This window comes from Paenibacillus sp. LHD-38, assembly GCF_031157315.1.
In the GTDB taxonomy this organism is placed as follows: domain Bacteria; phylum Bacillota; class Bacilli; order Paenibacillales; family Paenibacillaceae; genus Pristimantibacillus.
Map to the genome: position 1 here is coordinate 1 of NZ_JAVIFU010000008.1, position 57,671 is coordinate 57,671.

Annotated in this window: 48 protein-coding genes and 1 riboswitch (1 of these 49 running past the window's edge); of the genes, 43 read left to right on the plus strand and 5 right to left on the minus strand. The window is 48.9% G+C overall.

Annotated features, from left to right (window positions below; translation table 11 throughout):
• Together RCO25_RS08750 and ilvD are read right to left on the minus strand one after the other, a co-directional pair.
• A partial coding sequence (locus tag RCO25_RS08750; protein ID WP_374992088.1) for an HTH domain-containing protein occupies positions 1-236 on the minus strand: 236 nt, incomplete at its 3' end.
• Positions 237-357: 121 nt separating this feature from the next.
• A complete protein-coding gene (gene ilvD, locus RCO25_RS08755; protein WP_308995763.1) occupies positions 358-2,043 on the minus strand; it encodes a dihydroxy-acid dehydratase in 1,686 nt (561 codons plus the stop codon).
• 242 nt (positions 2,044-2,285) lie between these two features.
• Here ilvD and RCO25_RS08760 point away from each other — a divergent pair, with 242 nt between their 5' ends.
• The 17 genes from RCO25_RS08760 (at position 2,286) to melA (ending at position 17,518) form a co-directional block, all read left to right on the plus strand.
• Entirely contained in the window at positions 2,286-2,504 is a 219-nt protein-coding gene (locus RCO25_RS08760; protein ID WP_308995764.1) for a response regulator, read from the plus strand.
• Positions 2,505-2,517: 13 nt separating this feature from the next.
• On the plus strand, positions 2,518-2,907 hold the full coding sequence (locus tag RCO25_RS08765; protein ID WP_308995765.1) for a D-alanyl-D-alanine carboxypeptidase family protein: 390 nt from the start codon (positions 2,518-2,520) through the stop codon (positions 2,905-2,907).
• 313 nt (positions 2,908-3,220) lie between these two features.
• Positions 3,221-3,526, plus strand: a complete 306-nt coding sequence (locus RCO25_RS08770; RefSeq protein WP_308995766.1) for an urease subunit gamma — start codon at positions 3,221-3,223, stop codon at positions 3,524-3,526.
• 36 nt (positions 3,527-3,562) lie between these two features.
• Positions 3,563-3,931, plus strand: a complete 369-nt coding sequence (locus RCO25_RS08775) for an urease subunit beta (protein WP_308995767.1) — start codon at positions 3,563-3,565, stop codon at positions 3,929-3,931.
• Complete coding sequence (gene ureC / locus RCO25_RS08780) at positions 3,928-5,643, plus strand: urease subunit alpha (protein ID WP_308995768.1); 1,716 nt, start codon at positions 3,928-3,930, stop codon at positions 5,641-5,643. Before RCO25_RS08775 ends, ureC begins: the two co-directional genes overlap by 4 nt.
• A 42-nt stretch (positions 5,644-5,685) precedes the next feature.
• On the plus strand, positions 5,686-6,378 hold the full coding sequence (locus RCO25_RS08785; protein ID WP_308995769.1) for an urease accessory protein UreF: 693 nt from the start codon (positions 5,686-5,688) through the stop codon (positions 6,376-6,378).
• A 32-nt stretch (positions 6,379-6,410) separates the two neighbouring features.
• The gene (gene ureG, locus RCO25_RS08790; protein ID WP_308995770.1) at positions 6,411-7,139 is read left to right on the plus strand and encodes an urease accessory protein UreG; all 729 of its coding nucleotides are present in this window, start codon (positions 6,411-6,413) and stop codon (positions 7,137-7,139) included.
• Positions 7,140-8,021, plus strand: a complete 882-nt coding sequence (locus RCO25_RS08795; RefSeq protein ID WP_308995771.1) for an urease accessory protein UreD — start codon at positions 7,140-7,142, stop codon at positions 8,019-8,021.
• 232 nt (positions 8,022-8,253) lie between these two features.
• Positions 8,254-8,679 (plus strand): MarR family winged helix-turn-helix transcriptional regulator, encoded by a 426-nt coding sequence (locus RCO25_RS08800; protein ID WP_308995772.1) that lies wholly within the window; start codon positions 8,254-8,256, stop codon positions 8,677-8,679.
• A 145-nt stretch (positions 8,680-8,824) separates the two neighbouring features.
• Positions 8,825-9,880 (plus strand): BMP family protein, encoded by a 1,056-nt coding sequence (locus tag RCO25_RS08805; RefSeq protein WP_308995773.1) that lies wholly within the window; start codon positions 8,825-8,827, stop codon positions 9,878-9,880.
• A 122-nt stretch (positions 9,881-10,002) separates the two neighbouring features.
• Positions 10,003-11,502 carry an ABC transporter ATP-binding protein gene (locus RCO25_RS08810; RefSeq protein WP_308995774.1) on the plus strand — a complete coding sequence of 500 codons (1,500 nt, stop codon included), beginning with the start codon at positions 10,003-10,005 and terminating at the stop codon, positions 11,500-11,502.
• Positions 11,495-12,544: an ABC transporter permease gene (locus RCO25_RS08815; protein WP_308995775.1), complete on the plus strand. Its 1,050-nt coding sequence runs from the start codon at positions 11,495-11,497 to the stop codon at positions 12,542-12,544. Before RCO25_RS08810 ends, RCO25_RS08815 begins: the two co-directional genes overlap by 8 nt.
• Position 12,545: 1 nt before the next feature.
• Positions 12,546-13,469, plus strand: coding sequence for an ABC transporter permease (locus RCO25_RS08820; RefSeq protein WP_308995776.1), 924 nt, complete (start codon positions 12,546-12,548; stop codon positions 13,467-13,469).
• 72 nt (positions 13,470-13,541) lie between these two features.
• Positions 13,542-14,216 carry a sulfite oxidase-like oxidoreductase gene (locus RCO25_RS08825; protein WP_308995777.1) on the plus strand — a complete coding sequence of 225 codons (675 nt, stop codon included), beginning with the start codon at positions 13,542-13,544 and terminating at the stop codon, positions 14,214-14,216.
• A gap of 4 nt (positions 14,217-14,220) precedes the next feature.
• Positions 14,221-14,943: a nucleoside phosphorylase gene (locus RCO25_RS08830; protein WP_308995778.1), complete on the plus strand. Its 723-nt coding sequence runs from the start codon at positions 14,221-14,223 to the stop codon at positions 14,941-14,943.
• Positions 14,944-14,977: 34 nt separating this feature from the next.
• Positions 14,978-15,895, plus strand: a complete 918-nt coding sequence (locus RCO25_RS08835; protein ID WP_308995779.1) for an AraC family transcriptional regulator — start codon at positions 14,978-14,980, stop codon at positions 15,893-15,895.
• Positions 15,896-16,021: 126 nt separating this feature from the next.
• Complete coding sequence (gene melA / locus RCO25_RS08840) at positions 16,022-17,518, plus strand: alpha-glucosidase/alpha-galactosidase (protein WP_308995780.1); 1,497 nt, start codon at positions 16,022-16,024, stop codon at positions 17,516-17,518.
• On the opposite strand, the gene RCO25_RS08845 is transcribed toward melA, so the two are convergent.
• Entirely contained in the window at positions 17,515-18,129 is a 615-nt protein-coding gene (locus RCO25_RS08845) for a 3'-5' exonuclease (protein WP_308995781.1), read from the minus strand. The genes melA and RCO25_RS08845 overlap by 4 nt on opposite strands.
• A 1,114-nt stretch (positions 18,130-19,243) precedes the next feature.
• Between RCO25_RS08845 and RCO25_RS08850 the strand changes: the two genes are divergently transcribed.
• The 4 genes from RCO25_RS08850 to RCO25_RS08865 all read left to right on the plus strand — a co-directional run bounded on the left by RCO25_RS08850 (position 19,244) and on the right by RCO25_RS08865 (position 25,472).
• Entirely contained in the window at positions 19,244-20,512 is a 1,269-nt protein-coding gene (locus RCO25_RS08850; RefSeq protein WP_308995782.1) for an MFS transporter, read from the plus strand.
• Positions 20,513-20,694: 182 nt separating this feature from the next.
• Complete coding sequence (locus RCO25_RS08855; RefSeq protein ID WP_308995783.1) at positions 20,695-22,032, plus strand: ABC transporter substrate-binding protein; 1,338 nt, start codon at positions 20,695-20,697, stop codon at positions 22,030-22,032.
• A 30-nt stretch (positions 22,033-22,062) separates the two neighbouring features.
• A complete protein-coding gene (locus RCO25_RS08860; protein WP_308995784.1) occupies positions 22,063-23,847 on the plus strand; it encodes a cache domain-containing sensor histidine kinase in 1,785 nt (594 codons plus the stop codon).
• 5 nt (positions 23,848-23,852) lie between these two features.
• Complete coding sequence (locus RCO25_RS08865) at positions 23,853-25,472, plus strand: response regulator transcription factor (RefSeq protein ID WP_308995785.1); 1,620 nt, start codon at positions 23,853-23,855, stop codon at positions 25,470-25,472.
• Between the two features lie 48 nt (positions 25,473-25,520).
• On the opposite strand, the gene RCO25_RS08870 is transcribed toward RCO25_RS08865, so the two are convergent.
• Positions 25,521-26,243 (minus strand): alpha/beta fold hydrolase, encoded by a 723-nt coding sequence (locus RCO25_RS08870; protein WP_308995786.1) that lies wholly within the window; start codon positions 26,241-26,243, stop codon positions 25,521-25,523.
• Positions 26,244-26,367: 124 nt separating this feature from the next.
• On the opposite strand from RCO25_RS08870, the gene RCO25_RS08875 reads away from it, so the two are divergent.
• From RCO25_RS08875 to RCO25_RS08890, 4 genes are all read left to right on the plus strand, one after another.
• Entirely contained in the window at positions 26,368-27,318 is a 951-nt protein-coding gene (locus RCO25_RS08875; protein ID WP_308995787.1) for a helix-turn-helix transcriptional regulator, read from the plus strand.
• A gap of 359 nt (positions 27,319-27,677) precedes the next feature.
• On the plus strand, positions 27,678-28,724 hold the full coding sequence (locus tag RCO25_RS08880; RefSeq protein WP_308995788.1) for a GGDEF domain-containing protein: 1,047 nt from the start codon (positions 27,678-27,680) through the stop codon (positions 28,722-28,724).
• Positions 28,725-28,950: 226 nt separating this feature from the next.
• Entirely contained in the window at positions 28,951-29,220 is a 270-nt protein-coding gene (locus RCO25_RS08885) for a hypothetical protein (protein ID WP_308995789.1), read from the plus strand.
• Positions 29,221-29,576: 356 nt separating this feature from the next.
• On the plus strand, positions 29,577-30,137 hold the full coding sequence (locus RCO25_RS08890; protein ID WP_308995790.1) for a hypothetical protein: 561 nt from the start codon (positions 29,577-29,579) through the stop codon (positions 30,135-30,137).
• Between the two features lie 73 nt (positions 30,138-30,210).
• Here the strand turns inward: RCO25_RS08890 and RCO25_RS08895 are convergent, their stop codons facing one another.
• Positions 30,211-31,452, minus strand: coding sequence for a serpin family protein (locus RCO25_RS08895; RefSeq protein ID WP_308995791.1), 1,242 nt, complete (start codon positions 31,450-31,452; stop codon positions 30,211-30,213).
• A gap of 841 nt (positions 31,453-32,293) precedes the next feature.
• Between RCO25_RS08895 and RCO25_RS08900 the strand changes: the two genes are divergently transcribed.
• From RCO25_RS08900 to RCO25_RS08985, 18 genes are all read left to right on the plus strand, one after another.
• Entirely contained in the window at positions 32,294-32,746 is a 453-nt protein-coding gene (locus RCO25_RS08900) for a hypothetical protein (protein ID WP_308995792.1), read from the plus strand.
• Positions 32,747-32,989: 243 nt separating this feature from the next.
• A complete protein-coding gene (locus RCO25_RS08905; RefSeq protein ID WP_308995793.1) occupies positions 32,990-33,430 on the plus strand; it encodes a GNAT family N-acetyltransferase in 441 nt (146 codons plus the stop codon).
• Between the two features lie 152 nt (positions 33,431-33,582).
• Positions 33,583-34,080 carry a DUF4362 domain-containing protein gene (locus RCO25_RS08910; RefSeq protein WP_308995794.1) on the plus strand — a complete coding sequence of 166 codons (498 nt, stop codon included), beginning with the start codon at positions 33,583-33,585 and terminating at the stop codon, positions 34,078-34,080.
• A gap of 47 nt (positions 34,081-34,127) precedes the next feature.
• Positions 34,128-34,205, plus strand: a riboswitch (ZMP/ZTP riboswitch).
• A 67-nt stretch (positions 34,206-34,272) separates the two neighbouring features.
• A complete protein-coding gene (locus tag RCO25_RS08915) occupies positions 34,273-34,977 on the plus strand; it encodes an IMP cyclohydrolase (RefSeq protein WP_308995795.1) in 705 nt (234 codons plus the stop codon).
• A gap of 255 nt (positions 34,978-35,232) precedes the next feature.
• On the plus strand, positions 35,233-38,073 hold the full coding sequence (locus RCO25_RS08920) for an extracellular solute-binding protein (protein WP_308995796.1): 2,841 nt from the start codon (positions 35,233-35,235) through the stop codon (positions 38,071-38,073).
• Positions 38,070-38,969, plus strand: a complete 900-nt coding sequence (locus tag RCO25_RS08925) for a carbohydrate ABC transporter permease (protein WP_308995797.1) — start codon at positions 38,070-38,072, stop codon at positions 38,967-38,969. Before RCO25_RS08920 ends, RCO25_RS08925 begins: the two co-directional genes overlap by 4 nt.
• 16 nt (positions 38,970-38,985) lie before the next feature.
• Positions 38,986-39,855 (plus strand): carbohydrate ABC transporter permease, encoded by an 870-nt coding sequence (locus RCO25_RS08930; RefSeq protein WP_308995798.1) that lies wholly within the window; start codon positions 38,986-38,988, stop codon positions 39,853-39,855.
• A 20-nt stretch (positions 39,856-39,875) separates the two neighbouring features.
• Positions 39,876-41,345, plus strand: a complete 1,470-nt coding sequence (locus RCO25_RS08935; protein WP_308995799.1) for a hypothetical protein — start codon at positions 39,876-39,878, stop codon at positions 41,343-41,345.
• Positions 41,342-41,980 (plus strand): Yip1 family protein, encoded by a 639-nt coding sequence (locus RCO25_RS08940; RefSeq protein ID WP_308995800.1) that lies wholly within the window; start codon positions 41,342-41,344, stop codon positions 41,978-41,980. The genes RCO25_RS08935 and RCO25_RS08940 overlap by 4 nt, the downstream gene beginning before the upstream one ends.
• Before the next feature lie 32 nt (positions 41,981-42,012).
• Positions 42,013-44,235 carry a DUF5696 domain-containing protein gene (locus tag RCO25_RS08945; RefSeq protein WP_308995801.1) on the plus strand — a complete coding sequence of 741 codons (2,223 nt, stop codon included), beginning with the start codon at positions 42,013-42,015 and terminating at the stop codon, positions 44,233-44,235.
• A gap of 11 nt (positions 44,236-44,246) precedes the next feature.
• Positions 44,247-45,149 carry a carbohydrate ABC transporter permease gene (locus RCO25_RS08950; protein ID WP_308995802.1) on the plus strand — a complete coding sequence of 301 codons (903 nt, stop codon included), beginning with the start codon at positions 44,247-44,249 and terminating at the stop codon, positions 45,147-45,149.
• A gap of 20 nt (positions 45,150-45,169) precedes the next feature.
• The gene (locus RCO25_RS08955) at positions 45,170-46,129 is read left to right on the plus strand and encodes a carbohydrate ABC transporter permease (protein WP_308995803.1); all 960 of its coding nucleotides are present in this window, start codon (positions 45,170-45,172) and stop codon (positions 46,127-46,129) included.
• A 137-nt stretch (positions 46,130-46,266) separates the two neighbouring features.
• Positions 46,267-47,622, plus strand: coding sequence for an ABC transporter substrate-binding protein (locus tag RCO25_RS08960; RefSeq protein WP_308995804.1), 1,356 nt, complete (start codon positions 46,267-46,269; stop codon positions 47,620-47,622).
• A gap of 138 nt (positions 47,623-47,760) precedes the next feature.
• Positions 47,761-49,287 (plus strand): family 43 glycosylhydrolase, encoded by a 1,527-nt coding sequence (locus RCO25_RS08965; protein WP_308995805.1) that lies wholly within the window; start codon positions 47,761-47,763, stop codon positions 49,285-49,287.
• 25 nt (positions 49,288-49,312) lie between these two features.
• The gene (locus tag RCO25_RS08970; RefSeq protein ID WP_308995806.1) at positions 49,313-50,773 is read left to right on the plus strand and encodes a glycoside hydrolase family 32 protein; all 1,461 of its coding nucleotides are present in this window, start codon (positions 49,313-49,315) and stop codon (positions 50,771-50,773) included.
• A 28-nt stretch (positions 50,774-50,801) separates the two neighbouring features.
• Positions 50,802-52,295 (plus strand): glycoside hydrolase family 32 protein, encoded by a 1,494-nt coding sequence (locus RCO25_RS08975; protein ID WP_308995807.1) that lies wholly within the window; start codon positions 50,802-50,804, stop codon positions 52,293-52,295.
• Positions 52,271-53,293 (plus strand): PfkB family carbohydrate kinase, encoded by a 1,023-nt coding sequence (locus RCO25_RS08980; protein WP_308995808.1) that lies wholly within the window; start codon positions 52,271-52,273, stop codon positions 53,291-53,293. The genes RCO25_RS08975 and RCO25_RS08980 overlap by 25 nt, the downstream gene beginning before the upstream one ends.
• A gap of 667 nt (positions 53,294-53,960) precedes the next feature.
• Positions 53,961-57,671, plus strand: the 5' portion of a protein-coding gene (locus RCO25_RS08985) for a GH32 C-terminal domain-containing protein (protein WP_308995809.1). The gene runs 1,926 nt beyond the window's last position; the window shows 3,711 of its 5,637 coding nt (coding positions 1-3,711); its start codon is at positions 53,961-53,963; the stop codon falls past the right edge of the window.

Sequence of the window (57,671 nt, forward strand, 5' to 3'; positions counted from 1 at the left end):
TCGTAAGCTTTCTTCCAACGGTCCGCACACTGCTCCACTCGTTTTATCCCGAGCACATCCACATTAAATCCATTGGTTTCGAAAATCTCTCGAGGTAAACAACCTAATAGGTATTGCTCGATAAACAGACGTTTGAACTCATCTGAGTAAGTAATCGATTTATCACTTACCCGTACGATAAACGGATTGTTTTCTAATTGTTCCTGCTCGTTTTTATTGAAGTGTTTTTTACTCATAAGCTCGCTCCCAACTGTTCATTCCAGTATACAAAAAAGGACCCATACGCTAAACACTTTTTTCTAAGTGTCCAGTGTATGGGTACCAGTTTACTTGCATTCCTTTTTTATTAATTTAAAGCTACATTTTCATTACGCCGCCAGTGCTGGCAGAAGTAACAAGATGAGCATAACGGGCCAAGTAGCCGCGCTTGATTTTGAGTTCGAAGCCTTTCCATTCGGAACGGCGTTTTTCAAATTCTTCATCGCTGATCAGCAGATCCATCGTACGGTTGTTCATGTCGATCTCGATGATATCGCCTTCTTGAACAAATGCGATTGGACCGCCTTCGGCTGCTTCTGGTGAAGCATGGCCGATGCTTATGCCGCGGGAGGCGCCAGAGAAACGTCCGTCAGTGATAAGGGCTACCTTAGCGCCAAGTCCCATCCCAACGATTTGTGAGGTTGGTGCCAGCATTTCCGGCATGCCTGGGCCGCCGCGCGGTCCTTCATAACGAATGACAACTACATGGCCTTCTTTAATTTTTCCGTTAGCGATGCCGTGAAGCGCATCATCTTGGGAATCGAAGCAGATAGCAGGACCTTTGTGGTAGCCGCCAACCGACTTGTCCACCGCACCTGTTTTGATAATTGCGCCGTTAGGAGCCAGGTTACCGAACAATACGGCTAGGCCGCCGCGTTCGGTATGCGGGTTATCAATGGTGTGGATAATATCCGTATCTTGGATTTCGCATCCCATTACATTTTCGCGAAGAGTTTTGCCTGTAACGGTAATGCAGTCTCCATTCAAAGCGCCTTCCTTCTTAAACAGCTCATTTAGAACCGCGCTTACGCCGCCTGCATTGTGAACGTCTTCGATGTGATAATCGGATGCCGGAGCGATTTTCGCCAGATGCGGAACGCGCTCAGCCACTTCGTTGATACGTTCAATCGGGTACTCGATACCTGCTTCATGCGCGATAGCAAGCGTATGAAGAACCGTATTTGTGGAGCCGCCCATTGCCATATCAAGCGCGAATGCATTGTCGATTGTATCTTTTGTAACGATATCACGCGGTTTAATGCCAAGCTCAATGATCTTCATAAGCTGGCGAGCCGCGTCTTTAACGAATTCTTTGCGCTCTGGAGAAACGGCAAGAATCGTACCGTTGCCTGGCATAGCAAGTCCCATGCCTTCTGCCAAGCAGTTCATCGAGTTAGCTGTAAACATACCCGAACATGAACCGCAAGTCGGACAGCCGAATTGTTCCAGCTCCATCAGCTGATCGTCATTAATTTTACCGGCTTGGTGAGCGCCTACGCCTTCAAATACGCTGGAAAGCGAGATCGAACGACCATCGGAAGTTTTACCTGCTTTCATTGGTCCGCCGCTGACAAGCATCGTCGGGATGTTGACGCGAAGAGCGCCCATGATCATACCAGGTGTAATTTTGTCGCAGTTTGGAATGCAGACCATGCCGTCAAACCAGTGAGCATTAACAACCGTTTCAATCGAATCGGCAATAATCTCACGGCTGGCAAGGGAGTAACGCATACCGATGTGGCCCATCGCGATGCCGTCATCTACGCCGATTGTGTTAAATTCAAAAGGAACGCCGCCAGCTTCGCGAATGGCTTCCTTAACAAGCTTTCCGAACTCCTGCAAATGAACGTGACCTGGAATAATATCAATATACGAGTTGCAAACCGCAATAAACGGCTTGTCGAAATCCTCCTCTTTTACGCCTGCGGCACGCAGCAAGCTGCGATGCGGTGCGCGGTCGAAACCTTTTTTGATCATGTCTGAACGCATTCTTTTGGCCGCCATGTAAATGCCCCCTATGTGCATAATAAAATATCAATACTCTCGATTTTATCACAACGGACAAGCGTTGGCTATAACGCCTAGCAGTTACGGAAACGAAGCATTCATTAAGAAACCATTAAAAAATACTTAAACATTGTGATATTGCGCCAAACGACAGGACATGCCTGAGGATATTCATGTATAGTATGCTCAATGGAAACAATGAGAACAACAATCGGGAGCTTAAAGGAGTGTGCTTTATTATGGAAAGACGAGTATTAATTGTAGATGACGAGCGTGAAATCGCTGATCTTATAGAAATTTATTTGAAAAACGAAGGGTTTGCTACGGAAAAGGCCTATGACGGCGAGCAGGCATTGCAGGCTTATGGGCAAAAACCGTTTGATCTGGTCATTTTGGATATTATGATGCCCAATATGGACGGTCTAGAGGCGACTCGCCGATTAAGGCGCGTCTGCTAAAGCGGATACGGTGATGACGGCCAAGGATACGGCATCGCTTGCCGCCTATCTATTGAAGAAGTATCCTGAAGTACTGGAGGTTTCGAGCCGCAGCAGCGTAAAGCTAACCAGCACGTCGCAGAAGCTGAAAACGACAAATCTCATGTTAAACGGAATGCCTTATGCCTTTCCTGGCAATGATGGCTTGAAGACGGGATATACAGTGCAAGCTGGTTATTGCTTTACGGGTACAGCTAAGCAGGATGGACGGCGGTTAGTATCTGTTATTATGGGAGCCCATTCGCCGGAGCAGCGATTTACGGAAACGAGTTTATTGTTTGATTACGGATTCAAGACGGATGGTTTGGCGAGTTTAATCGGACATATACAAAGTAAAAGTAAACTGGGGATTCAGGCGGGTTAAAAGCAAGTGCGCTGCCGATTAAATCGATTTTCGTCGAAAAATGGCGATTATACCAAGTGGATTAATAGTGTAAGCATCGTGTTAAATCTAGGAAGAGCGAATGTCGCTTTTTCTAGATTTTTTGTTTATATATAAGAATTTATAAGTTTTCACTTATAAATGTGCTTATATATCTCCGCGAAACGATAGCTTTTGCCACTGAAGACGGCGACAGCCGTTTACGATTGTAATGTCACAAAATCTAACGCAATGAGATTTACTATCCATAATTTGCTGTCTATAATGGAATTATTACGGATGAAGAGGTGAAAACATGCAGTTGACTGAACGTGAAAAAGAGAAGCTGCTTATTACGATCGCAGCTGATTTGGCAAGGCGGCGTATGAACCGCGGCGTAAAGCTTAATTATCCTGAGAGCGTTGCGCTTATCACCTCTGAAATTATGGAAGGCGCGCGTGACGGGATGACGGTTGCGCAATTAATGGAGTTTGGAACGCAAATATTAAAGGCGGAGCAGGTTATGCCCGGTATACCGCAAATGATACATGAGGTTCAAGTGGAAGCAACTTTTCCAGATGGGACGAAGCTTGTCACGATACATGATCCGATTACACATTAGGCGATTGATACATAGTAGAGAGGGGAGCTTTGCCAAATGATTCCTGGTGAATACCGAACGGCTTTAGGCGAGATAGCATTAAATGCCGGGCGCCAAACCAAGCAGCTTATCGTTGTAAATACAGGTGACCGACCTGTTCAAGTGGGCTCTCATTTTCATTTTTTTGAAGTGAATCGCGCTTTAAAGTTCGACCGGGAAGCAGCGTTTGGCATGCGGCTTCATATTGCCGCGGGAATGGCGGTCCGCTTCGAGCCGGGCGAAGAGAAGCCTGTCTCGGTCGTAGAGCTTGGAGGATCGAAGCTTTCCTATGGACTGAATGGCCTGAGCCAAGGAAAAGCAGAAGCGGGTGCTATGCCTGATGCCGTTCGGGAACGTTTGAAAGTATGGGAGGGCGGCGGCGCATGACGAAGATGGATCGACGAAGCTATGCTGCTATGTTCGGACCAACTACAGGAGATGCAGTAAGACTTGCGGACACGGAGCTTTGGGCCGAAATTGAGCATGATTTTACGGTGTACGGCGATGAATGTAAATTCGGCGGCGGCAAGGTTATCCGGGACGGCATGGGACAATCGAGCGGCGCACTGCGTGATGAGGGTGTGCTCGATACGCTCATTACGAATGCTGTCATCATCGATCATTCCGGAATCGTGAAAGCGGACATTGGCATCAAAGACGGCTTTATCGTTGGAATTGGCAAAGCGGGTAATCCGGATATTATGGACGGCGTTCATCCGAAAATGATCGTTGGCGCAAGTACCGAGGTAATCGCTGGAGAAGGGAAAATCGTAACGGCCGGAGCCATCGATTCGCATATCCATTTTATTTGTCCGCAGCAGATTGAGACAGCGTTATCCTCAGGCGTCACGACGTTGATCGGCGGCGGAACGGGACCTGCGACGGGCACCAATGCGACAACGGTTACGCCGGGCGCGTGGCATATGCGACGGATGCTGGAAGCGGCGGAGCATTTTCCGATGAATATCGGTTATACAGGAAAGGGCAACGCCTCGTTTACTGCCCCGCTCATTGAGCAAATCGAAGCGGGCGCGATCGGACTGAAGCTGCATGAGGATTGGGGAACGACGCCAGCGGCGATCGATGCCTGCCTGCAGGCCGCAGATCAGTACGATGTGCAAGTCGCGATCCATAGCGATACTTTAAATGAGGCAGGATTTGTACAGGATACCTTAGCGGCTATCGGCGGCCGGACGATCCATACCTACCATACGGAAGGTGCTGGAGGCGGTCATGCGCCGGATATCATTATCGCGGCAGGTGAGTTGAACGTGCTGCCGTCTTCAACGAATCCGACCCGCCCTTTTACAATCAATACAATAGAAGAGCATTTGGACATGCTGATGGTTTGCCATCATCTCGACAGCAGCATACCGGAGGATGTGGCGTTCGCGGATTCACGGATTAGGCCGGAGACGATAGCTGCCGAGGATATTTTGCATGATATGGGCGTATTCAGCATGATCAGCTCCGATTCCCAGGCGATGGGACGTGTTGGAGAAGTCATCATTCGCACCTGGCAAACGGCTGACAAAATGAAAAAGCAGCGCGGTCCGCTGCTGCCGGATAACGAGCAGAATGATAACTTCCGCATCAAGCGTTATATTGCGAAATATACAATCAATCCAGCGATAACGCATGGCGTTTCGCATTTGGTAGGTTCACTTGAAGCAGGTAAATTCGCTGACCTTGTCATATGGAATCCCATGTTCTTCGGGGTTAAGCCGGATCTTGTACTCAAGGGCGGAAGCATTGCATTTGCACAAATGGGAGATCCAAACGCCTCGATTCCGACGCCGCAGCCGGTATTCGGCCGTCCTATGTTTGCATCCTTCGGCAAGCTGGTATTCAACAGCTCCATAACGTTTGTATCTCAGGCAGCTTATGACCGGGGAATAGCAGAGGAGCTTGGCCTTCAGAAGCGTATCGAACCGGTGAAAGGCTGCCGCACGGTTACGAAGAAGGACATGATCCATAATGATGCGACACCGAAGCTGGAAGTAGACGCGGAGACCTACCATGTGCTGGTAGATGGCGAGCACGTAACCTGCGAGCCGGCAGAGGTGCTTCCGATGGCTCAGCGTTATTTCTTATTTTAAAGGATATATAATGCCTCAGGGGCTGGGAGGAGGCAATCGAAGATGAACGATAGTATCAGATGGCTGGCCATGCAGCAGCTGCTGGATTCGGCCCTGCCGATCGGCGGTTTCTCGCATTCGTTCGGCTTGGAGACGATGGTTCAGGAAGGCAGGATGAATCGTTCCAATCAGCTCTTCGCTTATGCCGCAGCGATGCTGCTGCAAAGCTGGGCGAGCTCGGATGCCATGGTCATCAAAGCCGTATACCGCGATGCACCCCAAGCGGATTGGGAGCGGCTGTGGTCGGTTGAACGGCTCGTGCATTTGCAACGGGTCGCTTCCGAGACACGCAGCGGCGTGGAGAAAATGGGCAGGCGGCTGCTTCAGCTCGCATCGGCGATTCATCCGCAGCTGGACTGGGCCCCGCTTTCTGAGGCGATGCGGGCCGGCAAATGTTTTGCTTCGCATCCGCTTTCGCATGGCTATGCGTGCTGGCTGCTTGGCGTATCGGAGGAGCGGGCAATACAGGGTTATTTTTACAGCTGCATCGTAACCTGCGTCAACAGCGCGCTGCGACTCATGTCGATGGGACAGACAGAGGGGCAATTTTTGATTGCAAGGCTGACTCCATTGACAGAGCAAGCGATGTCGGTAGCGAGGGCGCTTGAACCGGAGGAGGCTTACTCAAATATGCCAATGGCGGAGATAGCGATGATGCGGCATGAGCGCTTGTATTCACGATTATTTATGTCTTAACGACTATCTATACGAAAATGGAGGAATAACAAATGTGCCAAGGACAAGGACATACTCATCAGGAATGGGAAAGCCCGGCGATCGACAGCTCAAGACCGATTCGGATCGGAATAGGCGGACCGGTAGGGTCCGGCAAGACGGCGCTTGTGGAGAGGCTGACGCGCGAGCTTCATACGAAATATAGCGTGGCCGTGATCACAAACGATATTTATACAAAAGAAGATGCCAGAATCCTTTTCAATACAGGCGTGCTGCCAGAGGAACGCATCATTGGCGTGGAAACAGGCGGATGCCCGCATACGGCCATTCGTGAGGATGCATCGATGAATTTTGAAGCGATTGAAGAGCTGGAGCGTCGTTTTGATCATTTGGATCTTATCTTTATCGAGAGCGGCGGAGACAATCTGGCGGCTGCGTTCAGTCCCGAGCTGGTGGATCGTTTTATTTATATTATCGACGTGGCCCAGGGAGAGAAAATTCCTCGCAAAGGCGGCCCTGGCATCATGCGTTCCGATTTGCTTGTCATTAATAAAATCGATCTGGCACCTTATGTAGGCGCAAGTCTCGAGGTCATGGAGGCTGATACCGTGAAAATGCGCGGTGATCGCCCATTCGTGTTCTCCAACTTGTTCGGAGGCGACGGCGTTGACGAGATCGTGAGCTGGCTGACGCATGAAGTTGCCCATGCGCGGGGGACGGAGCATTCCCATGTGATCCAACTGACCAATATACCTTCTGAGCATCGGCATACTGCTTCCTAAATGGAACTTGTAAATCAATTGGGACAGCATGACGGCACGGTGGGCGAGCCGCGCATCCGGACGTCCGTGCTGCGCGCAGCCTTTGTAAATCGGCGGGGCCGGACGTTCGTCGAAAATAAGTTTCATACCGCGCCTATAAAAATTGCGAAGGCATTTCCGCTGGATGACCAGTTAGGCGTCATCGTCATGGATGTGTCGCCCGGTTTGCTCAGCGGCGACACATATGAGCTGGATTGGTTTTCTGGCCAAGACTCTCATGTCATGATTACCAATCAATCATACACGAAAGTGCATCCGAGTCAGCCAGCCGCTGACTCTTCGATGCTGCAGGTGTTCGCTCTTGAAGAGAATGCCGTCGTCGAGCATATGCCTGAGCCTGTGATGCTGTATAAGGACGCGGCGTTTCGAAACGAGACTAAAGTTAAATTGAAGGCGGGTTCGGTTTGGATGCAGGCGGATGTGCTTTGTCCCGGCCGCACCCTGCGGGGTGAGCGGTTCGATTACCGATCCTATCGCAACTCGCTGTCCGTTTATTACGGGGAAGAGCTTATTTTCTCCCAGCGTCAGCGGATCGAGCCGGCGAAGCAAGACATAACGGCGCCTGGCTGCTGGGATGAAATGACTCACACCGCAACCTTTTATCTGTTTTCCGATCGCATGAACAGCTCGCATTTAGAGCAGCTGCAGGAAAAATTGGATAGTTTTGCTTCGCCTGAGGGCCATTTGATCGTTGCAGGTGCGTCGCTGACACATCGGTTCGGGGTAGCGGTCTCAGCAGCTTCGACAGCAGCTTGGCCTTTGCAGCAGCTAATGCGGGAGTTGTGGCAGACAGCGCGCAAAGGTTTGCTTGATAAGCCTCCGCTGCGCTTTTTGCAGGGATAATTGCGTAAGGTTATGTTTTCGAATTGTTTCCAAGTGTAAGCAAAAAGGCCAGCCGTCGTTTCTTTTGGTTGGCTTTTTTGCGCTTCTGTTAAGAAAATCGTATATTTCTGTAAAAGAGGATTAGTTAATCTCATAAAGGAACGTTATAATATGAACAGCTGATTGCTTTTTATGAAATATAGGATAGGTTGGTGATCGATTGGAAGCTTCAAATACAGAAAGGCTCGAATTAATGAGAAAACTAGACGAATCCTTTCGTCAAGTCCGCAGGCAAATCAATACGGAATGGAATAGCTATAATGTGCATGGGCTTGGATTGACCCATGGCAGGATGCTCATCATCCTGTCGCAGTCAGGCGCGCAGAAGGTATCGGCATTAGCGGAGCAGCTCATGATTACGAGCGGGGGAGTAACGGGGATCGCGGACCGATTGATAGAGCTGGGTTATGTGAAGCGGGAGCGGGGAGAGAAGGATCGTCGCGTGGTCATGCTTGACCTGACAGACGAAGGCTTAAAAATCGTCAACCTTATCGAAACCGTCCGCTCAAAATTGATGCATAAGCTTTTTGAAGGCATGTCGGTAACGGACATGGAGAAGGGCGTCCAGCTTTTTGAACATATGAGCAGGAATATGGAATCGGATGTTACAAATTCGTGACTATTTACATATTTCATTATTAATACACGGTAAATTGGTGTAGAATAAACTAGAAATTTGTCGAAATCAAATAGGTTGACAAATTCCGATAAAATAACTAGGGTTAAAAGGAATTAATACATTCAATTGTTTAGGGGAGATTACGATGAAAAAGGCATTAGCATTAGCGGTTTCGTTGCTTCTAATGGTTGCGATTGTCGCAGCTTGCGGAGCAAACAAAAATGATGCAGGAAACGCGGCGAATAACGGCGCAGCGACGAATAACACGGCTGGCGACAAAGCGGAGAAGAAAAAAATCGCGCTCGTGCTGCCTGAAAAAATCGGCGTGAACAAATTTTTTGTATTGATGGATGAAGGCTTCAAAAAAGCCGGCGATGAATTCGGCGCTGAAGTAAAAACAATCGAGTCCACTGACCCTGCAGGTTTCGAACAGAACCTTCGCGCAACCGTTGCCGAAGATTATGATCTGATCATTACCGCAACTTTCCAAGCAGAGGATGCATTGAAGAAGGTTGCTGCTGAAAACCCGGACAAGTCATTCGCTGTCATTGATACAGTCGTTGATCTTCCAAACGTGCGCAGCGTTAACTTCCGCGAGCATGAAGCATCTTACCTGATGGGCGCGCTTGCTGGCCTTTCCACTAAAACAAATATCGTAGGCGCTGTCGTCGCAATGGACGCTCCGCTCCTTAGCAAATATACATCAGGATTTGAGCAAGGCTTGAAAAGCACGAATCCAGATGCGCAATTCCTTATCAACTATGTAGGCAGCTTCACGGATCCGGTTAAAGGTAAAGAGCTTGCTTTGCTGCAACAATCCAAAGGCGCTGACTTTATCGCAGGTATGGCTGCTGTTGGCGACAACGGCGTATTCGAAGCAGCGAAGGAAAAAGGCTTCTTTACATCAGGCCAAGATACAGACCGTACCGAAGAAGATCCAGAGCATATCGTTCTTTCGCAATTGAAGGGTACAGATGCGGTTGCTTACGAAACGGTAAAAAGCTTCGTAGATGGAAGCTTCGCTTTCGGCGTAGCAGACTACGGCTTGAAAGAAGACGGCGTAGGCCTTACGTTCGTAACCAGAGACAGCAAATCTACGCTGAGCGCGTTCATCGGCCAAGAAAATGTAGATAAAGTTAAAGTGATTGCTGAAGATATCAAATCTGGTAAAATCGTAGTAGTAAACCCGCTAGCTCAATAGAATGACATGCCGGCTGCTACCCATGCAGCCGGTTTGCTTGTTGCTTGGAAGCTTCTTCCTATATGGAGGAAGTGGTTTTTTTTGTTTAAACGGTACGGCATGGAATGGGGAGGAGCATTTGTATGTTGCTGCAAATGGACAGCATTACGAAATCATATGGGAGCGTAACCGCAAATAACAATGTTCAGTTTTCGCTGCAAAGAGGTGAAATTCATGCCTTGGTTGGTGAAAACGGTGCTGGGAAGACAACACTGATGCGCATATTGTACGGAATGGAAAGTCCGACAAGCGGTGAAATCCTTATGGATGGAAAACCGGTTTCGTTTGCCAGTCCTGCTGATGCGATCAAGCATAAAATAGGTATGGTCCACCAGCATTTCATGCTGTTCCCGACGTTTACGATAGCCGAAAATATTGTAATCGGGCGCGAGCCCTCTAAGGGAGTAGGTTTTGATCGAAGGGCCGCTGCCGCCGAAACGGAACGAATCGGCAAGCTTTATGGCATGCCGGTAGATCCTTGGAAGAAGGTTGCGGATTGCTCGCTTGGCATGCAGCAGCGCGTAGAAATTTTGAAGGTGCTTTATCAAGGAGCGGAAGTCATTATTTTGGATGAGCCTACGGGCGTTTTAACCCCTCTTGAAGTAAAGGAACTGCTGATTGCGATAAAAGGATTAGCTGCGCAAGGTAAAAGCTTTATTCTGATCAGCCACAAGCTGCAGGAAATTATGGAAGTCGCCGATCGGGTAACCGTTCTGCGGGATGGCAAGGTTAGCGGAACGGTTGACGCAAAGGATACAAGCGCGGAACAATTGTCACGGCTTATGGTCGGTAGGGATTTGATACATATATCACGCAATGAGGCCAGCAGAGGCAAGAAGGTGCTGGAGGTATCAAACGTTTCCCTCAAGGGATTGAAGACAAAGCCGCTGCTCACGAATGTGAACCTTTATGTAGATGAAGGAGAGATAGTCGGCATTGCAGGTATATCAGGCAATGGCCAATCGGAACTCATTCAAACGATATCCGGCCTTATAAAACCTGATGGCGGTGAAATAAAGCTGCTAGGACAGAACGTGACCGGTTCACCGGCGGGTGTTATTCGTGAGCGGGGGCTTGCTCACATTCCGGAAGACCGTTACCAATGGGGCGTTGCGAAGGATGCAACCGTTACGGAGAACGGCTTGATGGGTCATACAGGCAAGCATCAGAAATACGGCATGTTAGACGGTGCCGGAATTCGTCAGATGGTAAGTGAATGGGTTACGCGCTTTGGCATTAAAACAGGCTCGTTATCTACCAAGGCGCAGTTCCTGTCCGGAGGCAATCTACAAAAGCTTATTGTTGCTAGGGAGCTTGCCCAGAAAACTCCGTTCCTCATTGCGGCTGAACCCACGCGCGGCGTGGATGTCGGCGCTATGGAGATCATCCATGGAGAGCTTCTCAAGAAGCGAGACGAAAGAGGGGCAATCCTGCTCATTTCCTCTGAATTAACCGAAATATTGAAGCTGTCTGATCGGATTTTGGTGATGTATGAGGGGCAGATCGTAGGCGAGCTGGATGCGGATACGGCTACCGAGGAGCAAATTAGTTTGTTAATGGCAGGAGGAAAAGCGGTTGGATAAGCTGGTACAAATCGGACGCTCGCTGCTGCAGCCGCTTTTGGCGGTTCTTGTCGGCTTGGCAGCAGGCGCAATTGCCATCGTCATCGTCGGGGGCTCCGTTACGGAAACCTACGCTGAAATGTGGAAGGGCGCATTCGGCAGTTTCTACTTTTTTACGAATACATTAAGCCGCGCGACACCGATCATATTGATCGGGCTGGGAGTTGCGTTAGCCTTTCGTGCTGGATTTTTTAATATGGGCTCAGAAGGTCAAATGGTGCTGGGTGCGCTAAGCGCAGCAGTAACGGCCATCTACCTGCCTGGACCCGGTTGGTTCAAGCTTATTGCTGCAATTATAGCCGGTATTATTTCCGGGGGAATATGGTCGGCATTCGCAGGCTGGTTGGATGCCAGATTCCGAATGAATCTGCTGATTACCACTTTATTGCTTAATTATATTGCTACTCTCTTTGCAGGTTATATCGTATCTTATCCCTTGAAGGATCGCACGGGATCGGCAGCAATGGCTCAAACCGTTATGATCGATCAAAGCGTATGGCTGCCAAAGCTTTTTAAAGGCATGAGCCTGCATGCCGGATTCCTTATTGCTGCAGTCGGGGCCATATTGTTGTTCCTGTTTATGCGTTATACGGTTAAAGGCTATGAAATACGCATGCTGGGCGGCAATCCGCTATTTGCAAGCTATGGCGGCATCAAGCGGGGGAAAATGATGCTGATCAGCATGTTTGTCAGCGGAGGTTTGGCCGGTCTAGCGGGCTCCGTTGAGGTGCTGGGTACACAGTATCGTTATTTGGACGGGGCATTAACCTCGCCAGGATACGCCTGGTCAGGGATAATGGCAACGCTGCTTGCAAGCTCGCATCCGCTGGGAACAGCCGTAGCCGCGATATTGCTTGCCGCCTTGCAGACAGGCGGAATGGGCATGGAGCGTAACACGGAGGTGCCGCTCGAGGTATCAAGCATCATTCAAGCGGTCCTTATCTTATTCGTTTCTGCGAAATTCACTTATTCGTTTATAAAACGCAAGAAGGCGAGGTCATAATATGGATTTTTTATTAGATGCCTCCTTGTTTGCCTCGACACTTCGTATGGTTACGCCAATACTGCTTGCGGCACTCGGCGGCGCCATATGCGCGCGAGTCGGTTTGTTTAACGTAGGTCTTGAAGGCTTAGTGCTGATCGGTGCCTTTTCTGCGATCGTGGGCAACCATTTTACGGGGAATGTATTTGCTGCAGTGCTGTTTGCGGTATTATGCTCGCTTTTATTTTCGATATTGTTTGGGTATATGAGTATACAGCTTAAGGCGAACGTCATTGTAGTCGGGATAGCCCTTAACTTTTTGGCGCTGGGGCTGACGACGTTCTCCTTGCGTGCGATCTTTGATGTGAAAGGCGCATACTACAATAAGGATATGGTGGGCCTGCCTAAATGGGATATACCGGTTCTTAAGGAAATTCCATGGCTTGGGGATGTATTATCCGGGCATTCACCGCTCGTTTATTTGTCGATTCTGCTTGTCATTGCCCTGCAGCTATTTTTGTTCAAGACGGTAACAGGCTTTCGATTGCTTGCCGCAGGCGAGAATCCGACTGCAGCCAAGAGTCTGGGCATTAAAGTATCACGGATCCAATATGGCGCAGTGCTGATGTGCGGCGTGTTGTGCGGGCTTGCAGGCGCCCAGTTGTCGCTTGGGAATGTAACGATGTTTACGGAAGGCATGACATCCGGACGGGGTTTCATCGCGCTCGTTGCGACGATGCTTGGCCAATCGAATCCAATCGGCGTAGCTGCATCGAGCCTGCTGTTTGGCTTCATGGATGCACTTAGCATCAGGCTGCAGGGCTTTGCCCTGCCGACGCATTTTACGATGATGCTGCCTTATATCGTCACGATCATTGCTATGTTATTCTTTAAAGACAAAGGCTACATGCAGGAAGCGCGCAAATCGAATGAAAGCTCTCGGTAAATTGAACAGTGCAAGTAGACTGCTCGATTAGTCATATAAGTAAGCAAATAGGACAAGTATGGAGGTAAAACGATGCATAAAAAAGCAGATCGGCTCAAAAAAGTGACGGCAATCAGACAATCGGAGGTTGCGCCGGAGATTGCCCATCGGGTGCCCCCAGGTCAAACGGTTACGGAACGGTTTCCAATCCTGCATGAAGGGGAAGTTCCCGTCTATGATTTAAAAAACTGGAAGCTTCGCGTATTTGGCGAGGTCGCTGAGGAACGGACTTTCAGCTTCGAAGAGCTGCTTGCACTTCCGCAAACGAAGACCTTATGCGATATTCACTGCGTCACTAGATGGTCGAAGCTGGATACCGAGTGGGAGGGCGTGAAATTTAAGGATTTGCTGCCCCTGCTCGGCGTGAAGCCGGATGCCAAATACGTCATGATCCATGCAGATGAGGATTATGATACGAATGTTCCGTTAGCGGATTTGCTGCATGAAAATGTAATGCTGGCGCACCGCTTTGACGGCGAGCCTCTGACCGATAAGCATGGCTGGCCGATGCGCTTGCTTGTTCCTCATTTGTATTTCTGGAAAAGCGCAAAATGGATTACGGGAATTGAATTTATGAACGAGGACCGCGAGGGCTTCTGGGAGCGCAACGGCTTCCACAACTATGCAGATCCGTTCCAGGAACAGCGTTTTAGCAGCGACGAGAACGCAATGCCTGAGGATGAATGGATGAAAAAGGAGTTTGATTGAGCAGATGCTTCCTATATTACTAGTTAATCCGGAGGATTTGCCGGCTTACGCTATCGTTTGCGGCGATCCGCGGCGTGCCGAGCTTATTTCGCAAAAGCTGGTTAATGTTAAAGAGCTTGCGTTTGCGCGGGAATACCGTACTTTCGTAGGGGATTATGAGGGTGTGCGGCTTGCTGTCGTAAGTCATGGCGTAGGCTCGCCAGGAGCGGCTGTCTGCTTCGAGGAGCTGATTCGGGGCGGCGTAAAAACACTAATACGTGTCGGTACGGCAGGTTCGTATTCGGCGGATCATCCTGCAGGCAGTCTGGTCGTAAGTACGGCTGCCGTCCGGGCTGAAGGCCTAACGCATCAGCTGGTGCCGGCAGGTTTCCCTGCTGTTGCTGACAGCGGGGTGACAGAAGCTCTTTATGCGTCGGCGCTGGAGAGCGAAGGAATCGTAAAGAAAGGCATTACCGTTACGCTCGACGTGTTCTTCTCCGGTGTTGTGGACATTCCACATCGTCAATACAAGCAAGCGGGAGCAATTGCCGTTGAGATGGAAATTGCTGCGCTGTATGTCATTGCAACGCTTCGCGGAGCGCGTGCCGGTGCGATCTTGGCATTGGACGGTTACGCGGATTCCGATTTGGCTGGCGAGTACGATCCGCATACGGATGTCGTAGCAAAAGCGGTTGAGCGGGAGATCGAAACGGCGCTGCGGGCTGTTGCCAAGCTTGCGGCCGTGTAAATGACTTGTTAGCTTAGCAAGGGGGAAACGTCTCGTGGGAAGAACATTGTTTAAGCGCGAGTGGATGGATGGCGATTTGTATCCGTATGTGTTTGCTTATTATTTCAAGCAATGGTCCGATTATTCCATGACCTATCACTCGCATGACGCAATCGAAATCATGTATGTTATATCCGGGGCGTGCGTCATCGAGCTTGAAGCGGCGGCGGAAGCGAATGCTTGTGCAATGACGCTCAAGAAGGGTGATTTTATTATATTGGATGCGAATGTTCCGCACCGGCTTATCGTCGACGAACGCGGACCGTGCCGCATGCTTAATGTTGAATTTGACTTCAGGGTGCGCCGTGCGGCGTTTCCCTCTATGCGTCAGCTGGCTTTGGAGGACGAGGATGTGGCTGCATTGTTCACAGCGCCGTCCTCTTATTTGTTTTTGCGTGATGCAAGCGAAGTTTACCAGGTACTGAAGAGCTTGGTGCTGGAGCTGGACAGCATGGGCAAGAGCATCAATATGAAAGCGGAGATTTTGTTCGCGCAGCTTCTGCTTGCGATTGCAAGACTGCACATGGAGACGGGCACAAAGGGCGTTAATCCAGCGGATCTTTACGTGAAGCAAGCGATTGAGTATATGCACCACAACTATGACCGTGATATTCAAGTAAAGGATATTGCTGCGGCTGTCAGCCTGCATCCCGGTTATTTGCACCGTGTTTTCCGGACGCAGCTGGGCAAAACGTTAACAGGTTACTTGACGGAGCTGCGAATGGAGAAGGCGAAAATGCTGCTGATGGAGACGGATATCGCCATTGCGGATATTTGCGATTACGTCGGTGTAGGAAGCAGGCAATATTTCCACGCCATGTTCAAAAAATACACGAGCCTGACGCCGATTGCTTACCGGAATTCAGTAGATACCCAAATATTAGATATTCGCGGACAAAACACACCATCATAAAAGTTAGGATTTCTGACACTAATAAACACAGATGGTCACTATTTTGATAACGCTTCCGAAATATCGTTGCTAAAATATAGAGGAGATTAAACGAATCTATTAGACGATAATTGGAGGCTGATTGGCATGTCTGCTATTAAAATTACATTTATAGGCGCGGGCTCGATTGGATTCACGCGCGGCTTGCTGCGAGATTTGCTTGCTGTTCCTGAATTCCAAAACATCGAGGTTGCGTTTACCGATATCAATGCGCATAACCTTGAAATGGTTACGGCGCTTTGCCAGCGCGATATTCACGAGAACGGTCTTTCGATAGCGATCCAATCGACTACGGATCGCCGCGAGGCATTGAAGGATGCGAAGTACGTAATTTGTACAATCCGCGTCGGGGGTCTTGAGGCATTTGCAACAGACGTGGATATTCCCCTCAAATACGGCGTTGACCAGTGCGTAGGCGATACGCTGAGTGCCGGCGGCATTATGTACGGCCAGCGGGGTATTGCGGAGATGATGAACATTTGCCGCGATATTCGCGAGGTGGCGGCGGACGATGTACTCCTGCTCAACTATGCTAACCCTATGGCGATGATGACATGGGCTTGCAATAAATATGGCAACGTGCGAACGATTGGTTTATGTCATGGGGTACAGGGCGGACATTGGCAAATTGCCGAGGCCTTTGGTCTTAAGCAGGAGGAAGTCGATATTATTTGCGCGGGTATCAACCACCAAACCTGGTATATCCAAATCAAGCACAAAGGCGAAGATTTGACAGGCAAGCTGCTGGAAGCATTCGAGAAGCATCCGGACTTTAGCCGCACTGAGAAGGTGCGTATCGATATGCTTCGCCGCTTCGGTTATTACAGCACCGAATCAAACGGCCATTTGAGCGAATATGTGCCGTGGTACCGCAAGCGTCCGGAAGAGATTAACGATTGGATCGATATGAGCTCTTGGATTAACGGCGAGACAGGCGGATATTTGCGTGTATGCACGGAAGGAAGAAATTGGTTTGAGACGGATTTCCCTAACTGGATGAAGGATCCGGCAAATGAATTCAAAAGCGAGCTCCGCAGTCATGAGCACGGCTCTTACATTATCGAAGGTTTGGAAACGGGACGAGTTTACCGCGGTCATTTTAACGTTGAGAACCAGGGAGTCATCGCGAATCTGCCTAATGATGCCATCATCGAGGCGCCAGGCTATGTGGATCGCAACGGGATCTCCATGCCGACGGTAGGCGAGCTGCCGCTTGGAGCTGCAGCTGTGTGCAACGTTAGCATATCTGTTCAACGCCTAGCGGTTGAAGCGGCGATCCACGGCGACGATAAGCTGTTGCGTCAAGCTTTTATGATGGATCCGCTTGTCGGTGCCGTTTGCAATCCGAATGAAATTTGGCAAATGGTCGATGAAATGCTTGTGGCGCAGGAGCAGTGGCTGCCGCAATATACTGATTCTATCGCAGCAGCTAAAAAGCGCCTAACGGAAGGGCCTCTGCTTCCTACGCGTGAATACGAAGGCGCAGCGCGTCTGAAGGTGAAGACGGTTGAGGAAATGCAGCAGGACCGGGAGGCTGCGAATAAGAATGCAGGCGAATCGGATAAAGGGAAGGAACGCGTTTAACGCGGGGCATATTTCAGTTCAATAGGTTCGAGAACGGCGCCGGGAGGACTCCATGCAGGCGGTCCGAACTTCTTAAGGTAACCAAGCGTGTTCATATAGTCTTCAACTGGCTGCTCTTCGTCCATCTTGCGGAATATTTCCCAGCAGGCGATGACATCATTTAAAGCTCTATGGCCGCCGATGAGCGGGATGCCGTATCGATCCGACATATCCTTAAGGGTGTGAGGATAAACATGGCGTGCACGGCTGATGGTCAGCGTGTCGATGAAGCTGTTCGAAAAAGACCTGCCAGCGATCCGAAGCAGGGAATGATGCAGGAATCCGAGATCGAAGGCGGCATTGTGGGCGATCAGAACGTTGTCCCCGAGCATGCGGTTCAAAATACGAAATGCGGTATCCTCATCCATTCCGGTAGCCGTCATTTCATCGGTGATACCGGTCAGTTCGGTTATTTTGGCCGAAAGCTTGCCGTCATATCGAACCAGCGTGCTGAATTCACTTGCAATTTCGCCGTTGACGCAGCGGATAGCCGCCATCTCTATGACACGGTCCTTCTTCGGATCAAGTCCGCTCGTTTCAAAATCAATGACGGTATAAGAATGTGCAGTCATAGCTGTTTCACCACTTTTTCTAGTAATAAGTTAGAGTTCCTTATGCTTATTATTCGCTAAAGGTGATAAATAACCTTTTATTTCGCGCTTGAAAAAAGAGACTGGTTCCGGAAATGGCTGTATGCCTTTCGCCGAACCAGTCTCTTTTTTACTGAAGTTAAGGAATGGACTTATGCAAAACAGTGCCATTTATATTGGCGCTATGCAGCAGTTAAATATACATTCGAACACAAGCTCAAGCTGCTTTTCTATGCCGAAACCTAAGTAAAATCATCTAAAATGAAGAGAACCTATTGCTGCGCTGTAGTTTTTACAATCTAAACCCTGCTCGAGAGTAAATTTTCTGGTTACATTGCAGTTTCTGCAATAGATTTCGCGGAATCAGTTAATTTCTCCGTCTAGGAGGGTATTTCTGATGTATTTTCTGCAATGTAGGTCTTTGAACTGAATGTCATGTAAGCTTTCTATTGTAGAAAGTGCAGTAGACCTCATGCGATTCAAGAGCAACAACGCTACAGCAGTCTTAAGAGACGGCACAGTTAGGTGAAAAGCCTTCCTGGCCGTCTCTTTGGCATATGGACTTATCCTTAAACTGCGGCGTTAGTGGTTGTTGCCAGAAGCGTTTCCTTTTTTATCGGATGTTTTTGTCGTTGTGTTTTTTGTAGCATGACCTTGCTGCTTTGCCATTGTGAATTCCCTCCTTTTCGATGCAGTAGCTGTAGTGTGTGATTAATGAATCGGTTGCTATTCGAAAAGAGGTGTCTGAAGGCCGGTGAAAATCCTGCCAATCCAATGGCTTCATTTATTTCAACTTTGATTCGAGGTACCGAACAAATCCAATCCTAATTGTCTTAGTACATCCATTTGTTAATTTTTGTTGGCTTTATGCACGAATTTCGTTTCGTCCAGCGTTTTCAAGTCGAGGCTGTAACCTTAATCGCGAGAACAATGAACTAAAACAAAGAATAGGTTTCCTAGAGCTTCCCATATGGGAGGCTAGTGACTATTTTGAGGAAGAGAGCGCTTTCTTGCTGAAAGGGAATACTGTATCGATATGATAAAATGAATAAAAAGAAAGCGTTATCGAGTTGATGTACAACGGGGGATGCAGCAAATGCGGAATGGGACGAGTTTTTGGACCAGATTAAACCTTTTTAAAGGTGCGCCGCTTTCTCCTGAAAGCAAACTCAGCAAGGATGCCGTTACGGCACTGCTCATTCATTGCTGCTTTCAGTTCGGCGCATCCATGTCAGGCTTGTTTCTAAATTTATATTTATGGCGGTTAACGCAGGATTTGATGGTCAACGGGATTTATAACATTATCGTATTCCTGCTGACGCCGCCGGCATTTGCGCTGGGAGGCTGGATTGCCAAGCGCCGTGACCGAATGGTTACCTACCGGTTAGGAATCGTAATGATTGCCATCTTTTATTTGATGGTCGTTATTGCCCAGGAGCATGTCGCGCAATATTACATAATGTTTGCTATTTTCAACGGGATTGCCGCGGGGCTGTATTGGACCGGCTACTTAGTTATTCAATACGATGTCTCAACTGAAGCGAACCGCATACGTTTTCTTGCAATCAACATGATCGTATTTAACGCGTCCGGGCTTGCCGGGCCGGCACTTGCGGGGTTCATCATTCAGCGCAGCGAGGGTCTGACGGGCTACGTATTTATTTTCATGCTGGCGTTTATCATGTTCTTGATCGCCGCGATTGTCAGCTTCCGTATACCGATGATTCCATCTCATCACAAAGCGTATTATTTAAAATTTATGGGGCTTGTCATGAACAAGAACCGACGCTGGATGAAGGCGTTGTTTAGTTTTTTTGTGCTCGGCCTATTCCAAGGCATTATGCTGTTTTTGCCTAATATCATGCTTTATCAAACGGTTGGCCGCGAGGATTGGGTCGGATATTTGGGTGTGTTTTTCTCCTCTCTGACCGTTGCTACCGGTTATGTCATCTCAAGGAAAGCGCAAAAAGAGCAGGTTCGCAAATACGTGCTGCTTTCTACAACGGGCGTCGCGTTAGGATCGTCATTGCTGCTTATCCAAGTGGATTTTTGGTCTGTCGCCTTATTTATGATCTTGTTCTCGATTTGCAATCCGCTTGCAGTCAATACGCTTACCTCTTATTATTACCGATTGATCGGCACACTGCCGCTCAAAGGCCAGCTGCGCGTAGAATCCGTCGTCATGCGGGAACTTTTTCTTAACGCGGGAAGGGTGCTCTCCATTAGCTTGCTTATCTTTCTTGCTAAGGATTTGGAATCGGTATGGATGCCGGTTGTGCTGTTCAGCATGGCCGTGCTGCAATATGTATCGGTGCTGTTAATTAATGAGAAACAGAGCGCGGAGCAAGAGCAATTAAAATCATAATGGGTTAACCTCAGCCATGTGGAATAAGGGCTGAGGTTTTTTTTTTGCGTTTGCAGCAAGAGACCAGAGAATATTTAAACTTAAATACAGAAAAAATTATAAGTACTCATGCTGTAGAATCTGTTATTCTGAATGGATGAATACTTGCGGACGAATGTAAAAAAGCAAAGGGGAGTTTATCCGTGCAGAGGAAATATCATACCATCTATCTCATGATTACGCTAGGAATGCTGCTGTTGACGGGCTGTATGAGAGGCGGCGGAGACCCTTCTATTCATGAAGAGGCTGACCATGCTGAAATTACAAAAACGGTAACGCTTACTTTTTGGAGAAATTCCGGAAACAAAGCGGAAAATGCCGCTTATGATCAATTGATTGCAGCGTTCATGGAGAAGAATCCTTCGATTCGAATACAAATGATGCCATTCCCCTATAGCGATTATGATACGAAGCTTCGAACCTCTGTAGCCGCCGGTAACCCGCCGGACATAATGGCCATCGATGCTCCGAACCTTGCTTCCTATGCCGAGGCAGGCGCACTTTTGCCCTTAACGGATCGTTTTCAGCGTGACGGTCATATCGAGGATATCCCGCAAACGACAATAGACGGCTACACTTATCGGCAAAATATTTATTTGGCTCCAATGACAGAATCATCGATCGCGATGTTTTATAATAAAAAAATGTTCGAGGCTGCCGGAATCCCGCTGCCCTCGCGTAATCCAGATGAGGCTTGGACCTGGGAGCAGGTGCTGGGCGCTGCCAAAAAAATCAATGACCCCAGCCGGGGGATTTATGGCATCGACCCTGCACAGGGCTTTCAAAATGCTGGAGCAACCGCTTATTTCAAATATCCGATCATTTGGCAGTTCGGCGGAGAGGTGATGAATCCGGAAGGAACCTCGGCGAAAGGCTATCTGGACTCACCGGAAACGAAGCAGGCATTGCTGTTCTATACGGAGCTGTTCACCAAATACAAAGTGGCTTCTTTTGAATATCCTGTCGATGCGTTTCCGAACCGCAAGCTAGGCATTACCATCGACGGAACATGGTCTCTCGCGCATTTAGCTGAAAATTTCCCGGATTTTAAACTCGGCGTGGACTATGACGTTGCCCCGCTGCCGAAGGGAACGAGGCAAGCTGTAGCAAATGGCAGCTGGGGACTTGGAATTTCATCGAAAAGCAAATATCCGGAGGAAGCTTGGATGTTTGTGAATTGGATGACAAGCTATGATGGCTTGAAGCTGTATACCAGCATTACAAGGGATATTCCAGCGAGATATTCTGTTGCCAAGGAGTTTACGGAGCTGAACGAGTATCCGAAAAATATTTTTGTCATCCAAAACCAAAAGTACGGCAGGCCTCGCCCGATTACGCCGGTGTTTCCGCAGGTTTCTGAGGCAGTCAAAAATTTATTCGAGCAAGTAACGCTCGAGAAGCGTGATCTGGACGAGGCGATCCAAGCCGCGATCGGCACGATCGATAAGGCTTATGCCGATTCAATTGCGCTATCGAAATAATGATGCCAGTAAAATATGAGGGGGCTGCCAATGTTTTTCTCGCTTAGAAGCCGGCTGATGGCGGCTTTCTCCTTACTTCTTATTGTTCCGTTTATAACGCTTGTGTTCGTTCTAAGCGAAGAATCGACCAAGCTTATCAAGCAGTCTATTGAAACCTCGACGTCGCAGACGATTGAACAATTTGGATCGCATGTCAATACCTCGATGACACAGGTTGAAGAAATCGGCAATCAAGTCATGAGCAACCGCGTGACGCAGGAATGGATTACGGCTCAAATGAGTCCTGACAGCAGCGTAGAGGAACGTCTTCTTGCGAAACAGAGGCTTATGGAATATGTTTCGTCTTATTCGATAAACAATTCCAGCGGAATATCAATCGGTGTTTTTTCTGATTTCGGAGGCGGCGTATGGACGCAGGATCGAACGTATTTGGAACAGGATTGGTATACTCGCTTTCTAGAGGAGGACAAGCGCTGGACGGAAGCGCATTCCGATCCTGATCAAGCAGATACCATTATGAAAGCCAGACTGGTGAACAGCTATATGCTTCCTTTGGTACAGCTGCAATCTTTTACGAAATCAGGTTTTGTGAAAATCAATTACCCGACCTCGGTACTGCGTGATGCAATCGTGAAAATTAAATTCGGCAAAACGGGCAGAGCTTTTTTGCTCACTTCTGATGGCACCAGCGTGCTGGATCAACAGCTTCCGGAGGATAGCCTGATGATATTATCGTCGGGTCTTGCGGAGATTAAAGCAGCAAAGGGTTATGATACAAGCGGCGTTTTTCCGATTAGGAGAGACGCAGAAACGTATTTGCTATTTTATCGTTATTTCGAAGAGCAGGACTGGTATGTTATCGGAGAGGTTCCCGAGAAGGAGCTTTTCGTGAAGATCGAGCAAATTCGCCGTACGATGCTTTTTATAAGCCTGATATTGCTGCTGCTTATTATTCTTGTCGCCTATTGGCTCTCTTCGGGGATTACACGGCCGCTTACATCGATGGCTAGAGCAATGAAGCATGTCGAGCGGGGAGAATTCGCGCAGGCCTTCAGCATGATGCCGGCGGTCCGTACAGGGCACAGCGAGGTTGGTTATGTAACCAGAGTGTTCGAGAATATGACGACGCGTTTGCGTTTTCTAATCGAGACGGAGTTCGAGACTAATCTCCGGCGCAAAAATGCGGAATACAAAGCGCTGCTCCTGCAAATCAATCCGCATTTTTTTAATAACACTTTAGAAATTATTAGCGGCCTAGCTGCCATGAAAAAAAATGATGTATTGATGGATGCGACGGAAGCTCTCGGCCAAATGATGCGTTACTCTTTAAATTTAAACAGTGATTTGGTTAAAGTAAAAGAAGAGATGAACTATATTCGCGATTATCTGTTTATTCTCCAGCTGCGTTACGAGGAAAGGCTTCATGTAGAGATTGAAGAAGATTTGGCTTCCAATACGCTGCTTATCGCAAAGTTTATATTACAGCCGATTGTGGAGAATGCTGTTAAATACAGCTTGGAGGAAAGCGGCGTAGCGAAAATTTCCCTTCGCGTCAAAACCGAAGAGGACAGGCTGCACATGGTCGTGGCAGATAACGGGATCGGAATGGACGCTGAATTAGTTGACCATTTGATGAGAGAGCTGATCAGCACCGATTCCGTAGACATTCTGAACAGCGGCGGGGACAGCATCGGGCTGAGGAATGTATTATCGCGCTGTAGATTGTATTATGGGGAACAGCTAAAGGTCAGCATTAATTCAAAACGCGGAGAAGGAACGGAGATCCGAATCAGCATTCCCGCAGTAAAGGGGTGAGAGACGTGTACAGCATAATGATCGTTGATGATGAAGCAGGTGTTAGGAACAGCATAAAAGCAAAAATTGATTGGCAGGCATCAGGATTCCATATCGCGGCTGAAGCGTCGAACGGCGAGGAGGCTTTGAGCCTCTTGCAGGGAAGACGTCTTCCTGATGTACTCCTGACTGATATAAGGATGCCGCAGATGGATGGTATCGGACTCATTAATGCTTGTAAACAATTATATCCGTCTCTCAAAATTGTCGTCTTATCCGGTTATTCGGATTACACCTATATGCAGGCAGCGATACAGGCCGGCGTCAAAGACTATCTGCTTAAGCCAGTGGGCCGCAGAGAGCTGGTTACTCTGCTCGAGAAGCTCTCTACTGAAATTGCTGCTCAGCAAACAGACGAGCAGCTGCAGCATGCCGAGCAGCGGCAGAGAAAAGAACAACTGCTCGTCATGCAGGAGCAAATGCTGCTTCGGATGGTCAAAGAGGATTTCTACAGCCTGCTGATCATAAAAGAACGGCTGGAGCAGCTGCAGCTGTCAGCATTTATCGATGAGCGGCTTCACGTCCGTTTTGTGGCTGTAGAAATGCGGGTGCCGGCCGGCAGGCTGGGCGAAGAGCGGGATCATATCGATCTGCTCCATATGGCGTTCCAAATGCTTTGCAGAGAAACGGCGAGCATGTATACGGGCGTATATCCTTTCTACGACGCGAGCCATCCTTCCATGATGCATTTTCTGGTGGAAGCTTCCTCCCGAGGAATTGACGGATCTGATTTAACGGATCGTCTGGTTCGCCAAATCAGAACGAATATCCAAAAGTATTTGAGGCTCGACTCTGTTATTGGAGTAGGGGAAACGGTTATTGGAATCCGTCAATTTAAAAATGGATATTCCTCAAGTATGCTTTCATGGAGCCAAAGCACCATTCATGGAACGAATAGACCGGGCAATCAGCAGGTGCAGGATTTGATCGCCGCATTCTCGCCGGAGCTGGAGAGGCAGCTGGTCGTGTCCATCGAAAATGGTGATTTCAAAGCCTATTCGGCGCTGATCGAGCGCGTTGTTCCGCGCGGGGTCGATTTCCCGATGTTTTCCTTTACCTTTATCGCATCGCGCATATTGCTTCTCTTTCATTCGATTGCGAAGAAGTATGAGGCAGGAGAAGCGGTGCTCCAGAAGCGGCTCTGGGATTGCCAGATGACAATCGGTGATTTCCATTCCCGGGAGCAAATATTGGAGCAGCTGGAGGAGCTTGCGCGGCTGGTTATGAATGAAGCGCTAAAGACCCGGAGCTCCAGCGGGCAGTCTATTGTTAAGACCATTCAAAAATACGTAGATGATAATTTCGCCTATGAGCTTACATTGGCTTCGCTCGCGGGGATGTTCCATCTCAATGAAACGTATTTGTCCGGGCTGTTCAAGCAGCATGTCGGCGTGACGTTCAGTGAGTATGTAACAAGCTTGCGCATGAAAAAAGCAGGTGAGCTGCTCGCGCAAAGCGATCTTAAATTGACCGATATTGCCATGCTAGTCGGAATTTCAAGCTCGAGCTATTTCAGTACGTCCTTCAAAAAGTATTATGGCCTCAGCCCAAAGGAATATCGGGAACGTCATCATACGAAAGCTTGAAACTGATCACGTTCGGAATTTCATGGCGCATGATTAGCAAGGTTAGTGTTAGGTCTCAATGCGAGCGATGAAATTCAGCAGCAAAAGACGCAGCCCGGCTGGATCACTAAGCATGGGCAAATGTCCGGTATCCAGGCTTTGCACCGACTGCGGTGCAAAATGCGAGATCATTTTATTTTGCAAGGAGGGACTGAGCTCTTTATCCTTGCTTAGCTTCACGTACAGCTTCGGCACAGCTGGAGCAGGCGCATCAGCCCGATCCGTATAGACACGAACGGACTCGGGTTTGAACGTAATTACAATCTTGGACGCCTGCTCATCTGTGAGGTCATTGCATAATCCTGTACGGATGGCAGACTCGGGAGGCTTCGTTCCCATTTTGCGCAGAATCAGAGACATCAGTATTCGCTTTGGCAGGGGGAGAACAGATAAGAAGGAGCCGCCTTTCTTTGGAATGACCGCTCCAACAGCGACAAAGCCTGCCAAACGATCGTTCAGCTCGGCTGCCAGTTTAAGCGAAAGTACACCGCCTAAGGAATGTGCCACGATAATAACCCTCCGTGTCCCCCATTCATCGATTTGTTTTTTTATGTGCATGACGTAATCCGCTAAAGCAAGCTCTCCCCGTTGTTCTTCCCGGTTCGGAAAATCAATCAATAAATAAGGATGCCCGAAGCCTTCTAGCACTTTGCTCCAGATTTCTCTATTCAAACCAGCTCCATGGATAAATACAAAACCTGTTTTTTCTTGCGCATAGGCATGATTGTTCATGTTTTATTCCCCCAATATGATTATTCCTGATTGGATCGCAAATTTAGCTTATCATTTAAACAAGACAATTATTGTCTTATTTAAAAGATAAGCTAAAATAAAGCTACAGAGAGAGGTGATGCTCTTGCAAAAATCACAGCGACTTTTCCAATTAATGATGATGGTCAATGCGAGAAAAGCTTTTACCGTGCAGGAGCTTGCCGATGAATTAGGCGTTTCCAGCCGCACGATTACAAGGGATTTGCTGGAGCTCAGCGAGCTTGGGGTTCCCGTCTATTCGGTTCAAGGAAGAGGCGGTGGCTACAGGCTGCTGCAAGAGAGAATGCTTCCGCCGATCAGCTTTACGGAAGGCGAGGCGGTCGCGATTTTTTTTGCGTGCCAATCCTTGGAGTATTTCGGCTCCTTGCCGTTTGGAGATGGAGCTAGCTCTGCGCTTCATAAATTTTTTCACTATTTGCCAGCCGATGTGAAATGTCGAATCGAACGGTTGAAAAATAGGATAGCGATCTACAGCCCGTACCGCCAGATGTCGCCTGACATTCTCCAGACGCTTCTGCATGCGATAATGGATCGCAGCATTGTGACGATCCGATATCGCTCGAGCAAAGGAGTGCAGGAGCGAAATATTCAACCCGTCGGGCTTTACGCAAGCTCGGGTTACTGGTATTGTCCGGCGTATTGTTTTCTGCGGAAGGAAATGAGACAGTTCAGGGCTGACCGGATGCTTTCGGCAATCATAAATCCAGCGATGGAAAGCCGGGAGGATATCGAACGGCAGACGCTGCTAGATAAGCCTGAAAAGGATCAGCTGGAGCAAACCGTGCTCCTGCTGGAGTTAACGGAAAAAGGAATATGGCAGCTGGATACCAATACACGGTTTGCGCCATTTATAAAACGCAATGAAGATGGCACAGGCACGGCTGCTGTTCAGATTGCCGCGGAGGATCTGCATTTTTATGTAGAGTTGATCTGGGCGCTCGGGGAGGACGTCAGAATTATGGGGCCGACTGAGGCAGTTGCGCAGATCAAACAAAAAATGAAAGCAATGCATTTGCTGTATGAGCAATCAAGATGAAAGCAATGCATGCGAAACTTAAAATAGGAGTGATGAAATGTAAGCGGCAGTCTCTCTTGGTAATGAATTTCAATTAAGTGTAACTAAATGGTAAAATTCGCATCTAAAAATGGGAAGCGTAAAAAAACCCACTAGAGTTTCGATTAGTTAATGCAATAAAATAAATGAAAAATAAATGATGATCCAGTATAATCAAAGAAATTAGTTATTTTCTGTAAAAGTTGGTGTTCTGCATGACAATGTTTCTAGACATGAAGACGGTTATGATTTTAATTGTATTAGGCCATCTATTTTCAGTCTTGCTTATTAGCGCTTACTGGCGTACGCAAACCAAAGATCATATCTTGAGCAGGTTCTTGTTGGCTAAATGTACCCAAGGCTTTGCTTGGATGTTGATCGTTGTACGCAATGGAGTTCCGGATGTGTACACGATGTCGATAGCCAATTCCTTGCTATTTATTGGATTTGCGCTTGAAACGGTCGCGATGCTGAAGCTGCAGCAGGCGTTTCATCGCTCTACAAAAATGCTTTATGCTGCCTTGATCCTTGGCGCGATCGTCGGTTACCATCTTGTTATTATTTTTAATAATCACGAAAATATTAGAATCGCGGCAGCCTCGATTGGAACAGCGCTCTTTATGGTCGTTCCGGCATACTTAATGATTCGATCCAAAGCTGCATCCTATATTATGAAGATCATGGGTCTGCTCTATATCTCTACGATTGTTTCACTTATTGGGAGAGCGATCGTCGCCTTGCTGTCCGACCAAACCATTGGCATGTTTACGCCGGGCATGTATCAGACGTTTTCCTTCCTAGCGCTTTTTTTGATCATGTTTATCGGCAATATCGGTTTTGTGCTGCTTTTGAAGGAACAGGTCGATCAAGAGCTCGTACGGCTGGCGAACTACGATGATTTGACTGGTGTTTTAAATCGGAGAACTTTCGTGTCGTTGTCCAAGCAAGTTATAGCCGAGCACGCCAAAAAACAAAAGCATCTTTCCTTGGTGTTGTTCGACATCGATCATTTCAAAAAAATCAACGATACCTACGGACATCACATCGGAGACCGAGCCTTGCAGCAGCTGGCGAAGCATATCGGTTCTCAGCTAAGAGGAACAGATTCCTTCAGCAGGTATGGCGGCGACGAGTTTGCTATATTGCTGCCAGGGGCGAATGAGAGCGAGGCAGACCGTCTGGTGGAGTCTTTTAGACAGACGACCATGCAGATTCACATACCGGGAATGACAAGCTCGCTTTCCATTAGTCTTGGTGTAGTAACCCTTATTCCGAACGAGCAAACAAAGCTTGAGGCGCTTTACAAGGTGTGCGACAGAGCCTTGTATGATGCGAAGGACAATGGCCGCAACGGTGCCGCACGGATACAGGCCACATTGCTGGGCTGATTGGTTATGATCTTAATTTAATAACACTTGAAACCGACGTTAGCGAGATACGCTGAAGTCGGTTTTTTTGTGCGTGCGCATAACTTGTTCTCAATGTTAAGGAAAACTTTAAGAAACCTTTAGTGTTACATTACGTTACGCCAGGGAGGATCTTGAAGGCAATAGGCCGCTTATTCAATCCATACAAGGCCAAAAATACGGGGATCAACTCGTTCGAATTAACGAGATGCTGCCAACAGGGAGCAGAGATACAGCAACAGCGTACAGTCAGGAGTGGGAATCCTTCATATGGCAGATTACGCCGAATCAGCAGCAGGATTATAAAATCTTAGATGAAAACCAGTTCACTGCCCTTTCAGCAAAAGAGCAAAAAATCGTCATTGGAAAAACGAGCGATTTTCTGGCACATCGTTCGTCATGGGAGGCGCTGGACAATTTGGTTGCAGGCAGCAGCGAAGACGCCTATCTGTCGTGGAGTAAATGGCAGTATTACTAGAATGCGCTCGGCGATGCAAGCGGGACGCTATTTATGGGCTTTTTCCTCGGAATTGGGTTTCTAGCCATGATGGCGAATGTTCAAAATCCTATCCGGTGCAGCCAAGGAAGTACAACGGTATGAAATGTTAGATAAGATAGGCGTAAGAAAGGAAAAGCTGACGCGTTCGATTTACCATTGTTTGCCGCTATCTATTCCGTCTATTATCTCTTAACGGTAAGGCTGTATCGGAATATCGTATTGCCAGGCCGAAATAAGGCAGCAAGGCATTTAAAATAGTCGAACCATCTATTATGCAACTTCTTCCTCCCATTTGCGTCTCTATTTTGACGAAGAAATATTTGGGAGGCAGAAGAATGAAGCGAATAGGCACAATATTATTCGTATTTCTTTTTATCATAGTTGGATGCGGCTCGGAACCTGAAATGAATGCAGCAACCCAAATCGAACAGCCGGAAAACGAAACCGTCAAGCAGCAAAACAAAATGTCTAAGGAAATGCCCGGCAACTTTGATTTTATGGTGCGTTTCGGCTATGGTACGGTAAATAAAAATGAAATTAATACCTTTCAAGATACAGTAACCAAAGATTTGATCATGAATGGGACGGCAACGGCGCAAATCACGTTGACCAAGGAAGAGATGCGAAGCATTTACAATCAAATGAGAGAAATAAACATCATGGACGTAAAAGAGCTGGCTGCAGCCAATCAAACCTGTGAACGCGTTCCATATAGCGAAGATATATGGGAAATCAATATTAACGGAGAAACAAAAACATTAACGTGGACAGATAGGTATTGCACTCAAACCAGTGATATGGAGCAATTGCTGGAACTGCGAAATTTCGTGGATCAGATCGTAAAGACCAAAGAGGAGTATAAAAAATTGCCTGAATCAGAAGGTGGCTACGATTGATTACAGGGGTTAGATGAAGCGTCCCATCGCATTGGACATTAGGAGGGAATCTGCTTCATCTAACCTCACGTATTTATGGTGTTTCTACAAGCCCTACAAACAGCAGAACACCGCTTTGCAAGTCTTGGATAGCGAAAAGAAACGGCCGGTTGACCTTCATTTCGAAGTTAACGCTGGGCTCAGCACTTCCTCCATCCATTCCAACTAAGGTTACAGCAGCCGCCTCAGTGCCTTGTTCAGAAACGTCGATAACGGTCTTATGCAAAATACGGTTGATAAAGAGCCATTGATCGCCGTTTTTGTCAGCTAATTCGCTGAAGTCCGCTTGTCCTGCATCGAATGGCAGGCGCATTCCCATTGCACTTAAGGTGTCGATAAGCTCACGCTGGCCTTCTATACGAAATTTCGGCAGCGTTAATTTGCCATTCACTTCGTTAAATGGTTTGGTCCAAAATTCGGTATCCGCGAGCAGCTTCGCGGTGAATGTCTCTTGGTCCATACGTTGGCTCGGGAGAACGACGAGCATGCCCATTTGACCATCGCCGTATGGCAAACGGATGGCTTGGTAATCCTCCGTTTCGTCATATTCGTAAGTGCCTCCCTGATTCATGAAAGGGATGCGCTGTATTTCTCCGTCCGATTTTGTGAATTCATCTTCTTTTGTTGCTTTTGGCTCAAAGGGCGTCTTCCAAGTCCCGTCAAAATATAGGGCGTTTAACAGCATGAATTTCGTCATCTCTGATATAGGCTTATCCAATATTGTTGGAATAAGACCGTTTGTCTGTTTGTTGACCCATTTGTTCATTTCCTTCAGCACGGCAGGGTCGACCAGATTTCGTTCGTTTAATTGAGCGTCGTAGGCATCCTTTACCCGGTCGAGATAAAGCTTTCGGAAAGGCCAGCCCTTTTGCAGCCAGAGCGAGTTTGCCATGGACAGCTTGATACCGGGTCCTGGTTGCAGCAGAAGCTCTCTCAGCTTTTGCTGCCCCTCATTCAGCACTTCCACTGACAGTCCCTCTACATGCAATATCTTCGCGATCTGGTCGCGTGTTTGGCCGGCGGCTCCATTCAGCGTCATCGACAACGCCTGTACGATGCTGACAGGTGAGACAATAACGTTTTCCCCTTGATGTTCAATGATCATTTTCTCCGCAAGTTCAAGCCCGAACGTATTCGTTGCCTTTGCCATTTGGGGGTCAAGCTTCTCAGCTAACCGAGCTCGTTCCGGCATTGTAATCGTCTTTTCCTCTGGCTGTCCGCATGCTGTTAACAGCAATACAGCAGTCATGGCGATGAAAATGGTTTTGCGCAGCAAGTCATTCCCTCCCATTTTTGCATGCATTATCCATATCGACGGTCTATGAGGAGCAAAGGTTGCTGGAATGCCCTTATGACGGAACCTTATTTAATATAATTTACATTAATGAACAAATGGTAAGTTATTGACTAAAGATGGATAAAGCAGAGAGATCGCCAGTCAACATTATGTTAGGCGATGTTACATTTCAGCTTCAGGAACCCCATGAGTTCAAGTGGATCCTGTCTCACTGTCATGTATTCCGTGTATTTGACGTGCAAGATTCGGGTAATATTTATTATTGCGTTGAGATCTTCTACGATGTAGTTTCTGCAATGTAGGGTTATGAAAATAGTTGAACCGGAGCGTACAATGCAGTTTCTGCAATGGGAGCGCCTATTTTCGAACGGTTAGTAACGGTTGGCGCCCATTCTGTTGTAGTAAATGCATTGTAGCTAAAATAAAGAAGTGTATTTAACTATTCTGCTGTAGTAACTGCAGTGTAACAAACTGGCTGACGGCAAGAGGATGCTCTAGTCTTGCGAGGCTAAGAGTAATAAAAGTTCGTGCTGTGTACTACAGTGTAGTTTCTGCAATGTATCGATAAAAAACTAGTTGAATCGAGGTGTACAATTTCGGGGAATTCTGCTGATGCGGTTAGACGTTTAACTGAAGCCATTCCTTTATACGAGGTTTTGAAGCATTCGCATCTCATCAAGCTTTTGGACCACTTTGAAGCGGCAGGCGGGATTGCAGCGGTTTTTGATTGGTTTGAAGGTGAATGCCTGCATTCTAATGTTCTTTTCCGCCGCCTGCAAAATACGAAGACCCGGCATCCCCGTTTTATCGGTACAGACATATGCCGATTGCAAAGCGGATGGAGTCGCTGGATGCCATTTTTTCTTTTCATGAGTACGTGGAATCAAAAGGGTATGTCGCTGTGGATTTTTATGACGGGAGTATCTTATATGATTTCTCCAGCCAAATAACCATGATATGTGATATCGATTTTTACAGGTCATCGCCCTCGTCAAATGATATGGGCGATGATTTCTGGGGAGCCAAACGCTCTAAATCCCCTGAGGAGTTCGTGATGGGCGCTCCAATCGACGCGAGAACGAATGTATTTACGATGGGTGCCATTGCATTTGGCCTATTAGGCGGGGAAATGGATCGCTCCTTCAACTTATGGGAGGCAGGACAAGAGCTTTATGCGATCGCACTACAAGCGGTCAGCCCTAAACGGGAACAACGATATTCGGATGTAAAGAAGTTCAAGAAAGCTTGGGATAAAGCTAGACATACGATTTGAAGAACGGACGGTCATCCTCTCAGGGATGGCCGTTCGTTTTTTTAATAGCTTCAGCGGGTCGGTAATCATTAGTTATAATTGAATATTAATACGCGGCTTGAGAACGGATCGTTTAAGATGAATAGGAAAGGAGTGATGCGGTATGAAAAATAACCTAAGTCCAATCATTTTCAAATCAGAGAGGCTTATCCATTAGGAAAAACCAGAAATGGATTTTCCTAAAATACTAGGAGGAATCCAGAAATGATTACGTTAAAAGCATTAGACAAGAGCAACTGGGAACAATGTACTCAACTTAAACCGAAACCAGAGCAAGCAGGGCTTATTGCCTCTAACTTTTATTCCATCGCAGAGGCGCAATTTTTAGAAGGATTTAAAGCTAAAGCCATATACAATGATGACATAATGATTGGTTTTACGCTGTTCGGGCTTGATCCGGATGATGGGAATTACTGGATTTACCGATTTATGATTGACGGCATGTATCAAGCGCAAGGTCATGGTTACCATGCGATGTTATTGGTTGTTGATGAAATAAGAGGCGCTGGTGACAGGACTGATGTTATCATGCTTGGTTATAAACCGGATAATGAACAAGCTGGAAAGCTTTATGCAAAAATAGGTTTCAGAGAAGCAGGGTTAGCTCCTTGGGGAGAAATGCTCGCGAAATATCATTTTGCGTAGGTTTCCGCCAAATATGAAATGTAATCCTATACTAACGTCAAGGCAGCCGACAACAGCGGCTGCCTTTTCTCGACGAGCGGCTCTTGGCTTTTCGGATTAACGGTTGTAACAAATTGAATTCGTTCAGCGTCTAGAAGAGTGGAGGTGAACCCATGATTGCTTTTAAAATGATGATCACACTGTTTTGTACCGCTTTTCTCATTGCTGGCTGTTCGACCGCTGGCCCTACAGCCCCGCAGGCCATAGGCTTTCCTGCTGTCGAGAGACCATATTCCCCTGAAAAAGCGGCCGAAAACGGGGATATTGTCCATGTACATGGTCGTTATTCCAACATGGACAGCTGGCAGCGTTTCTTGAAAAACGTAGAAAGCAAACAACCGGATAACGCGCGTATTACGCAATACACCGTTGAAGGAGATCCCCTGTTTTACGAATTTGTTTTTAACGGGGAAGAACTTCAGTATCTATATGATAATTCCATGGATGCTTTTGGCGGTCAAGGAAACGGCAAACGGACCACAAGCTGTCAAAGTATTCGAAGTGAAAAACAGGATGAATTGGAACACGGGACACGGTATCGCTTAATTGGATGTGAATCCGAAGAAATTGGAAGTACCTTCGTTTTTATTGTAGAACCGAATACAAAATAATAAACACTTGTCTGCAAGCTAACATGCTGTATATAATATAGTAAATATTTGGTATGTGCGACTGGCGCAGCGTGGAGTACCACGAGGGAGCACATATTTATACGCCGTACGCCTGGGCAAAGTATTTGATCTGTGATCAGATGCTTTTTTTTGTTTGTCAGAGGAACAAAATTCGATGCTGAGGTGAGTACAATGAAAAGGTTTAAAGAGCCATTGTTTAATCGACCGTATCCAGGAAGAACGTTGATGATCGGCATGGATCCATCCGGTAAACATTACGTACAGGTCTATTGGATTATGGGACGGAGCTTGAACAGCCGTAACCGGATTTTTGAGCGGGAGCAATCATTTGTCAGAAACACTGCATTTGATCCATCGAAGATGGAGGATCCTTCCTTGATTATCTATTATCCGATTAAGGATACAAATGGATTTCACATGATTTCGAACGGTGATCAGACGGAGACCCTATACGATGGATTCCGGCAAGGAGGTTCGTTTGAAGATGCATTGAAACGCAAGGCGTTCGAACCCGATGCCCCTCATTATACTCCCCGCATTTCCGGAATAACCGATACGAGATCAGGCTCATATGCTTTATCAATTTTGAAGACGAGAAACAATGATCCCTCTATTTGCATAAGAAATTTCTATCATTATGATGCCTGCGTAAAGGGGATGGGGCATTGCATTCATACCTATCAAGGCGAGGAAGACGGCGTTCTTCGACCATTGACCGGTGAGCCTTTGGAAGTGCCGATCTTTGATTCTATGGAAGAAACCGCGAATTTCTACTGGAATAACTTAAATAAGGATAACCGAATTTCACTGCTTGTGAAGTTCATACGTTTGGAAGACAATAATGTGCAATTCAAAATCGTGAACAAAAATGAATGATGATCTATAGTAAGGTCCATCTCTACAAAGATGGCTCCAATCCATGGAGTCGTCTTTTTTTATGCCCGTTTTTGACCTCGAACTCCTCCTCCTCTTTATGATGAGTACCAAAAACTTTGAAAGTACGAACCCGAGCATTGTGAAATAAGTGTGGATTTCTTTTTGATATATTGTAAATGCAGCAGCAATTCAGAGTGCTTTCAACTAGCTCAGGCTGGAGCGGGAGAGCAGAAAAAACGAATTCGGGGGTTGGCCGTGAATAAAAATTGGATCTTTTACACCGTGATGTTCTTGCTTCTCATTGTAACGACAGGCGCGGCGGCAGTGTTCTCTTATTCTGAGGAAGAAACCGCTGATGCGGTATCATACAAGCTTGCAGATGCGGAGCGGCGGGCAGGCGGCATTCTTCTAAGCGCCGACAGCATGAGTGTGGATAAGGCGAACGCAATTATCCTTCCCGAATGGAAGGGGCGGAAGCAAATTGCGGAGTGGAAGGAAGGCGAGACGCTTGAATGGTCCATCGATGTGACAGAGCAAGCCGATTATGAGCTGTCACTCGGCTATTATCCGCTGAAAGGAAACGGACAGCCGATCGAGTTTTTGCTTTACGTAGACGGAAAACCGATATCCGATCCCTACGCGCCCTTCGAGCTTAACCGCCTGTATTACGACGAGCCAGGCAAGCTCAAGAGGAGCGGAGGGAACGAGCTTCGTCCAAAGCAGCTTGAAGGAGAGGTTTGGCTCGATACGATAGTGGCGGCAGCAGGAGAGATGGAGGACGGCCCGCTGCAGCTCTCGCTTACAAAGGGCAAGCATGTCATAAGGCTTGAGAATGTGAGAGAAAGCGCAGCCGTTGATTACATCAGGCTGGAAAAAGCAGTGACGGCGAAGGCTTATGAAAACTATAAAGCATCGCAGGCAGCAGAGGCTTCCAAAAGCGGCGACGAGGCTTTCATTACGATTCAAGCGGAGCATGCCTATGCCAAATCGGATTCCGGCTTGTTCCCAACGACGGATCGGACATCGCCGCTCACGACGCCTTACAGCCCGACCCTGCTTCGAATCAATACGATCGGGGGCAGCAACTGGGATGTTCCAGGCCAGTGGATCAGCTATAAATTCGATGTGCCGGCGGACGGATGGTATAAAATAGGAGCCCGTTATCATCAGAACGAAGTGAAAGGCTCCTTCGTATCAAGGAAGCTTGCGCTTGACGGTCAAGTGCCTTTTCAGGAAATGAAAGCGGTTCGTTTTCCTTATGCATTAAAATGGGACATTTTGGAGCTGGGAGAAGAAACGGGCGAGCCGTATCAGTTCTACCTCACGAAGGGTGAGCATGAGCTGAAGCTGGAGGTTACGCTTGGCGATGTCGCGCCAGCAGTGCAAAGTGTTCAGCAAATGGTATATGACCTCAATCAGATTTACCGAAAGATCGTGATGATTACAGGCGTTAATCCAGACGTTTACCGCGATTACGAAATTGAGAAAAGCGTGCCGGGTCTTATCCAGCAGTTCCAGAAACTTTCGGCCCAAATGACGGAGGAAGCCGCCAAGCTGGATGAAATGTCGGGTCAGGCTAACGCAGGATCCAGAACATTGAAATTGCTGGCGCTTCAGCTTAACGGATTTATCGATCGGCCGGACCAAATACCGAAGCGATTGGAAAATTACAAAACAAATATCACGGCACTGGCAGATTGGATGCTCAGCGCAATGAAGCAGCCGCTAGAGCTTGATTATTTGTATCTGGCTTCCTTAAATCATGAACAGCCAAAGGCAGAGGCTGGTTTGTTCGCGCAGGGCGTACATGAAATCCGGGCGTTTGCGGGATCATTTTTTCAAAATTACGATTCCATGGAAGGCAACGAGCAGGCGGATCGCTCCATACAGGTATGGACCGGACTTGGCCGTGACCAAGCCTACGTACTCAAGCGCTTAATCGATGAGTCGTTTATTCCTGAAAGCGGAATTAGCGTCAATTTGAATCTGGTGGGCACATCGCTCGTGACCGCGGTCATGGCGGGTGAAGGGCCGGATGTCAATCTCTTTACGAGCCGCGGCGATACGATGAATCTAGCTGTTCGCGGCGCGTTAACGCCGCTCGACCAGTACGGTGAGTTCGCAGCCATGAAGCAGGAATATATGGACACGGCATTCATTCCTTATCAATACAAAGGAAGCACCTTCGCCATTCCGGATGATCAGGAGTTTTTCATGCTGTTTTACCGGAAGGATGTTTTACAAGAGCTTGGCATCGAGCCTCCGCAAACTTGGGAGGAGCTGCTGAAGATTGCGCCGGTATTGCAGAACAACAACATGCAGATTGGCTTGCCTTACGAGAACCTGGATGCCTTTCAACTGCTGACAAAGGGAATCGGAGCGCTCAATCTGTTCCCGACGCTTCTTATGCAAAACGGCAGCGGCATCTATAACGCGAAGGAAGATGGTACTCGCTTCGATGAGCCTGAGGCCTATAACGCTTTCAAGCAATGGACGGATTTCTACAACCTCTATGATTATCCGCTTTATAAGGATGATTTCAACCGGTTCCGTACCGGAGAGATGCCGATTGTTGTCTCAACCTATAAGCTTTACACCCGCTTAGCTGCGGCAGCGCCTGAAATTACGGGGACATGGGACATGGTTCCGATCCCAGGCAAGCAGCGCAAGGACGGAACGATTGATCGCTCGACAGGCGCAACCGGAACGGCATCGATTATTTTGAAGGATGCCAAAAAAAAAGAAGATGCGTGGGCTTTCCTTCAATGGTTCAATCGACCGGAAATTCAAAGCCAGTTCGTCAGCGAGCTGGAAAATGAAATGGGTGTGCTCGGAAGAAGGGTGCCGGCGAATCTTATCTCGTTCGAATCGACGAATTGGAGCCGGGCCGAGCAAGCAAAGCTTACCGAGCAATGGAAGCAGGTTAATGAAATTCCTGAGCTGCCGGGCGGCTACTATACGTCAAGAAACATCGATAACGCGTTCCGTGAGGTCGTGTTCCAGATGGGCAACGCCAGAGAAAGCCTCTTCTATTGGAACAAAGACATTAACGAAGAAATTAAACGAAAAAGGTATGAATTCGGGGTGGAGCAATGAAAAAATCGATAACCCAAACGATCGGCAGACATAAGGAAAGCTACTTGCTGATGACGCCGTACATGATTTTCTTTTTGCTCTTTACCATCCTTCCCGTCGTGCTGTCGATCGTGCTTGGATTTACTTATTACAACATGATCGAGCCGCCGCGTTTCATTGGCTGGTACAACTATATCCGGCTTTTCCTGGATGATGATATCTTTATCGTCTCTGTCAAAAATACGTTGTTTTTTGCTTTCGTCACCGGACCAGTGAGTTATATGCTCAGCTTTTTGGTCGCTTGGATGATTAATGATTTATCCAAAACGCTGCGCTCCATTGCGACGACCGTGTTTTATATCCCGACCATTATCGGAATCTCGGTGTTCCCGATGTGGCGGCTTATTTTCAGCCCGGATGCTTACGGTTATTTGAATGGCATGCTTATGGGACTCGGAATTATAAGTGATCCGGTCGCTTGGCTGCTGGATAAAGAGTACATTTTGCTTATTCTGATCGTCGTGCAGCTGTGGATGAGCCTAGGGATCAGCTTTCTGGCCTTTGTCGCAGGACTGCAAACTGTGGATCGCAGCTTATATGAAGCGGGTGTTATGGACGGGATCAAAAACAGGTTCCAAGAGCTGTGGTATATCACATTGCCATCCATGATTCCGCAGCTGATTTTTGGAGCAGTTATGCAAATTGTTATTTCCTTTAGCGTAGCAGACGTTTCCATTCAGCTTGCCGGTTTCCCGAGTACGGAATATGCCGGTGAGACCTTGGTTACCCACATCATGGATTACGGCAGCATCCGTTACGAGATGGGTTATGCATCCGCAATGGCAGTCGTCTTGTTCTTTATGATGGTATTCACGAACCGGCTCGTGACGAAAATATTGCAGAAGGTCGGAATTTGATCGCAGGAGGACATCCATGTTCACGATAACTACCAAAAAATCCGGCATAAAAGCAAGACGCTCGCTTGCCGGCAACATCGCGATATTCGGATTCGTGGCGCTTCTCGGTCTATTCTCAGCGTTTCCGTTTATCTTCGCGGTCATTACATCGTTGAAGCCGATTGACGAGCTGCTTCAATTTCCGCCTCGCTTGATTGTAATGAGGCCTACACTCAATAACTTTACGGATTTATTCCAGCTGGCCTCCAATATGTGGGTTCCGCTGTCACGGTACATTTTCAACACGGCGCTTATTTCCATCGTGGGAACGGTGCTGCATGTGCTGTTCGCGGCGATGGCGGCATACCCGCTTGCGAAGCATAAGTTTCCAGGCAAAAACCTATTGTTCTCGATCATCGTGATGGCGCTTATGTTCGTGCCTCAGGTGACGTTCATCCCGCAGTTCGTTCTCATGTCTGAGATGAATATCGTGAACACGTACGCGGCATTGATTCTGCCGTGGATCGGGGCTTCACTAGGGCTTTTCTTAATGAAGCAATTTATCGAGCAGCTGCCTGACGCTATCTTGGAGGCAGCGCGGATTGACGGCGCAAGCGAATATAAAACCTTTTTCTCGATTATTTGGCCCAATTCGACGCCTGCCATTATGACGGTCGTTATCTTTCAATTTATTAATCTGTGGAACTACGCGCCGAAGGAGCTTATCTTTGGGGAATCGCTCAAGGTGTTCCGGATGGCGCTCGAGCAAATCGTAGCAGGCGACCCTATAGCAAGGATGGGGGCAGGCTCCGCAGCTGCCGTCATTCTGATGATCCCGCCGATTATCGTATTTGTTTTGCTGCAGCGGAAGGTTGTAGAAACAATGACCTTTGCGGGGATCAAATGATGGAGGTTAGAGGTGGAGTCATGAAAATGAAATGGATGCTGGCTGCAGTGCTGCTTCTCCCCATTTTGGCCGCAGCGCCGTTAACGGTCTCGGCGGAAGCGCCTTACCAGTCCTACGTGTACAACGAATGGGATAAATCGAAAGCGGCTCCAGCGAGCTATTTGCCGGAACGCACCTACACAGGAAATCAGCTCGGAGCGGGAGCCTTCAGCGATCCTCAGGATCTATTCGTGGATAAGAGCGGTGCTATCTATATCGCGGACACAGGCAACAAACGAATCGTAAAGCTGAATGAACGTTTTGAAACGGTAGAGATTATCGACAAGCTCAGCGATAACGGCAAAGAAATGACGCTGGCAGCCCCAATGGGACTTTTCGTTACCGATGAAGGCACGATGTATATCGCGGACAAGGATAACGGCCGTATTATTCGGGCTGGCGCCGATCGCAAGGTAGAGCTGATCATCGAGAAGCCTGCCGACCCGCTTATTCCCGAAGGCTTCCAATTCAAGCCGACGAAAGTGGCGGTGGATAACGCGGGACGCATCTATGTGCTGTCGGAAGGACAGTTTTACGGATTGATGCAGTTTAACAGCAAAGGTCAATTTACGGGTTATTTCGGAAGCAACCGGGTAGAGGTCACGCCGGCCGTCGTGCTGGAGACTTTCTGGAAAAACCTGCTTTCGAAGGAACAGCGCTCGGCGATGATGAAGCTGCTGCCAATCGAGTATTCGAATCTTGACGTGGGGGCTGACAACTTTGTCTACACTACGACGATTATTTCCAAAAACTCGCGGGAAGAAATCAAAAAGCTGAATCCGCTCGGCAACAATGTGCTGATGGGACAGGAGGGCGGAGCCGATTTCGGCGATAAGGAGTTTTCATTCAAGCAGGGCGTGAAGCAGGATACCTCGTTCGTTGACTTAAGCATCGATGCGGAAGGCTTCATCGCAGGGCTGGACCGGACAAGAGGACGGATCTTCGAATACGATTCGGAGGGCAATCCGATTGCGGTATTCGGATCGCTCGGCAATCAAAAGGGAACCTTCCTACAGCCTTCAGCCGTTACTTACTGGAAAGGCGAGGTGCTTGTGCTCGATACGGCAAAGCGTAATATAACGAGGTTTGCGCTTTCCGAATACGGGAGTCTCGTGCGCCAAGCGACTGTGCTTTATAACCAAGGCTTGTACGAGGAAGCAGCCGTGATTTGGAAGTCGGTTGCAAAAAGAAATGCCAATAACAGCATTGCTTACGTGGGTATTGCCAAGGCGCTGGAAAAGGAAGGCAGCTACGATGAGGCGCTTGCCTATTACCGGCAAGGAACGGATCGATCAGGCTACTCAGATACCTTTGGCCAAATCCGGATGCAAACCGTACGTAACAATTTACCGGTTATCATGACTGTCTTTATCCTCGCAATAGCCGGCTACTACGGCTATAAAGCCATTGCGGCAGCAAGGAACAAGAGACGAAAGGAGGTCACAAGGTGAGCGCATCGGCGGCATCTCAGACACCGAAGAAATTGAATCCTTTTAGCTCCTTGCTTCATCCGTTCGACAGCTTTTATGCCATCAAGGAGGAGGGCAAGGGCTCGCTGCTTGTTTCGGTATTCATTGTTCTTGTTTTCTTTATCGCTACGATCTTCAAGCGGCAAAGCACCGGTTATACGTTCAACCTGGCTGATCTCAGTGCGTTGAATGTGTGGCTGATCGCAGCAAAAACGATTGTGCTTTATGCCCTATGGGTGGCTGGGAATTGGGCGGTTGCCACTTGGATGGACGGCGAGGGAAAAGCCAAGCAAATTGCAGTCGTCAGTGCATATGCAAGTATTCCTTACGTTGCGGCGGTCATCTTCACCACGCTGCTCAGCAGAGTGCTTGTTCAAGAGGAAGGCATGTTTCTTGGCTACATGACAACGATTGCCATGATTTGGAGCGCCGTGCTTATGTATATCGGCCTGCTGACCATACATGACTATGGTGCGGTCAAGACGCTGCAGTCCGTTGCACTGACATTTGCTGCAATGGGAATTGTGATCTTCCTGGCGGTATTGTTTTATACGCTGTTCCAGCAGGTGTATGTGTTCATTTATACGATTTATAACGAAATGCTGTTCCGCTTATGAGGCAGAACATTGATCGGAAAGGGGAGGGCAGCTTGAGATTACGAATATGGACAGCCTTCATGACGGCAATGCTGCTTATTATCGCTTCAACGAGCGGAATTAAGGTTAATTCCGCAGCGGGCACGGCAGTAAAAGCAGCACAAAACGGTGATTTCCAGCGTGTTGCGGACAGCGGCAGACTCACGCTTGATTATAATCCGAACACGGCTGAAATCATGGTGACGGATAAGGAGTCAGGTGCCCTTTGGCGGAGTAACCCGATTGACCGGGACTCGGATAAGCTCGCCAAGGGTGCCAAAAAAATGGATTTATCCGCGCAGCTGCTGATTGATTACGTGGATGACTTGAACAAGCCGTTTCAGCTAAACAGCTTTACAGGCAGCGTCAAGGAAAAACAGCCGAATTGGAGCAAGGTGCAGGGCGGCATTGAGGTCATTTATGAATTTCCGAAAGCAGGCTTTACCGTGCCGGTCCGTTACACGCTTTCAGGCGATGGTTTATCGGCAGCCATACTGACGGAAGGCATTAAGCAGCAGGATAAATTCAAGCTCGTTAACATCAGCCTGCTGCCGTTCTTCGGGGCGGCGGGCAGCACGGACGAAGGATATATGTTCGTGCCAGACGGCAGTGGCGCGCTGATCAATCTCAATAACAACAAAAGCAGCTACAAAAGCTATAACGAGAGAGTATACGGAGGAGATCAGGCGCTCGATTATTCGAGCAAAACCGATCAGAAGGAAGCGATTCGCCTTCCGGTGTTCGGAATGAATAAGGAAACGTCTGCATTTATCGCCGTCATTCATCAAGGGGCTTACCAAGCGGGCATTACAGCGGAAGTAAGCGGCAAAAACAATACGTATAACAGCATTTTCAGTTATTTGAATCTGATCGAGTTCGAAACCAATCTGCTGCTTGAAGGCACCTTAAACGAGAAGCAGGTAACGCGGGCTTCGCAGTCAATGACAGGCGGCATTGATTATGAGGTGAAATACTTTTTCCTTCATGACGCCGATGCCGACTACGCAGGAATGGCAAGCAGGTACCGCAGTTATTTACAGGATGAGCAGGGCGTAAAGCCCAATGAATCCAAAACTGCAGCTGACGGCAAATCGCTGCCAATGCTTGTTGACTTTGTCGGCGGCGTGAAGAAAAAAGCGACTTTTCTCGGCATTCCTTACAACACAGTAGAAGTGCTTACCTCGTTTAAGGATGCTGGCCAGGCGGCAAACCGCTTGCTTGATGACGGGTTTGCAAACTTAGCGCTGCGGCTTGAAGGCTGGACGGCAGGGGGAGCAAAGGGGGAGGTTCCCGTATCGCTTAATGCGGATGGAAGGCTTGGCGGAAACAAAGCCTTCAAGAAGCTGGCGAAGGAGCTGGAGTCGAAGGGCGTAGCTTTTTATCCGACTGCCGATCCCGTCAAATTGTATGAAGGCGGAAACGGCTTCAGCAGGTTCTCGGATACCGCAAAGGGAATCAGCCGGGCGCCGGCACTGAAATATGATTACCGCTTGAGCGACCAGGTGAAAAACAAGGATTTAAAGCGTTGGTACTTGCTGAAGCCAACTTCGGTTAATGAGGCCATTGACCGCTTTACCGCAGCCGCGGCAAAGGCAGGCTTGAAGCATGTATCCTTACAATCTGTCGGCTCGTTTATTTACTCGGATTTCCGGCGCGACAGCCAGCCGAAGAACATGACCGGCACCATCTGGGAAAGCGGACTGCAGAAGGGGCAAAGCAATCTCGGCGGCCTCATGTTCGATCAGCCGAATGCATACACGTTCCCATATGCGCAAAGCTTGTCGGATGTCCCTTTATTCGCAAGCGGCTTTGACACGGAAGATGAGGAAGTACCGTTCTACAGCATCGCGCTGAGCGGACTATTGCCTGCTTACAGCGAGCCTATTAATCTCTCAAGCATGCCGCAGCGTTATTTGCTGAAATTAATAGAAACGGGAACTTTCCCGGCCTATAAGTTTATTGCAAGGGATTCCTCGCTGCTAAGCCATACCGAATACGATTCGCTTTACAGTGCTGATTTTAATTTGCTTTACGAGGATATGAAGGAGCAATACGATCGTTTGAACGAAGCGCTTGGCGGCCTGACGGGTCTTGCGATTACGGACCATGAGAAGCTGCAAGAAGGCGTATACCGCACAACGTTCGAGAACGGCAAGACAGCCGTCGTCAATTACAACAATGAGATGGCTGCCGTTGGCGCTGAGAGCATTCCGGCGCTAGGCTACCTCATCCGTTAGGGGGTGAACGCATGATTAGACAACTACGAGCTTTGCCATATACGAAGAAAAAAGAGCTTTATGGCTTTTTATTCGTACTGCCTTGGATTCTAGGCTTTATCTTGTTTTTCGCAAAGCCGCTGTTCACGTCGCTCGTCTTTTCGTTTCAAAACATGGAGATGACACCCGAGGGACTGCGCGGCGTGTTCATTGGCTGGGACAATTTCGAGTACGCCTTATTTAAAGACCCGGCCTTCATTAGAGAAGCGACCAATTCCTTTATCAACATGCTATACGGCGTTCCGCTGATTTTGGTTTACAGCCTATTCGTGGCCGTGCTCCTCAAAAACAAGTTTCGAGGCAGAGGGTTCATGCGGGCGGTGTCTTTCCTTCCCGTCATTATCGCCTCGGGCGTGCTGATGCAAATTTTGAAGGAGGATGTATTCTCTCAAGGCATGCGCGGCGGAGCGGAAAGCGTTTATTTGTTCACGGGAGCAGGCATTAACGGCATTCTCCAGGAGCTTGGACTCGGGGCGCAGCTTATTGAAATTTTCAATAACGTCATCGCTCGAATCTTTGACCTAACCTGGCGATCGGGCGTGCAGGTGCTGCTCTTCCTTGCCGGTCTCCATGCCATACCCGGCTTTTTGTACGAAGCTTCATCCATTGAAGGCGCAAGGCCTTGGGAGCAGTTTTGGAAAATAACGCTGCCGATGCTTACGCCGATGATGCTGCTGAACATCGTGTACACCATTATCGATACGTTTACGGATTATGGAAACAGCGTCATTCTGATGATTTACAATACGGCTTTCTCGCAGGTTAGATTCGGTTACAGCAGTGCGCTGGCGTGGCTGTATTGCGTATTAATCGCCGTATTTCTAGGCGCTGTCTACTTGCTGCTCAAGAAACGCATCGTCTACATGCAGGATTAACGGAAAGCGGGGAACTCGACTTGAATGCAATCATTCAGAAAAAACAGCTGAAACGGGCAAGGAAGACCTTGTCTTCGATCATACGTTTCTCACTTCTGGCGGCGCTGGCGTATCAGCTGCTTTATCCGCTCTTGTATATGCTCAGCATGGCGCTCCGCCGTCCAGAGGAGGCAATGGATCCAAGCGTGATCTGGGTGCCGAAGACGTTTACGCTGAGCAACTTTACGGATGCGCTGCGGGTAATGGACTTCTGGGATGCGCTCCAAAACAGCTTGATTATCGGGATCGGCTGCGGGCTTCTGGACGTGCTGTCCTGCGCCTTCGTCGCATACGGCTTTGCGAGATTCAAGTTTCCTTTCTCGGGAACCCTGTTCACGCTCGTTATTTTGACGCTGGTCGTGCCGGTGCAAACCATTATTTTACCGCTGTATGCCGACATGAAATACTTTGATGCTTTTGGCTTGATGAAGCTGACGTCGATGGTGACGGGCGGGCCGGATTCGATCAGTCTCGTGGGCAGCTACTGGGCATTCTTCCTGCCATCGATGCTTGGTATGGGACTTCGCTCAGGCTTGTACATCTTTATTTTCAGGCAGTTCTTCAAAGGTATGCCGAATGAACTTGAGGATGCGGCCTACATGGATGGCTGCGGGCCTTTCAAAACCTTCTTTACCGTCATGCTTCCCAATGCGAAAAATGCCATCATCACGGTATTCCTATTCTCCTTCGTATGGCATTGGAACGAATTCTATATGTCCAATCTGCTGCTGGGCAACTTAAAGAAAAACTTTGCGATTGCGCTCTCTTCCCTTCGGGTAGATCTTCAAGCCGTCGTCAATGTGCAGACGATCAGCGACCCGCTTGTTGTGGTGACACGGATTCAAGCAGGCGCATTGCTCGCGATATTGCCGCTGTTTATTCTTTATTTGGTTACGCAGCGATATTTCACGGACAGTATCGAGCATGTCGCGATTAAATAGGGCATGGACGATTAGAGAACTTCTCATGAAGGGAGGCGAGGCCCGGATTTCAGAGTCAAGCGCAAGAGGAACCGCCGATTCATAAGGGTGTCATGTAGGTACACAAATGAACTTAAATTAGGGGAGGCTTTTTTAAAATGGTCAAAAATATGAAATCATTCGCGATGATGCTGGCTGCTGTTGTTATGCTCGTTACCGTAATGGCGGGCTGCTCGGGCAATAACGGCGGCAATAACAAAACAAACGAAGGCGCTGCAAACAGCGGCGGCAACAAGCCGGAAGCAACGGAAGAGACAAAGGAAGAAGCACCTAAGCTTGAAAACGGCAATATTACGATTCTTTATCATACCTCCAAAGAGCAATATGACGAGAACAAAGCGGCAAATCCTGCTGCCTTTGACGCTGTATGGGAAACGGTTGCACAGTTCGAACAAGCATACGGCGGCAAAGTTAATGTTATCGCGGTGCCATGGGGCGACCAAAAGTCAACGCTGATCTCGATGGTTAACGCAGGGGACCAAGTGGACGTCGCGCAGGCGAACGATCAAAACTTCCCGGTGTATCCTTTGAAAAAGATCGTACAGCCGCTTGATCAATACATGGATCTGTCGGATCCATTCTGGAACTCTTCCGTAACGAAAGCATTCTCTTTTGGCGGCAAGCCTTATGCGGCTGGTGTCGGCGCTGCTCCGATCGTGATTTACTACAACAAAACGCTGTTTGACAATAACGGCGTAAAAACGCCGGGCGAACTGTACAAAGAGGGCAATTGGACTTGGGATACTTTCCGTTCCACTGCGCTTGAGCTTACGCAGGATACAGACGGCGACGGCAAGAGCGACCAATACGGCTTCGGCTGGTGGGATGCCGGCTATGCGCTGATGGTGGCTTCAAACGGTGTAACTAATCTTTCTTATAATGAAGACGGCTCGATCACTACGAATTACGAGTCCGATAACATGAAGGAAGCTATGCAATTTACGCAGGATGCTCTTCTGAAAGACAAATACATCGATAAAGACAAGGAAGGCGACTATTTTAACGCAGAATTCAAAAACGGCAAGCTTGCTATGACGGCAGAATACGGCTTTGGCGGCTTTACGGTATTCAAAAGCGATTATGAGCTTGATTTCGTTCCGGTACCGACTGGACCTAAAGGCACAAAGGATGTTGGCCCAGGCGGAATGTCAGGCTGGTCGATCCCGACGGTATCGAAAAACCCGCAGGGCGCTGCTGTATTTATTAAAATGATGTCCGAAAACGAGCTTAAAGTAGCAACAGAAAACAACGTGAAGCAATTTGGTCAAGAAAAAGTTGATCAAATGAACGAGCTTGGCACAAAAATTCTATTTGCTCCAATCGGCGTCGAGAAGTATTGGGATGCTAACACGGCTGCTTTGACAGGTATCAAGGACGGCACGCCGGTAGGCACATTTGCCGCTACTGCCAAAGCCATGCTGGAAGAAGGCATCAAAATAACGCTGACTCAATAAATAGCCCATTACCTATCCGCCGTCATGCATGCATGGCGGCGGGTATAGTTATAGGCACTTAGACAGGAGGAGAAATGTATTATTAAAAAGCTATCACGAACGGCCCGTCTGGCCGTAATGGGTCTAGCAGCCGCAGCAATGGTGAGTGCATGCAGCAATGGAAATACGGAGGATCCTGGTGAAGCAGCGGCTCCAAGCGCAACTGCAGCAGCAGATCCAGCCGTAACGGCAGCCCCTGCGGATGAGATGAAGCAGGCAGAGGATCGTCTGTTTTGGAAACCGGCTGAGGGCTGGGTAGGCGATGTCATGCCATTTAGCGATAATGGCCAGATTCATCTGTTTTATTTGCAGGATTGGCGCGACGGCGCCCCAGGCTTCCATCCTTGGCACCAGGCTTCGACCGCCAATTTGACCGACTATGCATACGCGGGGGAGTCTATCCCGTTTGGCCAAGAGGCTGACCAGGACTTGGCGCTTGGCACAGGCAGCGTGATAAAAGCGGGCGATACGTACCATGCGTTTTATACTGGACATAATTGGAAGTTTCCCGATCAAGGAAAGCCGAAGGAAGCGGTTATGCACGCGGTCAGCAAAGATTTGAAAAGCTGGACGAAGGTTCCGGAGGATACCTTTTATGCACCGGAAGGTTATGAGAAAGACGATTTTAGAGATCCCTTTGTATTGTATAACGAGGAGAAAGGCGAGTACTGGCTGCTGCTGAGCGCAAGGAAGGAAGGCACAGGCGGCGTCATTGCTTTGTTTGCTTCGAAGGACCTGAGCAAGTGGGAGGTTCGCGAGCCGCTCTCCGTCGAGGCAGCGTCTTCTTTCTTTATGCTGGAATGTGCGGATATTTTCCAAATGAATGGAAAATGGGTGCTTGTGTTCTCCGAGTTCAGCGACAAGAAGTCGACGCATTACCGGATCAGCGATTCACTGAACGGACCATGGGTAAAACCCGAGAAGGATGTATTCGACGGCCGGGCGTTTTATGCAGCCAAAACAGGCAGCCTGGGCGAGCGCCGCTTCCTGTTCGGATGGGTGCCGACGCGCCAGCTGGAGAAGGATTATATGAAATGGGACTGGGCAGGCAATATGGTTGCGCATGAAATGGTTATCGGCGAGGGCGGCGCGCTAGGCGTTAAGGTGCCGGATGAGGTGGACCGTTTATTGTCTAAGACGTCTCCGTTAGGAGAAGCAAGGCAGCTTGGGTCGGTAACGAATAAGGATAATGAGTATGTGCTGGACGGCGCAGCGGGCGTCAGCGGCATTATTTTCGATAAAATGCCGCAAACGGCAAAAATTACAGGCAGCGTGCGATTTGATGAAAAGGTTACTTACAGCGGACTTGTAACGGGTGTCGGCGAGGAGCCGGAGAAGGCTTACGGCATCCAGCTGGAGCCGGGCAAGGATCGCATACGCTATGACGCGGCCGGCGGGGAGACGCTTTCCTCATTGGAGCCTGATGTGCAGGTGCCGATTGCGTTCGAGCCAAACGTCGATTATCCGTTTACGATTGTAATCGAGAATGATGTAGCGGTCTTTTATATTGGAGACTCCGCTTTAACGACAAGAATTTATAAAATGCCGGGCCAAGCATGGGGCTGGTACTCGCGAGGCGGAAAAACAACGCTAACGAACCTTGCCGCAGCGATTCGAGCGGATTAAACCTATTTTTATTGGAGGGAAAAGCGTGACGGAGCTATACAAGGAGCGGTTTCGGCCGCAATTCCACCTCACACCGCCAAACGGACCGATGAGCGATCCGAACGGCATGGTATTTTTTGAAGGCATCTATCATCAGTTTTACCAGTTTACTGGAAGATGGGGGCATGCGGTCAGCCGTGATCTCATTCACTGGGAGCATTTGCCGCTTGCGCTTGTTTCGGATGAGCTTGGCGATATATGGTCAGGCTGCTGTGTCGTAGACAAACAGGATACAAGCGGATTGTTTGGCGGTGAAGCAGGGCTAGTTGCCTTGTTCACTCATTACAAGGAGGGCTTGCAATCCCAAAGCCTCGCTTACAGCTCTGATCATGGAACGAGCTGGACCAAATATGCCGGCAATCCGGTTATTCCGAATCCAGGCATCCGCGACTTTCGCGATCCGAACGTGTTCTGGCATGAGCTGAGCGGCAAATGGGTGATGGTGGTGTCCGTGGACAAAAGAGTCTATTTTTATTCGTCCAGCAACTTGACGGCGTGGCATTTCGAGAGCGAGTTCGGCGAAGGCCAAGGCTCACAAGCTGCGGTGTGGGAATGCCCCGATCTGTTCTGCCTTCCGGTAGACAGGGATGCTGACCGCTTGAAATGGGTGCTGCATGTCAGCATTGGCGACAACAAAGAAACAGATGGCTCCACTGCGCAATATTTTATTGGGGAGTTCGACGGACAACGCTTTATAAATGATGATGCGGCAGGCGAGCATATCCGCTGGACCGATTATGGCCAAGATTTTTATGCGGCGGTGACTTATTCTGATATGCCGGAGGAGGACGGCCGCAGCGTTTGGCTTGGCTGGACATCGAACTGGAAATATCCGTTTGCTGGACCGACGGAGCCGTGGAAGGGCGGAATGTCGGTGCCTCGCACGCTGGAGCTTCGGACAGATTACGAGGGGGTAATCGGGCTATGCCAGAAGCCCATTGCTGAACTCAAGCGATTACGAACAGATGCGCTTCGATTTGCCTTCGTAGAAGCATCCGATCAGGTTGTGAAGCTTGACTTCCAGGGCGCTTCTTTCGAGCTGGTAGCGGAAATGGAGTGGAAGGACGCCGAGTCCTTCGGCATTCGCGTGCTTTGCTCGCAGTCAGGATCGGAGTCGGCGGCCTTCGGGTATGAAACGGCTGGGCAGACGGTTTTTGTGGACCGGATGAATGCCGGGCGGAATGATTTTATTAATCGTGAGGGTGAGCCTTTTGATTTTGGCAAACGATTTACCGCCCCTTACAAGGCAGCGAATAATCGAATAACCTTTCATGCATTTGTAGATGAATCGGTGATTGAATTGTTTGTTGGCAACGGGGAGAAGGTTTTTACGGTTTTGGTATACCCGGCGCCCGGCAGCCATGGCCTCGAATTATTTGCGAGCGGCGGCTCCGCCGTATTCCGGAGCGTTGACGTCTATCGATTGAAATCCATTTGGCACAAATAAAAATAGCAAGCAAGGATAGGTGAGTGGGATGAAAAATACGATAAGCAAGCATGATGGACACCAGGCTTTTATTGCGCAAGCAGAAAAAGCATGGAGAGAGAATGCGAATAAACTGGATGGGAAGTACCGGCTCCACTATCATATGATGCCGCCGGCGGGCTGGATGAATGATCCGAACGGGATGATATATTTTGACGGCCATTATCATTTGTTCTATCAGCATGATCCCTATCAGGCGAAGCAAGGGCCGATGCACTGGGGTCACGCCAGAAGCAAGGACCTGGTCCGCTGGGAGCATTTGCCGGTTGCTCTCGCTCCATCCGAGGATTACGACATAGGCGGCAATGCCGGACAGGGCTGTTGGTCTGGGAGCGCGGTAGACAACAACGGCGTCTTGACACTCGTCTATACCGGTCATGTCGACGGTAAAACGCCGGAAGAAGTGCAATGCCTTGCGACCAGTATCGATGGTGTAACTTTCCATAAGCATACCGCTAATCCCGTAATCGGCGATTCGCCGGATGCCGAGCGGTTCGGATTTCGCGACCCGAAGGTATGGAAGCACGGGGAGAAGTGGTACATGATTGTCGGTTATGGCAAAGACGGGCTCGGCAAAGGCATTATTTACACATCGGCAGATCTGATCAGCTGGGACTACCAAGGGGCGGCGGCAGAAAGCGACGGCACAATGGGTGATATGTGGGAATGCCCGGATCTATTTCCGATAGGATCGGATCAACAGCATGTGCTGCTTATTTCTCCAATGAACGTTGCGCCGGTCAAAAACTTGTATCTTGCTGGGACTTTTAATTATGACAGCTGTCGTTTTGAGCAGAAGCATGCGGCGCAAATCGATTACGGCTTCGATTTCTATGCGCCGCAAACGCTGCTTGACGATAAAGGCAGAAGAATTATGATCGCTTGGATGAACATTTGGGGAGCAACGATGCCGGAGCAAGCCCATGGCTGGCTTGGCGGGATGACATTGCCGCGCGAGCTGACGCTTGCGGACGACGGCACGCTGCGCAGCCACCCGGTACCGGAGCTCGCTGCGCTGCGCGGACAGCATACGGCTGCTGCCGATGTCGCATTAGCGGACAATAATTTTGTAACGATAGACGCTGTTCATGGCGATTCCGTAGAATTGGATATTGTTTATGATCTGGCCGTCACTGATGCGTCAGAGGTAGGCGTTCGTGTCCGCTGCTCGGAGGATGGTTCTGGCTATACGGAAATTCGTTACTCTATTACGGAACAGAAAATCTATATGGACCGCAATCTAGGCGGTGAGGGTGACGGCGGAGTCAGTGAAGCGCCGCTGCTCAAACAGGCGGACGGACGGCTGCGGATAAGGCTATTCCTCGATCGTTCCTCGATCGAGTTGTTTGCCGGCGAGGGAAGAATTGCAATAACCAATCGGGTTTACCCGAATCCGAAGGACTTAGGAATTTCCTTTTTCGCTCGAGGCGGAACGGCAAAGCTGGAGACATTGGATGCATGGGAGTTGAACTCGATTTGGTAACGAATGATAAAGCTATGACAAGCAAAGGCTTGGATGTTGTTGCGCTTGGCGAGCTGCTGATCGATTTCACGCCGCATGGCGTATCCGAGCAGGGGCAGCCGCTATTTGAACGAAATCCGGGCGGTGCGCCTGCGAATGTGCTGGCTGCTTTAGCCAAGCTGGAACTTGCGACTTCGTTCATCGGAGCGGTAGGCGAGGATGCTTTTGGCCGTTATTTGAAGGATGTGCTGGAGCAATGCGGCATTGGCACGGAGGGGCTGCTGCTCACATTGGAAGCCAAAACGACGCTTGCTTTCGTTCATTTGGACGCGGACGGTGACCGTTCCTTCTCCTTCTACCGTCAACCGGGTGCCGACCATATGCTGCATGAGGAGGATATAAACCGCGGGCTGATCGATTCGGCTAGAGTCTTTCACTACGGCTCGATCTCAATGACTCATGAGCCATCTCGGACAGCAACCCTAAGTACAGCCGCTTATGCGAGAAGCAAAGGACTGCTCATCTCTTATGATCCGAATTTGCGCTTGTCGTTATGGGAGAACGAAGCTGCGGCGAAGGATCGGATATTGGAAGGGCTTCAATATGCGAATGTGGTAAAGCTGTCGGAGGAGGAGCTTCTGTTCTTAACGGGAACTCGTGATCTTGAGACGGGAACCAAGCAGCTGGCAGAGCAATTTCCATCCATGTTCTTGCTGCTTGTCACGCTTGGCGCGGAAGGAAGCTATTGCCGGGCAGGCGAGGCAACCGCTTCGCATGCGGGTTATCTGGTCGAAGTCAAGGATACGACAGGAGCGGGGGATGCCTTCTTCGCAGGCATTCTTTACACTCTGCTGACCGAACGCGCAGCTGCTCGAAACGTTTGGACGCAGGCACAGCTGGAGTCGATGCTCGCGTTCGCCAACGCAATGGGCGCGCTCGCCGCGACGGGTAAGGGAGCTATCCCTTCGATGCCGACGCTTGAAGCGATTGCGTCCCTCGCGGGCGCTTCTGCAAGATAGATTAGGTTCGATTCAGTGGACGGAAGATGAATGTTAAGCCTGACGATGCCGATGCTTGGAGCGATTGCGCCCCTCGCGGGCGCTTCTGCAAGATAGATTAGGTTCGCTTCAGTGGAACGAAGATGAACTTTAATTCTGACGATGCCGATTCTTGGAGCGATTACGTCACTCATGTTCGTATGTGGTTAGATAAGTCTCTCAGGAAACGAGGATGAACGGCAATAAGAGCGATGTCGCGCTTATTGCTCTTCATCGAGCGTTAGCGAATGCGTAGTTCCCTTATTTTTCGTTTCCTTTAGAAAGCGCTTACCTTCGGCTCGTAAGAGTGATCTTTCTTTTTTCGATGATGTAGATGAAATAACAGGAAATATTCCTGCTAATTGGACGCTGCATGCGGCGTTGTTTCAATTAACAGGATTTTCTCCAGCTAATACCAATCCGAATGCTTGAAAATGGCTGTTAGCTAGAAATTAACGGGATATTTTCCATTTAAATGCCGTTTGCGACCTAAAGCGGCGGATTTAGCAGGAGTTTTTACCGTTAATTTTATTTTCAGATACCTGGCTAAGAGAATGCATTGCAGCGGACGCTCCGCATGGGCTGCGTCAACGGCAACGGATCATCATATCTAAATTATTCGTTTATATAAAATATAGGAGGTTCATAGATGCGTATTAATAGAATAGGTGTATTACTATTAACGATTTCGCTGGTATGGTCATTGCTTCTTCCGATGCATGGCGCCGAGCATGTATATGCCGCGGAAGCTGCACCCGTGATGAAAAAGATGCAGGGCTATACGCCCATTACCGGGAGCTGGATGCCGGAGGGAAATGCTGCGGTTAACGGGAGCAGCAGAGCTGACGCCAATGCTTTCTTCATGTCATCGACCGGAGTCGGCTCGTATTTTGAGTACGAGGCAACCATAACGGTCGATCAAAACACGCCGTATGGCGTGGGCTCGCTCGTGTTTCGATCGAATGCGGATGGCAGTAAAGGATATGTCGTAAGCCTGGATCCCAATATGGATAAGATTAGATTATTCGATTGGGCGACCAATCAAGATATAGGTCAGCCCTATGCGCTTGCGCTGGAGCCGGGTACGCCATATCATGTCAAAGTTAGCGGGGATGGCTTGAGCCTTCGCGTTAACGTGGATGATCAACTCGCGCTGGATGTTCAGAGTGCTTCTTATTCAAGCGGGAATGTCGGCCTGCATATTTATAACGGAAATGTACGGTTTACGGAGGTTAGCACGCGTGAGATCGATACGAATATCTCGGGTTGGAGCACCACCGGCGGACAGTGGACGATGTCGTCACAAGGCTTGGCAGCGGCTGCTCCTGAAAATGAGAACGCTTACGCGATTGCCTCGACGAACGGGGATGATCTAACCTATGAGGCGGATATTCTCATTCGTGACCGCTATGCCGTAGCAGCGATGCTGATTCGCTCGAATGCGAACGGTTCGCAGGCTTATGCGCTGCAGGTAGATCCGAATGCAGGACGCATACGCCTGATCGATACGAACGGTGATCGGGAGCTTGGGGTGAGCACGACGGAGCTTGAGGTCGGTGCGGTTTACCATGTTCGCATTAAGGCCGAGCAGTCGAGGCTGGAGGTTTATTTTGGCGGCGGGTACGCACCGAAAATAGCAGTTACAGACCATGCTTATCCGGCAGGACAGGTTGGTTTGCAGCTCTACAATGGAGCAGCCGTATTTCAGAATATGACAGTCAGCGCCTTTAGGACGAATATGGGTGGATGGTCAGCGGCTGCCGGAGCTTGGACTCCGCACTTAGAAGGGCTGAAAGGTGTTAGCGCGGGGACGGGGACGTTGTCGCGTCTATCTGCAAGCGCAGCTTCAGATTTGGTGCTCGAAGGCGATGTTACGGTTGCAAGTGCTGCCGGAGCAGCAGGTCTTCTCTTCCGTTCGAATGCAGGCGGGACTTCCGGCTACGTGGCGGAGATCAATGCGGCAGCGAATCAGATCCGCTTGCTGCGGGCAAACGATAGAAGCGTCATTGCGAGCTCGCCGCTGGCCGTACAAATCGGCAAAAGCTATCATATTGAGGCCGCGGCGAGCGGGGCTGACATTAAGATCTATTTGGAGGCTTTTGCGGAGCCGTCGCTGTCCGTGCAAAACAATGAATTTATAAGCGGGACGTCCGGCTTGGAAGTGACGGACGGGACTGCCTATTTCCAAAATATTTATATGACCGACAAAGTGGATTATCAAGCGGAGCTGTATCGTCCGCAGTACCATTTTACACAACCGCGAGGCTGGGCAAGCGATCCTAACGGACTCGTATTTTTCCAAGGAGAATATCATCTCTTCCATCAGGACGGCGGGCAATGGGCGCATGCGGTAAGCACGGATCTCGTTCATTGGAAGCTGCTGCCGATCGCAATCGAATGGAATGAGATGGGACATGCTTGGTCTGGTTCGGCAGTTGCGGATACCGCAAACAAATCCGGTTTGTTTAACGGCGTGGCGGGTGGCGGACTAATCGCTTACTATACTTCATTTAACCCGGATAAATGGAACGGCAATCAGAAAATCGGGGTGGCCTACAGCAGCGATAAAGGCCGCACATGGTCTTTCTATGAGGACAACCCGGTAATTGAAAACATTGGCGGCGCAGGAGCGGGCTGGGATTTCCGCGATCCAAAGGTCGTATGGGACGAAGAGCATAATCAATGGGTAATGGTCGTATCGGGCGGCGATCATATACGCTTTTTCACCTCTGTGAACTTGCTTGATTGGACGCCGATCGATTCATTCGGCTACGGCGCTTACGTTCATAACGGCGGCGTATGGGAATGCCCGGACTTCTTTCCGTTAGTCGTTGACGGCGTGAAGAAATGGGTGCTGATGATCAGCACAGGCGCACGGGCGGAGACGAATGGCTCGGATGCGGAATATTTTGTCGGCAGCTTCGATGGACAGCGTTTTACAAGCGACAATACGCCGGAGACGGTATTGCGTCATGAAAGCGGCAGAGATATGTATGCCGCTATGACTTTCGCTGATATGCCGGACGGACGACGGGTAGAAATCGGCTGGATGTCGAACTGGGATTATCCTTTTGCCTTCCCGACCTCACCATGGAAAGGCCAAATGTCTGTTCCTCGCGAGCTGAAGCTCAAACTAAATGATAACGGAGACATACGTCTCGTTCAGCAGCCCATCGAGGAGCTGGAAACGCTCCGAGGCGACGTACTTTCCTGGAGCAATGAAGTGATCACGCCGGCAAGCGGAAATTTGCTTTCAGGCGTGACGGGAACAGCCTATGAAATCGTGGCAGAGCTGGAGCTGCCAGATGAACAGGCCGCTGCGGAATTTGGTTTTGGTGTCCGGGAGCTTGGCGGCGAGCAGACCGTTATTGGTTATCAAACTGGCTCCAATAACCTGTTCGTCGATCGGTCGGCGGCAGGGCGGAATGATTTTACACAGCTGTTTCGTCCGGTACAGGGGGCTAATCTTACTTTAGATGCAGACCGCCGGATCCAACTGCGGATTTTCGTTGACGAGTCCTCGGTTGAAGTATTCGGCCAAGACGGATCGGCTGTTATATCGAGTTTGATTTTCCCGGGAGCAGCAAGGGATGGCATGAGCTTCTACGCTAAAGGCGGGAATATAAAGGTGATTTCGATGGACGTATATCCGCTGAAATCCATTTGGCGGGAGGAAGCAAGCAGCAGCCAAGCGGCTGGGAATATCGTAATGGACACCCGCGCTCTGGAGCTTGCAGTCGGCCAGACTCATCGTCTTTATGCTTCGGTGCTTCCGCATTCAGCAGCCGATAAAGCTGTAACATGGAGCACTAGCAACGCTGCTGTTGCCGGCATATCCGGTACCGATTCACGCAGCGTTTCTGTGACCGCGGCCGGTGAGGGCAGAGCGATACTAACGGCATCGACGCCGGATGGAGGCATAATCGGCCAAACGGTTGTTACTGTAGGCAAGCTGCAAACCAATCTCACAGGTTGGCAGTCCGCATCCAAAGGAGAATGGTTTACGACTGCGGACGGGATATCCGGCAGGTTCGATAAAGATTCCAATTATATGTCGGAGGTGAGCGCCCGCAATTTCACTTACGAGGCTGATTTGAAGCTTGATTCTGCCGGCGGCGCAGCCTCCATGCTGTTCCGAGCCAATGCGGACGGTTCAAGCGGCTATTATTTCAACGTCGACCCCAATATGAAGGCTGTGCGGCTATTTCATAAGGATAATGGGGCGTTTCAGGACGATCAGCTGGTGGCCAAGGTGCCGATCTACATGTCGCCCGGAAAAACCTACCGCATCAAAATCGTTGCGAGCGGATCGAATATCAAAATTTATTTTGACGGCAGCAGTGAGCCGATCATCGACGTA

What these genes read in the sequence shown, in the direction of transcription:
- RCO25_RS08915 (WP_308995795.1), top strand. Translation starts at nt 34,273, where the DNA reads ATGAAAAGGTTTAAAGAGCCATTGTTTAATCGACCGTATCCAGGAAGA.
- RCO25_RS08935 (WP_308995799.1), top strand. Translation starts at nt 39,876, where the DNA reads ATGAAAATGAAATGGATGCTGGCTGCAGTGCTGCTTCTCCCCATTTTG.
- RCO25_RS08850 (WP_308995782.1), top strand. Translation starts at nt 19,244, where the DNA reads ATGCGGAATGGGACGAGTTTTTGGACCAGATTAAACCTTTTTAAAGGT.
- RCO25_RS08965 (WP_308995805.1), top strand. Translation starts at nt 47,761, where the DNA reads ATGGTGAGTGCATGCAGCAATGGAAATACGGAGGATCCTGGTGAAGCA.
- RCO25_RS08910 (WP_308995794.1), top strand. Translation starts at nt 33,583, where the DNA reads ATGATTGCTTTTAAAATGATGATCACACTGTTTTGTACCGCTTTTCTC.
- ureG (WP_308995770.1), top strand. Translation starts at nt 6,411, where the DNA reads ATGTGCCAAGGACAAGGACATACTCATCAGGAATGGGAAAGCCCGGCG.
- melA (WP_308995780.1), top strand. Translation starts at nt 16,022, where the DNA reads ATGTCTGCTATTAAAATTACATTTATAGGCGCGGGCTCGATTGGATTC.
- RCO25_RS08760 (WP_308995764.1), top strand. Translation starts at nt 2,286, where the DNA reads ATGGAAAGACGAGTATTAATTGTAGATGACGAGCGTGAAATCGCTGAT.
- RCO25_RS08830 (WP_308995778.1), top strand. Translation starts at nt 14,221, where the DNA reads ATGCTTCCTATATTACTAGTTAATCCGGAGGATTTGCCGGCTTACGCT.
- RCO25_RS08925 (WP_308995797.1), top strand. Translation starts at nt 38,070, where the DNA reads ATGAAAAAATCGATAACCCAAACGATCGGCAGACATAAGGAAAGCTAC.
- RCO25_RS08975 (WP_308995807.1), top strand. Translation starts at nt 50,802, where the DNA reads ATGAAAAATACGATAAGCAAGCATGATGGACACCAGGCTTTTATTGCG.
- RCO25_RS08805 (WP_308995773.1), top strand. Translation starts at nt 8,825, where the DNA reads ATGAAAAAGGCATTAGCATTAGCGGTTTCGTTGCTTCTAATGGTTGCG.
- ureC (WP_308995768.1), top strand. Translation starts at nt 3,928, where the DNA reads ATGACGAAGATGGATCGACGAAGCTATGCTGCTATGTTCGGACCAACT.
- RCO25_RS08980 (WP_308995808.1), top strand. Translation starts at nt 52,271, where the DNA reads ATGGGAGTTGAACTCGATTTGGTAACGAATGATAAAGCTATGACAAGC.
- RCO25_RS08795 (WP_308995771.1), top strand. Translation starts at nt 7,140, where the DNA reads ATGGAACTTGTAAATCAATTGGGACAGCATGACGGCACGGTGGGCGAG.
- RCO25_RS08820 (WP_308995776.1), top strand. Translation starts at nt 12,546, where the DNA reads ATGGATTTTTTATTAGATGCCTCCTTGTTTGCCTCGACACTTCGTATG.
- RCO25_RS08765 (WP_308995765.1), top strand. Translation starts at nt 2,518, where the DNA reads ATGACGGCCAAGGATACGGCATCGCTTGCCGCCTATCTATTGAAGAAG.
- RCO25_RS08905 (WP_308995793.1), top strand. Translation starts at nt 32,990, where the DNA reads ATGATTACGTTAAAAGCATTAGACAAGAGCAACTGGGAACAATGTACT.
- RCO25_RS08785 (WP_308995769.1), top strand. Translation starts at nt 5,686, where the DNA reads ATGAACGATAGTATCAGATGGCTGGCCATGCAGCAGCTGCTGGATTCG.
- RCO25_RS08950 (WP_308995802.1), top strand. Translation starts at nt 44,247, where the DNA reads ATGATTAGACAACTACGAGCTTTGCCATATACGAAGAAAAAAGAGCTT.
- RCO25_RS08860 (WP_308995784.1), top strand. Translation starts at nt 22,063, where the DNA reads ATGTTTTTCTCGCTTAGAAGCCGGCTGATGGCGGCTTTCTCCTTACTT.
- ilvD (WP_308995763.1), bottom strand. Translation starts at nt 2,043, where the DNA reads ATGGCGGCCAAAAGAATGCGTTCAGACATGATCAAAAAAGGTTTCGAC.
- RCO25_RS08930 (WP_308995798.1), top strand. Translation starts at nt 38,986, where the DNA reads ATGTTCACGATAACTACCAAAAAATCCGGCATAAAAGCAAGACGCTCG.
- RCO25_RS08890 (WP_308995790.1), top strand. Translation starts at nt 29,577, where the DNA reads ATGAAGCGAATAGGCACAATATTATTCGTATTTCTTTTTATCATAGTT.
- RCO25_RS08870 (WP_308995786.1), bottom strand. Translation starts at nt 26,243, where the DNA reads ATGAACAATCATGCCTATGCGCAAGAAAAAACAGGTTTTGTATTTATC.
- RCO25_RS08845 (WP_308995781.1), bottom strand. Translation starts at nt 18,129, where the DNA reads ATGACTGCACATTCTTATACCGTCATTGATTTTGAAACGAGCGGACTT.
- RCO25_RS08825 (WP_308995777.1), top strand. Translation starts at nt 13,542, where the DNA reads ATGCATAAAAAAGCAGATCGGCTCAAAAAAGTGACGGCAATCAGACAA.
- RCO25_RS08885 (WP_308995789.1), top strand. Translation starts at nt 28,951, where the DNA reads ATGCTGCCAACAGGGAGCAGAGATACAGCAACAGCGTACAGTCAGGAG.
- RCO25_RS08770 (WP_308995766.1), top strand. Translation starts at nt 3,221, where the DNA reads ATGCAGTTGACTGAACGTGAAAAAGAGAAGCTGCTTATTACGATCGCA.
- RCO25_RS08800 (WP_308995772.1), top strand. Translation starts at nt 8,254, where the DNA reads ATGAGAAAACTAGACGAATCCTTTCGTCAAGTCCGCAGGCAAATCAAT.
- RCO25_RS08775 (WP_308995767.1), top strand. Translation starts at nt 3,563, where the DNA reads ATGATTCCTGGTGAATACCGAACGGCTTTAGGCGAGATAGCATTAAAT.
- RCO25_RS08900 (WP_308995792.1), top strand. Translation starts at nt 32,294, where the DNA reads ATGCCGATTGCAAAGCGGATGGAGTCGCTGGATGCCATTTTTTCTTTT.
- RCO25_RS08960 (WP_308995804.1), top strand. Translation starts at nt 46,267, where the DNA reads ATGGTCAAAAATATGAAATCATTCGCGATGATGCTGGCTGCTGTTGTT.
- RCO25_RS08810 (WP_308995774.1), top strand. Translation starts at nt 10,003, where the DNA reads ATGTTGCTGCAAATGGACAGCATTACGAAATCATATGGGAGCGTAACC.